48 protein-coding genes (1 of these 48 only partly in view) are annotated in these 57,671 nt (G+C 38.0%); 29 read left to right on the top strand and 19 right to left on the bottom strand.

Annotation, left to right across the window (positions count from 1 at the left end):
* The first annotated feature begins 121 nt into the window (after window positions 1-121).
* From ACFIMK_RS07055 to panB, 10 genes are all read left to right on the top strand, one after another.
* Window positions 122-2,347 (top strand): RelA/SpoT family protein, encoded by a 2,226-nt coding sequence (locus tag ACFIMK_RS07055; protein ID WP_375638090.1) that lies wholly within the window; start codon window positions 122-124, stop codon window positions 2,345-2,347.
* A gap of 16 nt (window positions 2,348-2,363) precedes the next feature.
* Entirely contained in the window at window positions 2,364-2,942 is a 579-nt protein-coding gene (gene pyrE / locus ACFIMK_RS07050) for an orotate phosphoribosyltransferase (RefSeq protein ID WP_375611297.1), read from the top strand.
* Window positions 2,943-3,035: 93 nt separating this feature from the next.
* A complete protein-coding gene (locus ACFIMK_RS07045) occupies window positions 3,036-3,644 on the top strand; it encodes a DUF2062 domain-containing protein (RefSeq protein ID WP_375610146.1) in 609 nt (202 codons plus the stop codon).
* Between the two features lie 26 nt (window positions 3,645-3,670).
* Window positions 3,671-4,072 carry a holo-ACP synthase gene (acpS, locus tag ACFIMK_RS07040; protein WP_375638091.1) on the top strand — a complete coding sequence of 134 codons (402 nt, stop codon included), beginning with the start codon at window positions 3,671-3,673 and terminating at the stop codon, window positions 4,070-4,072.
* A 79-nt stretch (window positions 4,073-4,151) separates the two neighbouring features.
* Complete coding sequence (gene lepB, locus ACFIMK_RS07035) at window positions 4,152-4,964, top strand: signal peptidase I (RefSeq protein ID WP_375611213.1); 813 nt, start codon at window positions 4,152-4,154, stop codon at window positions 4,962-4,964.
* Window positions 4,945-5,652 carry a ribonuclease III gene (gene rnc / locus ACFIMK_RS07030; protein ID WP_375612949.1) on the top strand — a complete coding sequence of 236 codons (708 nt, stop codon included), beginning with the start codon at window positions 4,945-4,947 and terminating at the stop codon, window positions 5,650-5,652. Before lepB ends, rnc begins: the two co-directional genes overlap by 20 nt.
* Entirely contained in the window at window positions 5,645-6,550 is a 906-nt protein-coding gene (gene era, locus ACFIMK_RS07025) for a GTPase Era (protein ID WP_375612948.1), read from the top strand. The genes rnc and era overlap by 8 nt, the downstream gene beginning before the upstream one ends.
* Before the next feature lie 25 nt (window positions 6,551-6,575).
* On the top strand, window positions 6,576-7,322 hold the full coding sequence (gene recO, locus ACFIMK_RS07020; protein ID WP_375638092.1) for a DNA repair protein RecO: 747 nt from the start codon (window positions 6,576-6,578) through the stop codon (window positions 7,320-7,322).
* A 23-nt stretch (window positions 7,323-7,345) separates the two neighbouring features.
* Entirely contained in the window at window positions 7,346-8,206 is an 861-nt protein-coding gene (panC, locus tag ACFIMK_RS07015; RefSeq protein ID WP_375612946.1) for a pantoate--beta-alanine ligase, read from the top strand.
* The gene (gene panB / locus ACFIMK_RS07010; RefSeq protein ID WP_375612945.1) at window positions 8,203-9,018 is read left to right on the top strand and encodes a 3-methyl-2-oxobutanoate hydroxymethyltransferase; all 816 of its coding nucleotides are present in this window, start codon (window positions 8,203-8,205) and stop codon (window positions 9,016-9,018) included. Before panC ends, panB begins: the two co-directional genes overlap by 4 nt.
* Window positions 9,019-9,609: 591 nt before the next feature.
* Here the strand turns inward: panB and ACFIMK_RS07005 are convergent.
* The gene (locus ACFIMK_RS07005) at window positions 9,610-10,227 is read right to left on the bottom strand and encodes a YfbR-like 5'-deoxynucleotidase (protein ID WP_375610152.1); all 618 of its coding nucleotides are present in this window, start codon (window positions 10,225-10,227) and stop codon (window positions 9,610-9,612) included.
* On the bottom strand, window positions 10,220-11,092 hold the full coding sequence (locus ACFIMK_RS07000) for a YgfZ/GcvT domain-containing protein (protein ID WP_375629274.1): 873 nt from the start codon (window positions 11,090-11,092) through the stop codon (window positions 10,220-10,222). Before ACFIMK_RS07000 ends, ACFIMK_RS07005 begins: the two co-directional genes overlap by 8 nt.
* 64 nt (window positions 11,093-11,156) lie before the next feature.
* On the opposite strand from ACFIMK_RS07000, the gene ACFIMK_RS06995 reads away from it, so the two are divergent.
* Window positions 11,157-12,485: a dihydroorotase gene (locus ACFIMK_RS06995; protein ID WP_375612943.1), complete on the top strand. Its 1,329-nt coding sequence runs from the start codon at window positions 11,157-11,159 to the stop codon at window positions 12,483-12,485.
* A 417-nt stretch (window positions 12,486-12,902) separates the two neighbouring features.
* Here ACFIMK_RS06995 and ACFIMK_RS06990 read toward each other — a convergent pair whose 3' ends face one another.
* Window positions 12,903-13,271 (bottom strand): TIGR02301 family protein, encoded by a 369-nt coding sequence (locus tag ACFIMK_RS06990; protein ID WP_375612942.1) that lies wholly within the window; start codon window positions 13,269-13,271, stop codon window positions 12,903-12,905.
* Between the two features lie 497 nt (window positions 13,272-13,768).
* On the opposite strand from ACFIMK_RS06990, the gene cysS reads away from it, so the two are divergent.
* The 5 genes from cysS (at window position 13,769) to pssA (ending at window position 19,662) form a co-directional block, all read left to right on the top strand.
* Window positions 13,769-15,277, top strand: coding sequence for a cysteine--tRNA ligase (cysS, locus tag ACFIMK_RS06985; RefSeq protein ID WP_375611222.1), 1,509 nt, complete (start codon window positions 13,769-13,771; stop codon window positions 15,275-15,277).
* Between the two features lie 50 nt (window positions 15,278-15,327).
* On the top strand, window positions 15,328-15,999 hold the full coding sequence (locus ACFIMK_RS06980; RefSeq protein WP_375611298.1) for a DUF421 domain-containing protein: 672 nt from the start codon (window positions 15,328-15,330) through the stop codon (window positions 15,997-15,999).
* A gap of 115 nt (window positions 16,000-16,114) precedes the next feature.
* On the top strand, window positions 16,115-17,998 hold the full coding sequence (locus ACFIMK_RS06975; RefSeq protein WP_375620728.1) for an ABCB family ABC transporter ATP-binding protein/permease: 1,884 nt from the start codon (window positions 16,115-16,117) through the stop codon (window positions 17,996-17,998).
* 117 nt (window positions 17,999-18,115) lie between these two features.
* Window positions 18,116-18,814 carry a phosphatidylserine decarboxylase gene (locus ACFIMK_RS06970; protein WP_375612939.1) on the top strand — a complete coding sequence of 233 codons (699 nt, stop codon included), beginning with the start codon at window positions 18,116-18,118 and terminating at the stop codon, window positions 18,812-18,814.
* 8 nt (window positions 18,815-18,822) lie between these two features.
* A complete protein-coding gene (gene pssA, locus ACFIMK_RS06965; protein ID WP_375611225.1) occupies window positions 18,823-19,662 on the top strand; it encodes a CDP-diacylglycerol--serine O-phosphatidyltransferase in 840 nt (279 codons plus the stop codon).
* 70 nt (window positions 19,663-19,732) lie between these two features.
* Here pssA and ACFIMK_RS06960 read toward each other — a convergent pair whose 3' ends face one another.
* The 9 genes from ACFIMK_RS06960 to rpsF form a co-directional block, all read right to left on the bottom strand.
* Window positions 19,733-20,482 carry an SDR family NAD(P)-dependent oxidoreductase gene (locus ACFIMK_RS06960; protein ID WP_375613045.1) on the bottom strand — a complete coding sequence of 250 codons (750 nt, stop codon included), beginning with the start codon at window positions 20,480-20,482 and terminating at the stop codon, window positions 19,733-19,735.
* A gap of 2 nt (window positions 20,483-20,484) precedes the next feature.
* Complete coding sequence (purF, locus tag ACFIMK_RS06955; protein ID WP_375638093.1) at window positions 20,485-21,978, bottom strand: amidophosphoribosyltransferase; 1,494 nt, start codon at window positions 21,976-21,978, stop codon at window positions 20,485-20,487.
* An 82-nt stretch (window positions 21,979-22,060) separates the two neighbouring features.
* The gene (locus ACFIMK_RS06950) at window positions 22,061-22,636 is read right to left on the bottom strand and encodes a CvpA family protein (RefSeq protein WP_375629260.1); all 576 of its coding nucleotides are present in this window, start codon (window positions 22,634-22,636) and stop codon (window positions 22,061-22,063) included.
* Between the two features lie 142 nt (window positions 22,637-22,778).
* Window positions 22,779-24,155 (bottom strand): DNA repair protein RadA, encoded by a 1,377-nt coding sequence (radA, locus tag ACFIMK_RS06945; RefSeq protein ID WP_375612937.1) that lies wholly within the window; start codon window positions 24,153-24,155, stop codon window positions 22,779-22,781.
* 6 nt (window positions 24,156-24,161) lie between these two features.
* Window positions 24,162-25,652 carry a replicative DNA helicase gene (locus ACFIMK_RS06940; RefSeq protein WP_375610161.1) on the bottom strand — a complete coding sequence of 497 codons (1,491 nt, stop codon included), beginning with the start codon at window positions 25,650-25,652 and terminating at the stop codon, window positions 24,162-24,164.
* A 594-nt stretch (window positions 25,653-26,246) separates the two neighbouring features.
* Window positions 26,247-26,843: a 50S ribosomal protein L9 gene (gene rplI, locus ACFIMK_RS06935; protein WP_273791080.1), complete on the bottom strand. Its 597-nt coding sequence runs from the start codon at window positions 26,841-26,843 to the stop codon at window positions 26,247-26,249.
* Between the two features lie 25 nt (window positions 26,844-26,868).
* The gene (locus ACFIMK_RS06930; RefSeq protein ID WP_375638094.1) at window positions 26,869-27,849 is read right to left on the bottom strand and encodes a hypothetical protein; all 981 of its coding nucleotides are present in this window, start codon (window positions 27,847-27,849) and stop codon (window positions 26,869-26,871) included.
* Window positions 27,850-27,998: 149 nt separating this feature from the next.
* The gene (gene rpsR / locus ACFIMK_RS06925; RefSeq protein WP_012754957.1) at window positions 27,999-28,247 is read right to left on the bottom strand and encodes a 30S ribosomal protein S18; all 249 of its coding nucleotides are present in this window, start codon (window positions 28,245-28,247) and stop codon (window positions 27,999-28,001) included.
* Window positions 28,247-28,654, bottom strand: coding sequence for a 30S ribosomal protein S6 (gene rpsF / locus ACFIMK_RS06920; RefSeq protein WP_375612935.1), 408 nt, complete (start codon window positions 28,652-28,654; stop codon window positions 28,247-28,249). Before rpsF ends, rpsR begins: the two co-directional genes overlap by 1 nt.
* Window positions 28,655-28,989: 335 nt before the next feature.
* Here rpsF and ACFIMK_RS06915 point away from each other — a divergent pair, with 335 nt between their 5' ends.
* The 7 genes from ACFIMK_RS06915 (at window position 28,990) to gmk (ending at window position 35,399) form a co-directional block, all read left to right on the top strand.
* Window positions 28,990-29,577, top strand: coding sequence for an undecaprenyl-diphosphatase (locus ACFIMK_RS06915; protein WP_375612934.1), 588 nt, complete (start codon window positions 28,990-28,992; stop codon window positions 29,575-29,577).
* A 77-nt stretch (window positions 29,578-29,654) separates the two neighbouring features.
* Window positions 29,655-30,599: an ACP S-malonyltransferase gene (gene fabD / locus ACFIMK_RS06910; RefSeq protein WP_375612933.1), complete on the top strand. Its 945-nt coding sequence runs from the start codon at window positions 29,655-29,657 to the stop codon at window positions 30,597-30,599.
* Between the two features lie 18 nt (window positions 30,600-30,617).
* Window positions 30,618-31,355: a 3-oxoacyl-[acyl-carrier-protein] reductase gene (gene fabG / locus ACFIMK_RS06905; protein WP_375638095.1), complete on the top strand. Its 738-nt coding sequence runs from the start codon at window positions 30,618-30,620 to the stop codon at window positions 31,353-31,355.
* 260 nt (window positions 31,356-31,615) lie between these two features.
* Window positions 31,616-31,852, top strand: coding sequence for an acyl carrier protein (locus tag ACFIMK_RS06900; RefSeq protein ID WP_004860281.1), 237 nt, complete (start codon window positions 31,616-31,618; stop codon window positions 31,850-31,852).
* Between the two features lie 101 nt (window positions 31,853-31,953).
* Window positions 31,954-33,216 (top strand): beta-ketoacyl-ACP synthase II, encoded by a 1,263-nt coding sequence (gene fabF / locus ACFIMK_RS06895; protein WP_375622331.1) that lies wholly within the window; start codon window positions 31,954-31,956, stop codon window positions 33,214-33,216.
* 96 nt (window positions 33,217-33,312) lie between these two features.
* Window positions 33,313-34,422, top strand: a complete 1,110-nt coding sequence (mltG, locus tag ACFIMK_RS06890; RefSeq protein WP_375638096.1) for an endolytic transglycosylase MltG — start codon at window positions 33,313-33,315, stop codon at window positions 34,420-34,422.
* A 299-nt stretch (window positions 34,423-34,721) separates the two neighbouring features.
* Window positions 34,722-35,399 carry a guanylate kinase gene (gene gmk, locus ACFIMK_RS06885; protein WP_375638097.1) on the top strand — a complete coding sequence of 226 codons (678 nt, stop codon included), beginning with the start codon at window positions 34,722-34,724 and terminating at the stop codon, window positions 35,397-35,399.
* A gap of 29 nt (window positions 35,400-35,428) precedes the next feature.
* Here the strand turns inward: gmk and rsmA are convergent, their stop codons facing one another.
* The 6 genes from rsmA to lptF all read right to left on the bottom strand — a co-directional run bounded on the left by rsmA (window position 35,429) and on the right by lptF (window position 42,968).
* Window positions 35,429-36,259 (bottom strand): 16S rRNA (adenine(1518)-N(6)/adenine(1519)-N(6))-dimethyltransferase RsmA, encoded by an 831-nt coding sequence (rsmA, locus tag ACFIMK_RS06880; protein ID WP_375638098.1) that lies wholly within the window; start codon window positions 36,257-36,259, stop codon window positions 35,429-35,431.
* A complete protein-coding gene (gene pdxA, locus ACFIMK_RS06875; protein ID WP_375638099.1) occupies window positions 36,250-37,263 on the bottom strand; it encodes a 4-hydroxythreonine-4-phosphate dehydrogenase PdxA in 1,014 nt (337 codons plus the stop codon). Before pdxA ends, rsmA begins: the two co-directional genes overlap by 10 nt.
* Complete coding sequence (locus ACFIMK_RS06870) at window positions 37,263-38,219, bottom strand: SurA N-terminal domain-containing protein (protein ID WP_375629237.1); 957 nt, start codon at window positions 38,217-38,219, stop codon at window positions 37,263-37,265. The genes pdxA and ACFIMK_RS06870 overlap by 1 nt, the downstream gene beginning before the upstream one ends.
* 109 nt (window positions 38,220-38,328) lie before the next feature.
* Window positions 38,329-40,689, bottom strand: a complete 2,361-nt coding sequence (locus tag ACFIMK_RS06865; protein WP_375629234.1) for an LPS-assembly protein LptD — start codon at window positions 40,687-40,689, stop codon at window positions 38,329-38,331.
* Window positions 40,690-41,781, bottom strand: a complete 1,092-nt coding sequence (gene lptG / locus ACFIMK_RS06860) for an LPS export ABC transporter permease LptG (RefSeq protein ID WP_375693536.1) — start codon at window positions 41,779-41,781, stop codon at window positions 40,690-40,692.
* Entirely contained in the window at window positions 41,778-42,968 is a 1,191-nt protein-coding gene (lptF, locus tag ACFIMK_RS06855; protein WP_375693535.1) for an LPS export ABC transporter permease LptF, read from the bottom strand. The genes lptG and lptF overlap by 4 nt, the downstream gene beginning before the upstream one ends.
* Window positions 42,969-43,365: 397 nt before the next feature.
* Here lptF and ACFIMK_RS06850 point away from each other — a divergent pair, with 397 nt between their 5' ends.
* The 3 genes from ACFIMK_RS06850 to ACFIMK_RS06840 are packed head-to-tail and all read left to right on the top strand — an operon-like array spanning window position 43,366 to window position 44,244.
* The gene (locus tag ACFIMK_RS06850; protein ID WP_375629226.1) at window positions 43,366-43,812 is read left to right on the top strand and encodes a DNA polymerase III subunit chi; all 447 of its coding nucleotides are present in this window, start codon (window positions 43,366-43,368) and stop codon (window positions 43,810-43,812) included.
* Entirely contained in the window at window positions 43,812-43,991 is a 180-nt protein-coding gene (locus tag ACFIMK_RS06845; protein WP_375629223.1) for a hypothetical protein, read from the top strand. Before ACFIMK_RS06850 ends, ACFIMK_RS06845 begins: the two co-directional genes overlap by 1 nt.
* The gene (locus ACFIMK_RS06840; protein ID WP_375629333.1) at window positions 43,981-44,244 is read left to right on the top strand and encodes a hypothetical protein; all 264 of its coding nucleotides are present in this window, start codon (window positions 43,981-43,983) and stop codon (window positions 44,242-44,244) included. Before ACFIMK_RS06845 ends, ACFIMK_RS06840 begins: the two co-directional genes overlap by 11 nt.
* On the opposite strand, the gene ACFIMK_RS06835 is transcribed toward ACFIMK_RS06840, so the two are convergent.
* Window positions 44,241-45,530: an MFS transporter gene (locus ACFIMK_RS06835; protein WP_375611247.1), complete on the bottom strand. Its 1,290-nt coding sequence runs from the start codon at window positions 45,528-45,530 to the stop codon at window positions 44,241-44,243. The two genes, ACFIMK_RS06840 and ACFIMK_RS06835, sit on opposite strands and share 4 nt — an antisense overlap.
* 572 nt (window positions 45,531-46,102) lie before the next feature.
* Here ACFIMK_RS06835 and bafA (ACFIMK_RS06830) point away from each other — a divergent pair.
* The 3 genes from bafA (ACFIMK_RS06830) to bafA (ACFIMK_RS06820) all read left to right on the top strand — a co-directional run.
* Entirely contained in the window at window positions 46,103-51,613 is a 5,511-nt protein-coding gene (gene bafA / locus ACFIMK_RS06830; RefSeq protein WP_375693534.1) for a BafA family autotransporter, read from the top strand.
* 362 nt (window positions 51,614-51,975) lie between these two features.
* Window positions 51,976-54,540, top strand: a complete 2,565-nt coding sequence (bafA, locus tag ACFIMK_RS06825; RefSeq protein ID WP_375681764.1) for a BafA family autotransporter — start codon at window positions 51,976-51,978, stop codon at window positions 54,538-54,540.
* 841 nt (window positions 54,541-55,381) lie between these two features.
* Window positions 55,382-57,671, top strand: the 5' portion of a protein-coding gene (gene bafA / locus ACFIMK_RS06820; protein ID WP_375683098.1) for a BafA family autotransporter. Its footprint extends 320 nt past the window's final position; only the first 2,290 of its 2,610 coding nucleotides appear in the window; it begins with the start codon at window positions 55,382-55,384; the stop codon falls past the right edge of the window.

The following is a 57,671-nucleotide window of genomic DNA, read 5'->3' as shown; positions in this document are numbered from 1 at the left end:
AATTTATGTTACAGGAGTAAAGATACCTTGTCATGTAAGGAGCAATTATTTTTCTTGTCTTTTATTGATAGGACATGTTCAATAAAGATTAGAGGTGTGAAAAGATAAAGGATATGCTCGTATGATGCGTCAGTGTGAGCTTGTTAGACGTGTTCAACGTTACAAGTCTGACGTAGATGAGGCTCTTTTAAACAGGGCCTATGATTATGCAATGAAAAAGCATGCACATCAAAAGCGTGCGTCAGGTGATCTTTATTTTTCTCATCCTTTAGAAGTTGCTGCTATTTTGACAGATATGCGGTTGGACGAGGCAACGATTGCTGTTGCTCTTTTGCATGATACAATTGAAGATACAAGCGCTACACGAGCAGAAATTGATCAGCTTTTTGGTTCTGAAATTGGGAAGTTGGTTGAAGGGCTTACAAAGCTTAATAAGCTTGATCTTGTATCAAAGAAAGCCGTACAAGCAGAAAATCTTCGTAAACTTCTTATTGCTATTTCTGATGATGTTCGTGTTCTTTTAGTCAAACTTGCTGATCGTCTTCATAATATGCGTACCCTTGGTGTTATGCGTGATGATAAACGTCGGCGAATTGCTGAGGAGACGATGGATATCTATGCGCCACTTGCAGGTCGTATGGGTATGCAGGATATGCGTGAGGAATTAGAGGATCTCTCTTTCTTTTATTTAAATCCAGAAGGTTATCGTACGATTACCAATCGACTTTCTGAATTATTGAAACACAACCGTGATTTGCTTTCCACAATTGAAAATGAATTGACAAAACTTTTTTTCGAGCATGGCATTAAAGCAGATGTTAAAAGCCGTCAGAAAAAATCTTATTCAGTTTTTCGCAAAATGGAAAGTAAAGCATTATCTTTTGAACAATTATCGGATATTTTTGGATTTCGTGTGATTGTTGAGTCCGTGAATGATTGTTATCGTGCTCTTGGTGTCATTCATACGACATGGCCAATGGTTCCTGGTCGTTTTAAAGATTATATCTCTATACCAAAGCAAAATGATTATCGTTCTATTCATACAACAATTGTTGGTCCTTCAAGACAACGTGTTGAGTTGCAAATTAGAACGGCTGCTATGGATGAAGTTGCTGAATATGGGGTTGCTGCTCATTCCATATATAAAGAGCACGGTTCCAATTATTCGACTGTGAAGTTATCAAGTGAAACGAATGCCTATGCATGGTTGCGTCAAACGATACAATCTTTGTCTGATGGAGATAATCCAGAAGAGTTTTTAGAACATACAAAACTTGAGCTTTTTCAAGACCAAGTTTTTTGTTTTACGCCGAAAGGTCGATTAATTGCTTTTCCTAAAGGAGCTACGCCTATTGATTTTGCTTATGCCGTCCATACAGACATCGGTGATTCTTGTGTTGGTGTAAAAATCAATGGTCGTATTATGCCTTTAATGACCAAATTAAAAAATGGTGATGAGGTTGATATTATTCGCTCACACGCTCAAATTCCGCCAGCAGCATGGGAATTTCTTGTTGTCACGGGTAAAGCACGTTCAGCTATTCGACGAGCAAGTCGTGCAGCGGTACGTAAACAATATTCGGGTTTAGGATATCGTATTCTCGAGCGTTCATTTGAATATATGGGAAAGCAATTTTCAAAAGACCTTTTGAAGAAAGTTTTGCCACGTTTAGCACGTAAAGATGTAGAGGATGTATTGGCTGCTGTTGGGCGTGGAGAGCTGTTTTCCGCTGATGTGATTAAAGCGGTTTATCCTGATTATCAAGATCACCGTGTGGTACAAAAGTCATCTTTTAAGCCTGGGGAAGAAGGTTGGTTTAATATTGAAAATGCTCAAGGTATGATTTTTAAAGTTCCAGAAAATGAAAAGAATGCAATGGTCGAGAATCATCAATCTAAAGCCTTGCCTATTAGAGGAACCCGTGGAGATATACCCGTACGTTTTTCACCGGAAGGAGCAGTACCTGGAGATCGGATTGTTGGTATTATGCAGCCAGGAGCTGGGATTGTTATTTATCCAATACAGTCTTCAGCTTTGATGGCATATGATGATCAGCCAGAACGATGGATTGATGTCCGCTGGGATATTGATGCCCAAATGAATGAACGTTTTCCTGCACGGATGAATATTTTAGTTGTAAATAGTCCTGGTTCTCTGGCTGAAATTACACAAATAATTTCTGCTAACGATGCCAATATCCAAAATTTATCTTTTATCCGTACAGCACCAGATTTTACAGAAATTATGATTGATTTGGAAGTGTGGGATTTAAAACATTTGAATCGTATTTTTTCTCAGTTAAAAAAGGCAGGTTCAGTAAGTACAGTACGGCGGGTTCATGGATAAAAAGAAAGATTTTGCAATGAAGACACAAGATGTCATTGATATTTTTAAACAAGCAGATGCTATTCTAGAAGGGCATTTTATTTTAACATCGGGGCGCCATAGTGCGACTTATATGCAAAAAGCGAAAGTATTCATGCATGCTGACTTGACGGAAAAGTTATGTCGTGGATTGGCTGAAAAAATCAAAAAATCTATCGAGGGAAAAATTGACTATGTTGTTGGTCCCGCAATTGGCGGTCTTATTCCTTCCTATGAAACTTCACGTCACCTTGGTGTTCCTTCTCTTTGGGTAGAGCGTGTAAATGGCATCTTTGAATTGCGTCGTTTTGAAATCAAGAAGAGTGCACGGGTTGTTATTGTTGAAGATATTGTAACAACGGGTCTTTCCATTCGTGAGACTGTTGAAGCGCTTGTTGCAGCAGGAGCAGAGGTATTGGCTAGTGCATGTATCCTTGATCGTTCTGGTGGTAAGGTCAATGTTGGAGTTCCATTGATTGCGCTTGCTGAATACGAGATAACCTCTTATGCTAGTGATGCACTTCCTGCAGAGCTTTCTGTTCTTCCCGCGATTAAACCAGGCAGTCGAAATATTTAATTGTCGTTATATTTTTTTTGTGCAAAAGCTTAAAAAGATTAATTTGGATGATATAGATTATTTCATCATCAAAAGATGTATATTGAGAGTCATATGCTTTTTCGTCGTCGAGAACCAATAGATTTTGTAACGCGTATTCGACTTTGGTTATGGCCACGTCGTTCATTTTCTCGCTCATTTTGCTACATACATAAACGTATTTTGCGTATATCAGCAACACCGCATGAAGTAGCATTAGGGGTTGCTGTTGGCGTTTTTTTAGCTTGTTCCCCTTTCTTTGGGCTGCATATTATTTTGGCAATATTTTTTTCTTGGCTTTTGCGTGCAAACTTTGCTGCCGCAATCATTGGGACAATTTTTTCTAATCCACTCACATTTTTATTGATTGTCATGGCTGATTATAAAGTAGGGTATTTTTGTTTATCACTTTTTAGCGATGTCAAAGAGATTTCTCTTTCGCAAATTCGTGCTCTATTTAATGGTTTGACATTGTCAAATCTCTCTCTCCTCTTTAAAGGCGCATGGGACACAATTATGAGTCCTATGATTTTAGGGGGAACTCTTTTAGGTATTGTTTTTGGTGGTTTATCTTATATAGGTGTTTACAGAGCAACGGTTCGTTTTAAACAAAAGCGATATCAAAAGATTATAAAAAAAAGGCGTTTAAAGAAGCGCTCATCGCCTGTATTAAAACAGAAATAAATTTAAGAAAGATCGGGTAATATCTTATGATTATTGGTCTTGGAAATGATCTGGTTGATATACGACGTATTGAGAAAATGTTGGTTCGTTATGGTGAGCGTTTTATTGAACGTATTTTTACGGATATTGAAAGAAATAGATCTGAAAATCTCAAAAAAAGCTCCTCTTCTTATGCAAAAAGATTTGCTGCTAAAGAAGCATGTGCTAAAGCCTTAGGAACGGGAATCGCTTGTGGTATCAATTGGAAAGACATGGGGGTAGTTAATTTGCCGTCTGGTAAACCAATATTGCAATTAACAAATCGTGCGCAAATACAACTTCAAAAGTTATTACCTCCTCATCATGATGCAGTTATTCATCTTAGTATAACAGATGATTTTCCTTGGGCACAGGCATTTATTATTATCGAAGCACTTCCACGTGGATAGATGGCATGAGAGATTGTGCTTTTGTTATTTGAATATTATGATGAAAAAAATTATATCTGTGATGAGAAGGCAGTTGGTGATGATCCAAAAAGATAAAGTGCATAAAAAAGAAAAAAAAGGTGGGCTTCGTGAATTTATTTCTGTTTTAATACAGGCTTTGCTTTTAGCAGCGTTTATTCGGACACTTTTTTTCCAGCCGTTTAGTATTCCTTCCGGTTCAATGCGTCCTACTTTGTTGGTGGGAGATTATCTGTTTGTTTCTAAGTATGCATATGGGTATTCTCGTTTTTCCATCCCCTTTTCTCCTCCTCTTTTTTCTGGACGGATTTGGGCATCTCAACCTCAACGTGGAGATGTGGTCGTTTTTCGCTTACCAAGTAATCCGAAGATTGATTATATAAAACGCGTTGTTGGGCTACCAGGTGATCGTATACAAGTCCGTCAAAGTGTCCTTTATATTAATGATGAGGCTGTTTCACGTCACTTTATGGGGGAGATTGATAATTCTGATATAACAGAGGTTAACTATCCTGTTGAGGTTTATCGCGAGACAATGCCTAACGGTGTCAGTTATGATACACTTGATTTAGCTTTCATCCCGAAAGTTGATGATACAGAAGTCTTTGAAGTTCCTCAAGGACATTACTTTATGATGGGAGATAACCGCGACAATTCAGATGATAGTCGTTTAGATGTAGGCTATGTTCCAGAAGAAAATCTTATTGGTCGCGCGAGCGTGATTTTCTTTTCTATCAGTAATGGTTCAAGTGCTTGGCAGATTTGGCGCTGGCCATTTGATGTGCGTTGGAAACGTTTGTTTTCTTTCATAAATACGGTTCATGATTTGCCGCTTATCAAGCAAGGAAACAACGATGAAACGTCTCATGATTGATCAGCTTTTCAAGCTGACGGGGCATCGTTTTAAAGATGAAGAGAGGTTAAAGAAGGCATTAACACACTCGAGTGTACAAGATTCGGAACAGGGGAATTATGAACGACTAGAGTTTCTAGGGGATCGGGTTTTAGGGCTTTTGATTGCAGAGATGCTGTATCAACTTTTTCCTCAGGCAAGTGAAGGTGAATTATCAGTCCGTTTAAATCATCTGGTCAATGCACAGACATGTGCTGATATTGCGCGTGAAATGAGACTTCCTGATATGATCCGTGTTGGTTTTGAGATGAAAAATTTTGAGGGGCGTCGACTTATCAACATGCATGCAGATGTCGTGGAAGCTTTGATTGCCGTAATATATCTCGATGGAGGATTGGAAAGCGTTCGCCCTTTTATTCAAAAATATTGGCAAAGTCGGGCAAAGAAAATGGATGCTGGTCGACGTGATGCCAAGACAGAATTACAGGAATGGGCGCATATCCAAGGCAATGCACAACCACATTATCAGGTTATAAAACGTTCAGGTCCAGATCACGATCCTGTTTTTATGGTAGAGGTCAGTATTTCTGGGTTTGCTTCAGAGATTGGGCAGGGAAGCTCCAAAAGATATGCTGAAAGAATGGCAGCTGAAAAAATTTTGCGACGAGAGGGTGTATGGAAAACAGTAGGAAAAAATGATCATGAGTGACGTTATGAAAAAGCGTTCTGGGTTTGTTGTGCTTATTGGGATGCCTAATGCCGGTAAATCGACATTGGTTAATCAATTGGTTGGAACAAAGGTTTCAATTGTAACACATAAGGTACAAACAACACGAACTTTAATCCGCGGTATTGTCATTCATGATGATGTGCAAATTGTGTTGGTTGATACACCGGGTGTTTTTCGTCCCCATAAGCGCTTAGAACGAGCCATGGTCTCTGCTGCTTGGGGAGGGGCTAAGAGCGCTGATGTTCTACTCGTTTTAATTGACGCTCAAAGTGGTCTTTCGGATGAAGTTGATATGATGTTAGATATTGTAAACAATATGAAACAAGAAAAAGTTCTTGTTCTTAATAAGGTTGATACAGTTGTTAAATCATCTCTTCTAGCGTTAACCACTAAAATAAATGAACGTGTAAAGTTTGCGCAAACATTTATGATTTCTGCTCTAAACGGTTCTGGTTGCAAGGATTTACTTCATGCGTTGAGTAACATGATGCAGGAAGGGCCATGGTATTATCCGGAAGATCAAATTTCTGATATGCCTATGCGTCATCTTGCTGCTGAAATTACGCGTGAAAAACTTTTTCTTCGTCTTCATGATGAACTTCCTTATTCCTCAACGGTTGAAACAGAAAACTGGGAAGAGCGTTCAGATGGTTCCGTTAAAATTAATCAAGTTATTTATGTCGAGCGTGAGAGTCAGAAAAAAATTGTCTTAGGAGCAAAAGGCGATACAATTAAAGCGATTGGTCAAGCAGCACGTAAAGAACTCATGGAAATTATGGATCAAAAGGTGCATCTTTTTCTCTTTGTGAAAGTGCGAGATAATTGGGATACCGATCCAGAACGTTATCGTGAAATGGGATTGGATTTTTTAAAATAAGATTTTTAAAAATAATTAAAGTAAAATGAAGTGGAAAGAACAAGCCGTTATACTTGGTACACGCCAATATGGTGAAACAAGTGTTATTCTTGAGATTATGACACGTGAACATGGTCGTTATATGGGAGTGGTAAAAGGGGGGCGCTCGCGTCGCATGGCAGCTCTTCTTCAACCTGGAAATTTTGTGGAGGCTGAATGGTGGGCTCGTTTAGACGAACATTTGGGACTTTTTCGGCTTGAAGCTCTTGATTTACATGCGGCACGATTAATCTGTCTACCAGAAGCACTTTATGCTTTGCAATTGATAGCTTTTCATTTGCGGCTTCTTCCCGAACGTGATCCGCACCCCATTTTATATGATATTTTACACCTTTTTATGCAGAATTTTGATGAACCATTTGTCAATGCAGAATTGCTTGTACGTTTTGAAATGCGGCTTCTTGAAGAACTTGGTTTTGGTCTTGATTTATCTTGTTGTGCTGCAACAGGTCGTCAGGAAAGGCTTCATTACGTATCACCAAAATCTGGACGGGCTGTCTGTGAAGAAGCAGGGGAACCTTGGAAAAAAAAGCTTCTCATTCTACCACAGTTTCTTGTACACAGAACGACTCGTCCTGCTGATTTTAGTGACATAATAAATGGTTTTATACTGACGGGTTTTTTTCTTATGCGTCATGTCTGGGAGCCACGAGATATAAAGCAGCCGTCAGTGCGCATGAATTTGATACAATTGTTTGAGCGTCAATTTGGTGTACAGGCATTAATTGGTTGATCTGATGATAATTGAATGGGAAAATGAGAATTTTAAAGACAATTGCTGAAGTCCGCCAATATACTTCAGAGGAACGACGTTTAGGTTTTTCGATTGGTTTTGTTCCAACAATGGGGGCATTGCATGATGGCCATCTTGCATTAGTACAGTATGCAAGAGCAATGTGTGATCGCGTAGTGGTTTCTATTTTTGTCAATCCAAAGCAATTTGGACCTCATGAAGATTTTTCTCAATATCCAAGAGATTTGAAGGGCGATTGTGCTTTGTTAAAAGAAGCAGGTGTTGAATGTGTTTTTGCTCCTTCTGTAGATGAAATGTGGCCACTGGGGAATGATACAATTGTACAAGTGAAAAAATTATCACGTATTTTGATGGGAAAATTACGTCCAGGGCATTTTTGTGGTGTAACAAGCGTTGTTGCTAAACTTTTTAACATTGTCCAACCAGATAAGGCTTTTTTTGGGGAAAAGGATTTTCAACAAATTTTAATTATTCGGCGTATGGTTGAAGATTTGGCTTTTCCTATTGAAATCGTTGGAGTTCCTATTCTACGGGAGTCAGATGGTGTAGCGTGTTCTTCACGCAATCAGCTTTTAACATTAGAAGATCGTAAAGCTGCCAAAATTATTCCTGAAAGTGGAAAAGCTGCTGAAAAGCTTTATCATGAAGGTGAACGGTCGGTTGATAAATTATGCAAAACTGTTCGTGATATTTTACAACAAGAAACGCGTGCAATCATTGAAGCGATAGATTTACGGGATATGGAAACTTTATGCGTGGTTAAAGGAACATTGAATAAACCAGCAGTTTTACTTCTTACTGTCCGCTTTGGTGAGATAAGGCTGATTGATCAATATATATTGCAAGAGAAGGGTGGAAAATGAGTGTACATAAAACCGTAAAGCGTATAACATCTTCCGAAATACGTGCACGAAAGGGACAACAGCCAATTGTTTCTTTAACAGCTTATCAAGCTTATACTGCGCGGATTGCTGATCCATATTGCGATATCCTTTTGGTTGGTGATAGCGTTGGGATGGTTGTGTATGGGTTTGAGACAACGCTTCCTGTTAATTTAGATATGATGATTTCACACGGGAAAGCCGTGGTGCGTGGATCTCAAAAAGCTCTTGTTGTTATTGATATGCCTTTTGGTTCTTATGAGGAAAGTCCAGAGCAAGCTTTTTTAAATGCATCGCGCATTCTTGCACAAACGGGGTGTGGTGCAGTTAAGCTTGAAGGGGGCGTTTATATAGCCGAAACAGTAGATTTTTTGTGTAAACGTGGCATTCCAGTGATGGGGCATATCGGTCTTACACCCCAAGCAATGAATCGTTTTGGTGGTTTTAAAACACAAGGACGCAAGGAGAATGATTGGCAAAGAATTGAAGCAGATGGAGCAGCGATTGAAGAGGCAGGTGCTTTTGCTGTTGTTTTAGAAGCAATGGTTGAACCTTTAGCGGTGAAACTGACAGATAAGCTTTCTATCCCTACGATCGGTATAGGGGCGTCCAATCAATGTGATGGGCAAGTATTGGTTATGGAAGATATGTTGGGCTATGGTTCTCATGTGCCAAAATTTGTACGCCGTTATGGAGACCTTGAACAAGCCATGGAAACTGCAATAAAGAATTATGCAGAGGATGTCACATCTCGTGCTTTCCCAGCGGATAATGAAGTTTATAAACTAAAATAAACTTCAGTTTAAGATGAAAGGTTTGACAAGAGAACATTTGTTATTTTGATAATGAATGTGCATTTTTAATATATTTTGTATGCAATTTGAACTGTGATTTTTTCCATTTCTTTAATGAAGTCACGCCTCTCATGCAAAATAGAACGCCATTGGGTCGCTAATTCACATGCTTTTTTAAAGAAAGCTTTCTTAAGGTACCCAACCTATTTCGCGACGGCGTTCGTGAATAGTATAGTGGTAAGTCCCTTATGAAGTGTATAAAATTTATAGAGTACTCCCGTCTTTACGCTTCATAAGAGAGCAAGCCGGCATCATCACACACTTTGCCAATTTTCAATGCTGCGACAGCGCTTAGCACTTGAGATGGTTCATAAGAAGCATTTTAACTCTTTCTTTAAAAAATTTTACCCACACGCCAGACCCGCTTGTGGTGTGCAAGAGAATGATTTTGATTGATTCAATATAAACAGATTTGAAATGAGTGAAGCTTACGATATTAGGAGCTCTCATTCAAAATGAAAAAACAATGAATTATTATTATAAGTCAGTGTGATGATTCTGTAATGACAAGGAATCAACAATGCGAAGGGGCTATAATCTTTGGACATCCAAGTCATTAAAGCGCGTTAAAAATGCGTTTTCAATGTGTTGGGTAGAATAGGGGGATAAATTCAGATCATCGGGTAAAATATTATTGGGAGAGCCAAAATAGTGAAGGGCTTCTTCTGTATTAAATCCAGCAAGCGTAATCGCTTCATAATAGGCAGCGATACGGTCGGCTTGTTTAATTTTTTTTAAAAGTTTTTGAGAAAGATCAACGGGAAGAGAAAAGCGCATGTGGATAGCATCTTGGATGCGCTTTTCAACGCGTTCATATTGTTTTCCTATAACAGCTTTAAAAGGGGAAATCATATCGCCGATGACATATTCTGGAGCATCATGAAGAAGGGCATAAAGACATTCGTTGCTTCCCGATTGTGGAAAAAGTTTTTGAAATATTTGTTCAACCAAAAGTGAATGTTGTGCAACAGAATAGGCATGCTCTCCTCGTGTTTGACCGTTCCAACGTGCTACGCGAGCAAGTCCATGGGCAATATCTTCAATTTCAACATCAAAAGGAGAAGGGTTGAGAAGATCAAGTCGCCTTCCAGAGAGCATTCTTTGCCAAGCGCGGGCTTCTCCATTTTTTAATAATTCAGCTTTAGCCATGAGTGTTTTCTATAGTATTTTCAGGAAAGGTAAAATTCATATTTTCAGCAATGCTTATAGTGACAGGAATGTTTTTTACAGTAAAGGGGATGTTATGATCCATAGCATCTTTGACGTGGTCAATACGCATTAAAGCAAGAGCCTCATTTTCTACACATGTTCCCAAGTAGCCAAGCACTTTTGTTCCTGCTTCAATGCTAGATTGAGGGGTTAATTTACACTGGCCTTTTACAATAAAAATACGGCGACGTGCTGCACGGCGGTGGTGCATTCGTGAAACAATTTCTTGTCCAATATAACATCCTTTATTGAATGCAAGTCCATTGATTTGATCGTAATTAATATCATGAGGAAAGACTTTGCCAATTTCATAGTCTTGATCACTTTCCGCAATTGCATAACGGATACGCAATTGATTCCATGTGTCATGATATTCTGAAGTTAAAAAAGGTTTTTTGCCATAGATTCGTATTATTTTTTCTTTTTGTGGGAAGCGTTTATCAACAAAACTTGAATCAAAATTTAAAGCATCTGATTCATTATTCAAAGAAACTGTAACAAGCTCTTGGAATGGTTGTGTAATTTCTACTTTTTTGCGCAGCTTATAGAGCAACAGACGCTTATGGAGCGTATCAGCTAAAGGCATCCTGATATCAATCAGGTAACCATCTTCTTTTTTTCCGATAAGAAAATCAGCAAGAACCTTTCCTTGTGGGGATAAAAGGGCTCCAGGGAAAAGTTCCTGTGGACTGATTTTTTTTACATCTGTCGTGATCAGGGATTGTAGAAAATCTGTTGCTTCTTCGCCTGTAATTTGAATAAGTCCGCGGTTTTTTAAGCAAATGGCATTTTGTTTTTCAATCATGGTTCTTGCCTTTCTGCTCAAAGTTACATAATCGATAAGTGAGCAATATGTAAGGAGCGTGGTTATGTTTAAAACATTTGATACAATTTTTAAAGGTGCAACACTTGTGAATCATGATGGAAGAAGCAAGCGTGATATTGGTATTACAAATGGTCGTATTGCTGAAATAGGCGACCTTACATGTGCATCGGCTAGTGAGGTCATTGATTGTACGGGGCTTCATATTTTACCAGGAATTATTGATAGCCAAGTGCATTTTCGTGAGCCAGGAAATGAATATAAGGAGGATTTGGAAAGTGGCTCGTATTCTGCTGTGTTAGGGGGTGTTACGGCAGTTTTTGAAATGCCTAATACCAATCCATTGACAACATCAGAAGAAACATTAAGCGATAAGGTTCAACGCGCATTTCATCGAATGCATTGTGATTTTGCATTTTGGGTTGGAGGAACGCGTGAAAATGCTCATGAACTATCTGAATTAGAAAGACTTCCTGGTGCGGCTGGAATTAAAGTCTTTATGGGGTCCTCTACCGGTGATCTTTTGGTTGATGATGATGAAAGTGTACGCCTTATTTTGAAGAATACACGCCGTCGTGCGGCTTTTCATTCTGAAGATGAGGCGAGGCTCAAAGAGCGTAAAATATTGCGTATTGAAGGGGATGCATCGTCACATCCGATTTGGCGTGATGAAGTTGCGGCATTAAAATGTACGCAGCGTTTGGTAAAAATTGCTCATGAGACGAAGGCTCGGATTCATGTGTTACATCTTTCGACAGAAGAAGAAATTGATTTTCTAAAAAAACATAAGGATGTTGCAACAATTGAAGTGACACAACATCATTTGACGCTCACGGCTGATGATTATAAGAAGTTTGGTACATTAATTCAGATGAATCCGCCTATTCGTGAGCCGCGCCACCGTGACGCTCTTTGGTACGGTGTTCAACAAGGAATTATTGATGTCTTAGGTTCAGATCATGCGCCTCATACTCTTGAAGAAAAACTTCAACCTTATCCCTCTTCACCTTCAGGTATGACAGGCGTGCAAACAACAGCAGCAATTATGTTGACACATGTGAATGCAGGAAAAATATCTCTTGAACGTTTTGTTGATCTCACTTCACATGGCCCTAGTCGTATTTTTGGTATAAGTTGTAAAGGGCGCATTGCTGTTGGGTTTGATGCTGATTTAACCATTGTTGATCTTAAGCGAGAGGAAATTATTACGAATAGCTTAATTGGTTCTCGCGCCGGTTGGACACCTTATGATGGTCAAAAAGTTAAAGGTTGGCCTGTTGGGACTATTATCCGTGGTATGCGCGTTATGTGGGAAGGTGAAATTGTCACACCTTCACAAGGAGAGCCTGTTAAATTTATGGAAACTTTGGTGTAAACAGATTAAAATTATAAGTATGCCGTAAAATACCATCCTTTAGAGTGGTGATATAGGGTATGTCAGCCTCTTTGGTACATAAGTGTTTTTTTAATGAGTGGTGAATATTCTTAGGCTTGTTTGTAGAAACTATGCAGCAAATTACATGTGCTAGAAGCCAAGAGAAACCTTGTTCAACAAGAACCTAGATTATTTACAGAGCAAATTTAGTTAAAAATCTTTGTCCGTTAAAGTGTGGGGAGGAAGCCAAAGAACAGTTTTGTATGGGGAAAAAGGCGCATATGAATAAAAGCGTATCAAGACATTATTCTTTAAACGTCTCTCTATTTTCAGAGCTGGTTTATTGCTCCCCGCATTTGTGAAAGGAGTATCATTGATATCGCTAAGATTGAGAGAGCTACTTTTTGTATAGATTAATTATTTATAATGCATGAGGAGGTTTTCAGATAAAATTCTTCCTTCCTCAATGTATCTTTGGTTGGCTTCAATGGCTGCTTGTGTACAATGATGATAATTTTCTGAGAAAGCACGATACGCTTCATTAAACGCTTCATAAAAATAAGCACGTCTTTGTGGAATGGGGCGTTCTGCTTCAATCAGTGCATTCATATAGTCATACCATTGGTTTGTTGGAGGCTCGCAAAGATTTTGGAGAGAATGCAATGATCCCAAAATTTCTGCTAGTCGGAGTAATTTTTTTTCATAAGGTGGAGATTGTTGTGCAAAGGTTGGCATTGAAATGACAAGAAATATTAAAATAATGATGTTCATCAATCTATACCGCATTATTTTTATTGCTTTCTTTGAATAAAACTCTGTAAAGATAAAATAATTTTGTCATGAGAACGGTGTAAAAATAAAGTTAATTGCTACATTATTCTCAATTATTGATTATAAAATATAGGGCGTAAGAGGCAGTAAGGAACCCATTGTGGAATATTGAAAATACTGACGAAGCTTTGTGTGGTTAAAAATTTAAGATTTTCTTTCTGCAAACTATCTATTTTTCACATAGATTTATATTGTATTGCCTATAGATTTTTTTCTAAGCTCATTTTCTTTAAGGAGAGAAAGCATCTCTAATGATAGAACGCTTTTGTCCAATCAAATAAAATAGATTGTTTTTATGATAAACGATGGATACAGCCGTAAATACAATGGGAAAATGGTAAGAAGAATTTACTATAAGATACAAGTTTTTAGCTTAAACCGCGTAATACAATGATTTGAGATAAGATACATCTAAAAGGATCGGTGCATAATATCGTCCATGGAGTCAATAAATGAAAGAGTTGCGATTTTATAATACGCTAACACGTAAAAAAGAAAAATTTACACCAATAGATGCGACAAGAGTACGCCTTTATGTTTGTGGACCGACAATTTATGATTATGCGCATATAGGAAATGCACGTCCTGTTATTGTTTTTGATATTTTATTTCGCTTATTGCGTCATGTTTATGGCAATGAGCATGTTCTATATGCACGTAATATTACAGATGTCGATGATAAAATTAATGCACGAGCAGCTAGCGAATATCCAAACGTATCATTGAATGAGGCTATTCGTCACTTAACAGAACGTACATATTCTCAGTTTCAGCAAGATACCATAGCACTTGGTTGTCTGTTGCCAACCAGTCAGCCACGCGCCACTGAGCATTTAGAGGAGATGCGCTCTTTAATTGAAAGGTTGCTTGAAAAGGGGCACGCTTATGAAGCGGAAAATCATATATTATTTTCTGTAAGTAGCATAAAAAATCCTCCCCATTATGGGGCATTTGCAAATCGTTCTTTAGATGAAATGAGGGCGGGGGCGCGTATCGATGTTGCTGCTTATAAAAGGGAAGAGATGGATTTTGTTTTGTGGAAGCCTTCTGTGGAAGGAGAACCAGGTTGGAAATCACCGGGCGGAATTCCTGTTTTAGGTCGTCCAGGTTGGCATATTGAATGTTCTGCAATGTCAATGGCAAAGTTATTAGCGCCCTATGGCGGTGGTTTAACCTGTGATGATCCGACCGCCAATGTTTTTGATATCCATGGTGGTGGAATTGATTTAATTTTTCCTCATCATGAAAATGAGATTGCACAAAGTTGTTCAGCTTTTGGGACGGAGCGAATGGCTAATTTTTGGATGCATAATGGTTTTTTACAAGTTGAAGGCAAAAAGATGTCGAAAAGCTTTGGCAATTTCATAACTATTCGTTCTGTTTTAGAGAATAATTTGGGGGAGTTTAATGGTATTTTAACCGATGAAATGAAGCAAAATTGGGCTGGTTTGTCTGCGCGTTTTTCGATGTTGCAAACGCATTATCGTGAACCATTAAATTGGACAGCACAGCGTTTAATACAATCGAGCAGCGAACTGTATCGTTGGTATGAATGGCTTCGCAGCAAAAAGAGTGAGATGAAAAACAATGAAGCAATTGATGATACTTTGATAGATGCACTTAGTGATGATCTTAATACTCCAAAAGCACTGACTCTTTTGCGAAAATTTTATAAAGAAGGAAATGCTTTGGCTCTTCTGAATGGGATGAATTTATTAGGACTGTTAAGACAAGAATGGATTAAAGAAATAGATTGCCCATTATTTACGAGAAAAACTTTCCTTGATACAAAATTTATTGATCAGCGCATTGCCGAAAGACTAAGACTTATCCATAATAAAGAGTGGGAAGCTGCGGATACAATTCGTGATGAGCTTGCAGCCAAGGGGGTTCTTTTAAAAGACAGTAAGGATCCGCAGAGTGGTGAGCGCATAACTGTGTGGGAAATAAAGCGACACTAAAGCGACACTAATGTCTCTATTCCAGCAGCTCCATAAAAAAGGAGAATATGATGGAATTTTTATATCATTATGGGTATGTTGCACTAAAACTAGTTGTAGGACTTATCGCTTTCCTCTTGATTTTAAGAACCACAGGTCGTGGTAGTCTTAGTCAAATGACGCCAGTTGATTTGGTAAGTAATTTTGTCATGGGAAGTATTATTGGAGGCGTTATTTATAGTCCGGATGTTAGCAGTATTCAATTGTTGATTGTCTTATTTATTTGGCAGACTTTAGTCACATCTCTTAATTTTCTGATGCGCTATTCAGTTTTTTTTCGTCGTCTTATTGCAGGACGACATATTGCATTGGTTTTAGATGGAGTATTTCAAGTGGATAAGATTAAAAAATTAGGTATCAGTGTGAATGATCTGATTACAATGTTGCGCATTAAAGGCTGTAGTTTACATGAAGCTGCTTTCGTTCGTTTAGAAACCAATGGCGATTGTTCCGTTATTAAAAAGGAAGAAGGAAAGAAGTCTATCATTTTAATACAAAATGGTGAAATTCTTGATAAGGGGCTGAAAGAGATTGGTAAAACAAAAAAATGGCTTCAGGCAGAATTGAAAAAAAAACATGTAAAAGTTGAAAATTTATTTGCAGCAGAGTGGTATGAAAATACAGATCAAAATAATAAATTGTATAGTGGATTATTTCTTGTTCCTTTTTCAAAAACAGTCTAACTTCAAAAAACGGGTAGGTATAGCTTATTGGAAGCCATAATGAAGAGATGAATCTATAAATAACCACAGAGGGTATTTTGCCTGTTTGTGCGGATGATAGAGAAGTAAGGACTTTATGAAACGCAATGAAATGACAAAAACTGTATCATCAGATACAGGGAAGACTCTGCACACACTTTACAATTTATGGCCCTATATGTGGCCGGTAGGGCGGCGTGATCTAAAAATGCGTGTGCTATGGGCAATATTTTATCTTGTTTTGGCTAAGCTCGTTCTCATATCTGTACCGTATTTATTTAAATATTCTACGAATGTGCTTGATTCAAGCTTTCAGCTACCTGAATGGTTCCCATCCAGTTGGATTATTCCCATCATGCTTGTTTTGGCATACAATGTCGCGCGTATTATGCAGGCTGGATTAAATCAATTACGCGATTCCCTGTTTGCCACTGTTGGTCAATACGCTGTTCGTCAATTAGCTTATAAAACCTTTGTACATATGCATGAGTTATCTTTGCGATTTCATTTGGAACGCCGAACAGGTGGGCTTTCTCGTGTGATTGAGCGTGGAACAAAAGGAATCGAAGCGATCGTAAGATTTTCAATTCTTAGTACAGTACCAACAGTTTTAGAATTTATATTAACGGCACTGGTATTTTATATAAGTTATGGGTGGCATTATCTTCTCATTGTTGTTGTAACGGTTGGATTATATATTTTGTTTACCATTAAGGCGAGTGATTGGCGTATTCGCATTCGACAAAAAATGAATACAGCGGATACTGAGGCGAATACTCGCGCTGTTGATTCTCTTTTGAATTTTGAAACGGTCAAATATTTTGGTAATGAAACTCTAGAAGCCGATCGATTTGATGCTTCTATGGTAGGTTATGAAAAAGCCGCAACAAAGATTTGGACATCTTTAAGCTGGCTTAATTTTGGTCAGACTCTTATCTTTGGTATTGGAATGACGATCATGATGCTGATGTCAGCTTATGAAGTTTTTTATAAGACACAAACTTTAGGAGATTTTGTTTTTATTAATGCGCTTTTAATGCAACTTTCCATTCCACTAAATTTTATTGGTTCAATGTATCGTGATATTCGACAAGGTTTAACGGATATTGAAGCAATGTTTGATCTTTTAGATGTTCAGAAAGAGATCGTTGATAAATCGGATGCTAAACCGTTAGAGATAAGCGATGGGACCATTTGTTTTCATCAGGTAAAGTTTTCCTATGATTCGAGACGTCAGATTCTCAGAGATATTGATTTTGAAGTTCCTGGAGGAAAAACAGTCGCTATTGTCGGTCCATCGGGTGCCGGTAAATCTACTATTTCTCGGTTGCTTTTTCGGTTTTATGATGTTGATGCAGGCTCTATCACAATTGATGGGCAGGATATTCGTGACGTAACACAAAAGAGTTTGCGTGAAGCGATTGGCATGGTCCCACAAGATACGGTGTTATTTAATGATACAATTGCCTATAATATTTGCTATGGGCGTCCAAGTGCTACAGATGAAGAGATGCGCAAAGCTGCTGAAATGGCACAAATATCAAAATTTATTGAAATTTTACCGGAAGGTTTTCAGTCTATGGTAGGAGAGCGAGGTCTCAAATTATCAGGTGGTGAAAAACAACGCGTGGCTATTGCACGGACACTTTTAAAAGCTCCTCCACTTCTTATTCTAGATGAAGCAACGGCGGCTCTTGATACGGCGACGGAACAGGAAATTCAACAAGCATTGGATATTGTAAGCCGTGGACGTACAACATTGATTATTGCGCACCGTCTTTCTACTGTTATCAATGCGGATGAAATTTTAGTTCTTAAAAGTGGTCGTATTATTGAAAATGGGACGCATACAGAGCTTTTACGCAAGAAAGGTCTCTATGCTTCAATGTGGAATAAGCAGCTTGAAGCATCGCAAGCAGAAGAAAAATTACGTAAAATGCGTGAAGAAGATGAGACGAGTGTTGTTAATCGTAAAAAATAAATAGAGCAAAATGTAATCTATATCTTTATATGGAGTGATTGATTAAATACATAAAAAGACACAAGAGGAACAAAAAGCTTTGTTGCTTGTTTAAGTTTACGATGAATAGGAAATTATATGAGTATTCTGCAATCTTTCCATAATAGCTTTGTAACGGTTCATAAAGAAGGTTATCCTTTTATTGTAGCGTTTTTTGTTATTTCGCTCATTCTTGGTTGGATATGGAGTCCGTTGTTTTGGTTTGGTCTCGTTCTCACGGTGTGGTGTGTATACTTTTTCCGTGATCCAGATCGTGTGATCCCTTTGAATTCAAATTGGGTTATGTCGCCTGCAGATGGGCGTATTTCATTTGTGGAATCATGTGTTCCACCTGAAGAATTAGGATTAGGGAAAGATGAAATGATCCGTATTTCCATTTTTATGGATGTTTTTTCATGCCATATTAATCGTATTCCTATCAGTGGTACAGTAGAGTCTATCGTTTATCATCCAGGTCGATTTACCAATGCTGACTTTGATAAAGCTAGTCAGTTTAATGAGCGTAATGGGGTGGTAATTGATAGCAAACATGGTAAAATTGGTGTCGTACAAATAGCGGGAATGGTTGCGCGCCGGATTGTTTGCTGGTCAAAAGAAAACGATGCCGTTATGACTGGTGAGCGATTTGGATTGATTCGTTTTGGTTCTCGCCTTGATGTTTATATACCAACTGAAATGAAATTGCGTGTTGCAGTTGGACAGACAGCAATTGCTGGAGAAACAGTTTTGGGTTCTTTTGATGATAAGAGTGCCACAACGGACTTCAGATACGATTAGGACTCACAATGAAAAATTTTTCGCCATTTTCTTCATTCAATCCTGAGGGGCAGCATGATGATGTTGCAAATCGGCGGCGTTCACCTACATCAATGCGGTATGTCATTCCCAATATCATTACTATTTTAGCAATTTGTGCAGGGATGAGCAGCATTCGTTTGGCTTTTGAACATCGCTATGAAGCTGCTATTTTAATGGTGCTTTTGGCCGCAGTTTTAGATGGTGCTGATGGTCGCATTGCCCGTTTAATAGATGGTAGTTCATCTTTTGGGGCACAGATGGATTCTCTTGCTGATGTTATAAATTTTGGTGTTACCCCTGCACTCATTGTTTATTCTTTTATCTTGAATCAAGCGAATCATATTGGGTGGGTTGCTGCCCTTGTTTATTGTGTTGCTTGTTGTTTGCGATTAGCACGTTTTAATGTGATGTTAGATAACCCCAATATACCTAAGTGGCAGAGAAGTTATTTTGTTGGTGTTCCAGCACCAGCAGGAGCATTATTACTTTTATTGCCTACCTATTTAGGCACTCTTGGTTTGGTCCCCAATTGGGGGTGGGCATTATTTTTTAGTCTTTATACTGTAATTATTGCTTTTCTTTTGATTAGTCGTTTACCGGTATGGAATGCAAAAACAATTGATCAAAATTTAAGGCGCGATATCGTTATACCTTGCATGTTGGTCATTGTTATTTATGTCGGTTTTCTTGCGACTTACACATGGGAAACTTTATTGATTACAGCTGTTAGCTATATGATTTTTCTCCCTTGTAGTTTTATCGCTTATAATAAACGTGCTACTTTAGAAGAGAAAAAGGCTGATGCTAAAGCTATCCAAGAATTATAAAGTGCTTCATTCTTCTGTCGAAAAGCACAGGAAAAAGAGAGAGTCAAACGATTTACTTCTCATATGATGATCAATCAGGTACATGATAATCTACAAACCGATTTTTATGGACATTAAAGAGTTTTCCAGTTTCCTTTAAATCAGGTGATAACAAATGGACTATCTTTTTTGCAACCTCTTGTGGTAAAGGAAGAGTTTGTGGATCTTCACCGGGCATAGCTTCAGCGCGCATGGCAGTGCGTGTGGCACCAGGGTTGACACAATTAATCTTAATAGGGGTTTGTTTGAGTTCTTCTGCCCAACAGCGGGCAATCACCTCTAAAGCCGCTTTAGAGGCTGCATAAGCTCCCCAGAAAGGGCGCGCAGCATGCGCAACGCTTGAGGATAACAGGATGGCTCGTCCAGCATCAGATTCACGTAATAAAGGCTCAACGGCTTTCATTAAGCGCCATTGGCTGAAAAGATTTATTTGAAAAACATCTTCAAATACCGTGTTTTCTATATGCGCTATTGGTGAGAGTGTTCCAAGAATTCCTGCGTTTGCAACGATAATATCAAGTTTTTTCCAGCGTTTGGCAATTGAGATAGCAAGGGTATCGATGTTTTCCATATGATGCAAGTCAAGGGGAACAAGGGTTGCATGAGCTCCTTTTTCTCGGATTTGATTATCTAATTCAGTAAGTCCACTGACTGTTCGTGCAAGAGCAATAATATGAGCACCGCGTGCAGCAAGCTCGAGTGCCAAATAATAGCCAATCCCTCTTGATGCGCCAGTAACAAGTGCAACACGCCCATGGAGACTAAAGTCACGTTTTGTCATCATTAATCTCTTGTTTTAAGAACAGATGATTGATGAATTTTGGAGAGATTTTCTTGATCAACCAGATGCGTAGGATAATATCCAGTAAAATAATGGTCAGTAAATTGTGGATCGGCGTTATTCCGTTTTTCCCCTGCTACAGCAAGATATAATCCATCAGTTGAAAGAAATTCTAATGAATCCGCTCCAATAAAATCACACATAGATTTTAAATCTGGATATTGATTTGCTAAAAGGTTTTCAGCTTTAGGTGTATCAATACCATAAAAGTCAGGATAAAAAATCATAGGGCTAGAAATGCGCATATGAACTTCTTTTGCTCCTGCATCGCGAAGCATTCGTACAATTTTAAGGGATGTTGTTCCACGCACAATAGAGTCATCAACCAGAATAACACGTTTTCCTTCAATCACAGGACGGTTTGCCGAATGTTTTAACTTGACGCCAAAAGCGCGAATTTGTTGTGTTGGTTCGATAAAAGTGCGGCCAACATAGTGATTACGAATAATACCAAGCTCGAAGGGAATTCCAATTTCTTGTGCATAGCCAATTGCAGCAGGCGTTCCTCCATCAGGAACAGGAACCACAACATCACCCTCACAAGGGGCTTCCTGTGCTAAACGGATTCCCATATTTTTACGTGTTGTATAAACACTACGCCCTCCAACGATTGAGTCCGGGCGGGCAAAATAAACATATTCAAATAAACAAAGCTTTTCTGGTGTCTCATTTTCTGGTTTTATAATTTTTTTCGTAATTTCCCCATTTTTTTGTATTTCACATATGATGATTTCTCCATTTTTAACATCACGGACATATTTTGCTCCAATAATATCAAGAGCACAAGTTTCAGAACAAAAGATAGGCTTACCATCAAGTTCCCCCATCACGAGAGGTCTAATTCCTGTTGGATCGCGTGCCGCAATAAGCTTTGTACGTGTGAGCGCTAACATAGCATACCCACCTTCTACTTGCCGAATCGCATCAACAAAACGATCAGAGGACGATTCATAACGTGAGCGGGCGATAAGATGGAGAAAAACTTCTGAATCTGACGTTGATTGACAGATAGCACCAGAAGCGATGAGTTCACGGCGTAATGTGAGACCATTGGTAAGATTACCATTATGCGCAATAGCAATACCTCCAACTTTCAATTCAGCAAAAAGGGGTTGAACATTGCGTAATGCCACTTCTCCAGTTGTTGAATAACGGGTATGTCCAATAGCACGATTTCCTGGTAAGCGGGCAAGTGTTGCAGGGTTTGTATAGTGATCGCCAACAAGACCTAAATGCTTTTCTTGATGAAATATTTTATTATGGTAAGAAACAATCCCAGCTGCTTCTTGCCCACGATGCTGAAGTGCGTGGAGTCCAAGAGCTGTTAATGTTGCGGCATCTTCATGCCCAAGAATACCAAAAACTCCACATTCTTCATGAAGGGTATCATCATCTAATGAAAATTCTTGACAGAAAACATCGCTTTTTATCATCATATTCTTTCAGTTGTGATATGGAGGAATCATTAATATCACATTTTACATCATTTAGTTCTCTTTCCTCATGAAAAACTATTCTCTATTTTTTGAAAATTATCTTTTCATGAGAGTGTTGCTCATACGTATGTTTATTGCTGTCTTTAAACAAATTTTCCGTCTTTTCGAGAACAGATCCAATATCTTTGGGGAGTATTTCCCAGACTTTTTGTCCCAATGAATCTAAAATAGGCCTTGTTTTTGCATTTTTTAACCAATTCGCTTGAAGCTCGGGTTTAATCAGTGCATTAAGCAGTAACATACCGATGACCATGATAAGTAAACCACGAAGTGCTCCAAAAATAAAACCAATAGCACGGTCAAGGATACCAATTCGACTATCAATAATAAAATCAGAGATCTTCATTGTAATAATTGAAGTAATAATGAGAACAATAATAAAAATTGTGACCAATGTTGTGATCAATGCAATCATTTTATTAGAGAGATATTGTTCAAAGAAAGGTAAGACAGGTTTGAATAAAAACAGTGTCGTAACAGCTGCAACTGCCCAAGAAATCAACGATAACACTTCACGTGAAAATCCTCGAAGCATAGCAAGAAAAGCGGACAACAGGATGATTACTACGACAATTCCATCAAGGATTGTTATGATCATTTGTTTGTTCCTTATACATAAAGTTGTGTTCTTTTAAGTCTGTGTGCAAATATATTTTTTGTTATGCCATTTTTTGTTCTTATAGCAAGGATCTTTTGTATTTTATAGAGTTTTTTCTATATTATCATATCTGTGGTGCAGATCATTTTTTACTTACGGTAAGAGTAGCAACGAGTTCGGGAAGGTCGGAGAAAGTTTTTTGTTGAAAGTTGAGCGACTTCATCATTTCGGTTGTTGTTGTGGGGTGAAAGGCTCCTTGAAAACCGAGTTTTTTTGCTTCATTGATGCGCTGTGCTGAATGTGCAACAGCGCGGGTAGCTCCTGAAAGACTGACTTCACCAAAATATACATAATCCGTTGGCAATGCGATATTGGCAAGAGAAGATACCAAAGCAGCGGCTACAGCTAAATCAGCAGCAGGTTCTGATATGCGATATCCACCTGCCACGTTCAGATAGACATCATGCTGTCCAAAACGAATGCCACAATGAGCTTCTAAAACGGCAAGAATCATAGAAAGGCGATTTCCATCCCATCCGACAACCGCACGTCTTGGTGTCCCAAGGGAAGAAGGAGCAACAAGCGCTTGAATTTCTACGAGTATCGGGCGTGTCCCTTCCATTCCTGCAAAAACAGCAGCGCCTGGTGCTTTTTCATTACGTTCCCCTAAAAATAATTCAGATGGATTTATCACTTCGCGTAATCCTTTATCAGACATTTCAAAGACACCAATTTCATCTGTTGGTCCGAAGCGATTTTTTACAGTTCTAAGAATGCGATAATGATGTCCTCCTTCACCCTCAAAATAGAGAACGCCATCAACCATATGTTCAACGACTCGAGGACCAGCAATTTGTCCATCTTTTGTAACATGCCCAACAAGAACAACGGCGGCTCCTGTTTTCTTGGCAAAGCGGATCATTGCCTGAGCACCGATACGTACTTGTGTGACAGTGCCAGGTGCTGAATCTGCTGTATCTGACCATAGGGTTTGAATCGAATCGATAATCACCATATCAAGGTTTTTATGTTCGCTTAAGGTTGCCAGAATATCTTCAACATTGGTTTCAGCAGCAAGTTTCACTTCTGTATTGTTAGCTTCAAGCCTTTGTGCGCGCAGACAAATTTGCGCAATAGCCTCTTCACCTGAAACATAGATGACATTATATCCTTTACGTGATAAAGCAGCGGCTGTTTGTGTCAGCAATGTTGATTTACCAATACCCGGATCACCTCCAACAAGGAGTGCTGATCCACGGACAAAGCCCCCACCGGTAACACGATCAAGTTCAGCAATACCAGAATGAATACGTGGAGCATCTTCGATATTTCCAGAAAGAGATGTGAGTGTGACAATGCGTCCTTTACGAGCATTCTGCTTAGGACCACTTCCTATGCCGCTATTTATAGTTTCTTCGATAAGGGAATTCCATTCCCCACAAGCGCTACATTTTCCTGCCCAACGGGAATGGATGGTTCCGCAATTTTGACAGATAAATTGAATACGATTACGCGCCATGTCGATTTAACCAATTTGCTCTGGAAGGTAATTGCTATCGGCCAGATCACTAAAGCGTGTGAAATCAGATTGAAAGGCAAGGGGCACGATTCCTGTCGGCCCATGGCGCTGTTTTGCAATAATAACGTCAGCTTTTCCAAAAGCTTTATCCATTATTTCTTGCCATTTCGTATGTTCCAAGCTACCTAGTTTTGGTTCTTCATTTTTGAGATAGTATTCTTCGCGATAGACAAACAGAACGATATCGGCATCTTGCTCAATTGAACCAGATTCACGTAAATCTGAGAGCTGTGGACGTTTATCTGTTCTATTTTCTACTTGACGAGAAAGTTGAGAGAGAGCGATAATAGGAATATTCAATTCTTTTGCTAATGCTTTTAATCCTGTGGTAATTTCTGTGATCTCTTGAACACGATTTTCTGATGAACGCTTTGAACTGCTTGTCATGAGTTGGATATAGTCAATAAACAAGATATCTAAACCATGTTGCCGCTTGAGACGCCGCGCACGAGCAGCTAATTGCGTAATTGATATTCCCCCAGTTTGATCAATATAAAGTGGTGCCTTTTGTAGTTGGTTCACCGCACGAATAATTTTTGAAAATTGTTCATCTGAAATATTGCCACGCCGAATATCAGAAGAAGAGACTTCTGTTTGTTCAGAAATAATACGGGTTGCAAGCTGTTCGGATGACATCTCAAGTGAGAAGAATCCCACAATGCCGCCTTCATTTTCTTGGATATTGGCATTACGATTATAAGCATTAGCAATATTAAAGGCAATATTGGTAGCCAGTGAGGTTTTACCCATACCAGGGCGGCCCGCAAGGATAATTAAGTCAGATGCTTGTAATCCTCCCATTTTTTCATCAAGTGTTTTAATATGGGTGGCTATCCCTGATAATTGTGAAGAGCGCTTTTTCGCAGCACTTGCCATATCGATAGCTTTTTTAATAGCCTCATTAAAATTTTCAAATCCACCTCCATATTTCCCTTTTTCTGCTAGCTCAAATAACTGATTTTCAACAGTTTCAATTTGTTGGGTAGGTGTGAGTTCTACAGGAGCATCAAAGGCTGTATTGACAACTTGAGTTCCAAGGTTAATCAAAGACCGTCGGATAAAGAGATCGTAAATGACGCGTCCATAATCTTCAGCGTTAATAATAGTGACTGCCTCTGTGGCTAAGCGAACAACATATTGGTATACAGTAATATCTCCAATTTTTTCTTCCATTTGGATATAGGGCTTGATTGTAACTGGATCTACACGTTTTCCTATTTTAATAAGGTGAGATAAAACATGATAAATTTTTTGATGCAATGGTTCAAAAAAATGTTCTGGTTTTAGAAAATCTGAAACGCGGTCAAGAGAATCATTGTTGATAAAGATGGCACCAAGCAATGCCTGTTCAGCTTCAATATTATGCGGAAGTTGCCGAAAAGAAGGAGAATCCTCTTTCTTTGAAGAGCTGACATTAACAACGTTAGTTTCTTCCATAATATTTTTCCACTAAAATTCTAAGTCTAGCTACTTTAGGCGATAAATTGAAAATCGTATAATTAAAAGAATAGAGCTACAAATCTTCATTTTAAGTTAAAATTATATAATTTTTAAAAACTCTCTTTTCGTTCCTCATTTATCATTTGTGTATTATTTATATAACGTCTATCTATTTTATTTTATAATATGTGATTTTAAAGTGGAAGTTTTGCTACTCTAAATTTAAGTATTTTTAAGTTACTTAACCTTAAAATTCCAATATCTGTGTAAGTAGAATTATTTTTTTATAACTGAAATTATTTCAGATCATGTGAGGATATAATCAACTTAACGCTCATACAAACTTTAGCCTTAAGGGTAGAACTTTAAATTATTTTTGCTTTATATGCTGGAAAAAAAAGACATTTCACTCTTAGTGATATTATCATTCTCGGCATGTAATGCCTTTAAATAATATATTTCTAATTCTTTCATAAAAATTAGGTTCTTTATGTACGATAGCCATAAAATACTCACTTTTAAAGTGTGAGTATTTTATGAGCGATATTTAAAATGGAATAAAAAATATAAAACAGAAAGCAAAAATAGCAATTAAGCTTCTTGATGAGAACTGTTTATATCGTTGTCATTAATTTCTTCTGCCAATAATTCTTCCTGACTTTCTTCTAATAATTCTTCTTGAATATTATATATTTCTTTAGCCGAAGTGAGGGTTTCACCTTCTGCTTGGCGTTGTGCTTCACTGGTAGAACGCGCAACATTAATAATCACAGAAATTTGAACCTCTGGATGTAAGCTAAGAGTGATAGTGTGAAGACCGATCATTTTTATTGGATGATTAAGTTCGATTTGATTTCTTCCAATAGAAAAGCCTTCATCTGTTATGATTTCAGCAATATCACGTGTTGACACAGAACCATAAAGTTGTCCTGTTTCACCAGCAGAACGAACAACAATGAATGATTGTCCATCAAGTTTTTCAGCAATTTTTTGCGCTTCGCTTTTGCGTTCAAGATTACGTGCTTCAAGTTGTGCACGTTGTACCTCAAAATGTTTTTTATTAGCTTCATTTGCGCGTAAAGCTTTACCTTGAGGCAAGAGAAAATTACGCGCATAACCATCTTTAACTGAGACAATATCACCCATCTGACCAAGACGAGGAATGCGCTCAAGTAAAATAATATCCATAGTTTTTCCTTTCGAACAAATAAATTTAGTGGAGTTTTTTGCGTGATTGAAAATTGTATTGAATAGCAGCCCAAATTCCCATCAAAAGCATCATGAAAACAATAGGTGGAGTAAAAACGACTGTAAAAATAGCAATATAAACAAGAGAAAGTATAATAATCCGACCGTTTACCCCTTTTGTAATATTGTGAAGATATGCTAGACCGCTAATTAATATGATGACAATGTATGCAGTACTAAAGACACGGGTACTCAAGTTAAGAGAAGCGCTCAGCTCAACCATCGATGCTATGCAAACAATAATGAAAATAACAATTCCAGAAATGGGAAGGCGGAGAGTTTCGCTCCAATCATCACGGGGTCTTTTCAGCCATTTCATATGTTGTGCTGCTATCATGGAAAAGTAAAGGTTACCAATGAGAAAAACCAAACTATAAATAGTCAAAGAAAAAGCAGTAAAAGTTGCTGTATGCGTCATTAAAAGCTCACTAAAAGCGCGTATATCGGCTTCTTTTATTGACTGTGTTTGTTGCAGAGTTTGTGCTATGTTTTCGGTGATTTTTTTTGCAACGATGGGTGTGGAAGGACGTGTTTGAACATAGAGCCCAATGAAAGTTGCTATAAGAGCGATAAAATTAGTTAAATGAAAAATAACCGATGATAATGGATACCATATCAGTTCGTTTTCTTTTTGCGCTGGTCGTGCAAGCCCAAGAAGCCAAGAAGCATAGACAGCAGGAAGGAAAAATAAGAACATAAAGCCAAGAGCAATATAGGTATTAGTGGTTATGATAAGAACAACAGTGGCACTTATGAGGGCGATGAGACTGGCTAATGTTCCTTGACCGAACGCAACAATAAAAATTGGCAATGAAAGAAAGCAGCCAAGAAGAAGAGAAAAAAAGGGCGCGATATTTGCAACACTGATGATTGCCAGTCCTATCACAACAGCAAATAATCCTGCCAAAATACCGGTTAATATCTCATAAGTACGATTTTTTTTCATTTATTGCTGTCCTGCTTTCTGCAGTTAGAGGTGTGTCAATACCCCAACTTTGACATTTAATAGCTTAACATAGGATACAACAAGCTATTTTTTAACCATATAAGAAATGCAACTGGAGAAACTCTCCAGTTGCATAGCGTATTGATTGCTTACTTTATAACGTACGGAAGTAAGCCTAAAAAGCGAGCACGTTTGATAGCATTAGCTAATTCACGCTGTTTTTTCTGACTAACAGCAGTAATCCGTGAAGGAACAATTTTCCCACGTTCGGAAATATAACGTTGTAACAACTTGATGTCTTTATAATCAATTTTGGGAGCATTGGTCCCTGAAAAAGGACATGTTTTACGACGACGATGAAAGGGGCGACGTGCAGAGTTTTGATTAGTATCAGTCATTATTCTACCCCTTCTATAGTATTTTCACGTTGACGACGTGGAAAACGAGGACGCTCTTCATCATGTCCAATGTGACTATTGCGATCAAGGTGTGAGAGCATAGCAGATTTTTCTTTTTCGTGTTTTTCTACGCGAATGGTCATATAACGCAAAATATCCTCATTGATGCGCATCTGACGCTCCACTTCAGCAATTGCTGAAGCTGGTGCATCAATATTGACTAAGACATAATAAGCTTTACGGTTTTTACGAATACGGTAAGCAAGAGGACGAAGTCCCCAATTTTCTATACGCCCAACTTTTCCACCATGCGCTTCAATGACACCTTTGTAGAGACTCAAAAGTTCATCAACTTGCTGCGGTGCAATGTCTTGTCGGGCAAGGAACATATGTTCATAAAGAGCCATTGTTTTGCCTTTCTTCAATTAAATTTCACCGGTTTTAGCGCAAAGCCTCTGCGACTTGTCTTTTTTGGAAATCCAAAGAAGAAAGGACGCGTTTACAATTCGAGACATCTCAGAGCGGAGATACGGGAGGCCGGAAACATTGTATTTCCTACTGATATTTTACAGCCCTCCGTTCAACCTCCAGCTAAAGTGCCGGCAACGAATATTTCATATCTACAGGTTATCTTTTAAAATAGCAAGTTTATGCACACAAAAAAATTGATTTGTTAAATCTTGATATATTTCCTTCTTCTACAAAAAGATAATACTGTAATATAAAGGCAAAGGAGGGAAAAATGGACTTTTTAAACCAGATTGATGTTACACTCTTTGAAATGTTTGTCGGCAATCATCAAGCTTGGTCGATTGTAGTTTTGTTTAGTATTTTTTGTGCAAAGTTTTTAATTTATATTATTCCTCTCCATCTTTGTGCGTTGTGGTTTTGTGGTGGGGAGAGGGAACGGTGTGTTGTGCTAAGCATTTGCATGAGTATTTGTGCATCTCTTTTCATAGGTTATCTCATTTCTCTTTTTTATTTTCATCCTCGCCCATTCGTGGTAGGGCTGACGACACCGCTTATTCAACATCGTGCAACAGCTTCTTTTCCTAGTAATCATGCCTTGACCATTGCATCTTATGCAGCTAACTTTTATTTTTACCGATACAAAGTTACTTTTAAATTTGCCACCGTATTTTTGTGTTTGATCTGTTGGGCGCGCATCTTTGTGGGTGTACATTATCCCTTTGATATTTTAGCAGGTGCACTTTTAGGAAGTCTCATAAGTTTGGGTGTTATTCAGTTTATAGCACCCTATTTTCCTAAGTTTTTATATCAAATTCCGCCCTTAAAATATAATTTTAGGTGTGGTATTCGTTTTAAATAAAGGGCTTTATATTGATTTGTGCGGATGAATAAGGTCAAAAGAAAATAATTTAATTGTACAGTTTTAGGAGTTGATAAATGGGTGCAGCTTTTATTTTTCCAGGGCAGGGGAGTCAACTTGTTGGTATGGGGAAAGCGCTTGCAGAGCAATTTATTGTCGCACGGATGGTTTTCGAGGAAGTTGATGATGCTTTGGGTGAGAAATTATCAAAGATCATTTTTGAAGGACCAGCAGATGTTTTAACGTTAACAGCAAATGCACAACCGGCATTAATGGCTGTATCTATGGCTGTCATTCGTGTGATGAAACAATTAGGGCTTCGTATAGAAGAAAAGGTAAGGTTTGTTGCTGGTCATTCTTTAGGCGAATATTCGGCTCTTTGTGCTGCTGGTACATTTACTCTCACAGATACGGCAAGACTTTTGCGTATTCGTGGCAATGCTATGCAGGCTGCTGTCGCGGTTGGTGAAGGTTCTATGGCTGCATTAATTGGTTTAGAAGAGCACATTGTGGAAGAAATTTGTGAAACTGTTTCTGGAGAAGGACTATGTCAGATTGCTAATGATAATGGTGGTGGGCAAATTGTTATTTCCGGTAAAGCAAAAGCAGTTGAGGCAGCGGTAGAGATTGCATCAACAAAAGGTGCAAAACGTGCACTTCTTCTTCCTGTTTCTGCACCTTTTCATTCATCTTTAATGCAACCTGCTGCTGATGCCATGAAGAAAGCACTTTTGACTGTTAACAAAATGTCCCCTATTGTTCCTTTGATTGCCAATGTTTCTGTTGCACCTGAGAGCAATCCAGAGCGTATTACTACTCTTCTTGTCCAACAAGTGACTGGGAGGGTGCGATGGCGTGAAACAATAGAATGGATCGCTGCGAATGGGGTTGATACGCTTTTTGAAGTTGGTTCTGGAAAAGTATTAACAGGTTTAACGCGTCGTATTAACAAAGATATAAAGGGGGTAACAATTGGAACAGTTGATGAAATAGAATCAGCGCTAGGCATGCTTGGCGTTTAATCTATAAGGAGTTAAAAAATGTTTAGATTAACAGGGCGTAAAGCTCTTGTAACGGGGGCTTCGGGAGAAATTGGTGAGGCAATTGCACGCTGCTTTCATGCACAAGGAGCTATTGTTGGACTTCATGGAACACGTGAAGAAAAGCTCAGAGAAGTGGCGGCAGAATTAGGGCAGAATGTTTTTGTATTTCCCGCTAATCTTTCTGAACGCCAATCGGTGAAACAATTGGCTGAAGTTGCAGAGAGAAAAATGGATGGCGTCGATATTTTGGTTAACAATGCGGGAATCACTAGGGATGGTCTTTTTGTGCGTATGCAAGATAAAGACTGGGATGATGTTTTAGAAGTTAACCTAACAGCTGCTTCTCTTTTGACGCGTGAATTAATACATTCTATGATGCGCCGCCGTTATGGAAGGGTTATTAACATTACATCTGTTGTTGGTGTTGTGGGAAACCCTGGACAAACGAATTATTGTGCTGCAAAAGCAGGCTTGATAGGTTTTTCTAAAGCATTGGCACAAGAAATTGCTTCGCGAAACATCACTGTCAATTGTATTGCTCCAGGATTTATTAAATCCGCAATGACAGACAAGCTTAATGAAAAGCAAAAAGAAGCCATTATGGCTGCGATTCCGATGAAACGTATGGGAAGTGGGCAAGAAATAGCCGCTACTGCTGTTTATTTAGCAAGCGATGAAGCAGCCTATACGACAGGTCAAACACTCCATATCAATGGTGGAATGGCAATGATTTGAGTATTTATTTTATTCCACATTGATTTATGAGTTGTATTATTTTAGATAGTAACGATTGAAATGGATAGATGCATCTATTTCTTTAATATGGTCGTTGATCAATTGATGTCGGAATGTCAGATTGGTTCATTTTGTAGGGGATATCCACAGGATGTTTTAAATCATTACTAAAATCTTTTAAAGTAATGCATCTATTGCTTGATTAGATGAACCGATATAGTTAACCAAATTATAGGAAATATAAATTCGAGGATTTCAACATGAGTGATACAGTAGAGCGCGTTAAGAAAATTATCGTGGAACATCTTGGGGTTAATGCTGATAAAGTTGTAGAAAATGCAAGCTTTATCGATGATCTAGGGGCTGATAGCCTTGATACGGTTGAACTCGTTATGGCTTTTGAAGAAGAGTTTGGGGTAGAAATTCCAGATGAAGCTGCTGAAACGATTTTTACAGTTGGCGATGCAGTCAAGTTCATTGATAAAGCTTCTGCGTGATTACTAAAGGGCAAAGGCATAAATTGCTTTTGCCTATATTCTTCGGAGCTCTTTTGAAAAGAGAGCTTTGAGAGGTGAAGTTTAGTTCAAGGTTAGAAGTTATGAGACGTGTTGTTGTTACTGGTTTAGGGTTGGTATCTCCATTAGCTGGTAATACTGAATATAGTTGGAAACGACTTCTTGAAGGAAGAAGTGGTGTCCGACGTATCACTGAGTTTGATGTGTCAGATTTGCCATGCCAGATTGCTGCGCGTATCCCCTTAGGGGATGGAACAGAGGGGACTTATAATGCTGATTTGTATATGGAACCTAAAGAGCAACGTAAAGTTGATGCATTTATTGTTTATGCAATGGCAGCTGCTAACCAAGCGCTTGCAGATGCCGAATGGTTTCCTAAGAGTGATGAAGATCAGATTTGTACAGGCGTGTTAATTGGCTCGGGAATTGGGGGAGTTGAGGGTATTGTTGAAGCTGGTTATACGCTTCGTGATAAGGGTCCACGTCGTGTTTCTCCTTTTTTTATTCCAGGTCGTTTGATTAATCTTGCTTCTGGTTATGTGTCTATTCAATATGGTTTACGGGGGCCTAATCATTCTGTTGTAACGGCTTGTTCAACAGGGGCGCATGCGATTGGTGATGCGGCACGTTTGATTATGTTTGGTGATGCAGATGTCATGGTGGCAGGGGGAACCGAATCTCCAATAAATCGGATATCTCTTGCAGGTTTTGCAGCTTGTAGAGCTCTTTCCACTTGTCGCAATGATGATCCTGAACGGGCGTCACGTCCTTATGATACTGATCGTGATGGTTTTGTGATGGGGGAAGGAGCAGCTGTTGTTGTTTTAGAAGAGCTGGAACATGCCAAAAAACGAGGGGCGCGTATTTATGCTGAGGTTATTGGCTATGGTTTATCTGGTGACGCTTACCACATTACAGCGCCTTCAGAAAGTGGTGAAGGGGCTCAGCGTAGTATGATAGCTGCTCTTAAGCGTGCACAAGTGAATGTAAGTGAACTTGATTATATTAATGCTCATGGTACATCTACGATGGCTGATTCCATAGAGCTAGCGGCTGTTGAGCGTGTTTTAGGGAGTTATGCACCACAAGTTTCTATGTCATCAACGAAATCATCTATCGGGCATTTACTTGGTGCAGCCGGTGCTGCTGAGGCTATTTTTTCTATTTTAGCTATACGGGATAATATAGCCCCAGCGACACTTAATCTTGACAATCCATCGATTGAAACGAAAATCGATCTTGTACCACACAAACCGCGTGAACGAAAGATTGATACGATTCTTTCTAATTCTTTTGGATTTGGTGGGACAAATGCATCGTTGGTGATGCGACGTTTTAGGGGATAATAAGTATTTTTATTTAATTTTTGCTTTTGAGTTTTCTACTTTATTATAAGGTGAATAAGAAATTATAATATTATCCTTAATCGCTATTGAGGGGTTATGTCCGATGTGAAAAATGGAAAATCATTAAAGGACGTAAGTGATTCCTCTTCGAATCATTTAGCAGATAGTTATGACATGTTAATACATAAAAAACGAAAGAAATCATCTATCGTCCGTAATCCGTTTGTCATTCTCGGTCATTTTTTTCTTATGCTGATTGTGATTATTCTTTTTGCCATAAGTATTCCTCTTTATATTGGAAAAAGTATTTTTGAAGAAAAGGGTAAAATTGAGGAAGAACAAATTGTTCTTATCCATCCTGGTACCGGAATTCGTGAAATTGCTTCATTGCTAGAAAAACGTGGTTTCATTCGATCATCAGATATTTTTGTTTATGGGGTTGGTTATCACCAAAAAACAACGCATCTGAAGGCTGGTGAATATTTAATTCCAGCTCATGCTTCGATGCAGGATATTATGGATATTCTTGTGAAAGGAAAATCTATAGAGTATACATTTACAGTACCTGAAGGTTTAACGGTTCAGCAAGTTTTCGATCGATTAGCTGCGAATGAAATTTTGATTGGAGACCTTCCAAAAATTTTGCCTCCAGAAGGTTATTTAATGACGGATACTGTTCGTTTTATTCGGGGAACAACGCGTAAAGAGATTGTAAACAGGTTGCGTGAAGGACAGACAAAATTAATTCATGCTATATGGGCTACGCGTTCACCTAATTTACCTATTAAATCAATTGATGAATTTGTTATATTAGCCTCAATTGTTGAGAAAGAAACGGGAATTGCAGCAGAAAGACCAATGGTTGCTGCGGTATTTTATAACCGCCTTACAAAGCATATGCGTCTTCAATCGGATCCAACAGTAATTTATGGTCTCTTCGGAGGAAAAGGAAAACCATCCGGTCGTGCAATTTATCGTTCAGATCTTGAGAAGGAAACACCATATAATACTTATAAAATTAATGGTTTGCCCCCAACGGCTATTGCAAATCCAGGTCGAGATTCTTTAAAAGCGGTGGCACATCCACCAAGCAGTGATGCACTTTATTTTGTTGCTGATGGTTCAGGAGGGCATGTTTTTTCTCGAACTTTAGAAGAACATAATATGAATGTTCGCAAGTGGCGAGAATTAAAGGCAAAACATTGAATTTATAGTGATAACACCTCTTTTTGCATCGTAAATGAAAATCTCAAATATAGTAAAATTTTTCTATTTAAACTTTTTATGAGAATGATAAAAAATTATTTCCTTGTCTGTCACAAGTGGGATTAGCGTATGGATAAAAATATTTAAGAAAGAAGTGAATACACTGCTAATACCTTATCTCAAAAAAGAGCAGAATAACATTGAGAATTGCTAAGAAAACACATTGATTAGGGGAAAGGTTGAGATAATGTATAATTCAAACTTTGGAGAAACATTTATGAACAAAGTAGAGTGATGTAATGACAGTCTTTGAAAGTAAATTGAGTACTATAAAAATGAATCAACGCCGCGGTTTTTTATTTATTCTCTCTTCACCTTCAGGTGCTGGTAAATCAACAATTTCTCGATTACTTCTAAAAGAGGGACAATTAGAGCTTTCCGTAAGTATGACCACAAGGAAAAGGCGTCCTAGTGAAGTAGATGGGCTGCATTATTACTTTATTTCAAAGGAAGAGTTTGAATATAAGCGTGATAGGAATGAATTTATTGAGTGGGCAGAAGTTCACGGAAATTATTATGGCACTTTACGTGAAACTGTTGAAAGCGCATTGAATGCTGGCCAAGATATGTTATTTGATATTGATTATCAAGGTACCGAGCAGCTGCAAAAAAAGATGCTAGGAGACACTGTATCTGTTTTTATTCTTCCACCATCAATGAAAGAGCTTGTTTCGCGTTTACATCGTCGAGCAGAAGATAGTCAAGATACTATCAATTTGCGATTGGAAAATGCACGAACGGAGTTAAAGCATTGGCTTTCTTATGATTATGTTGTGATTAACGAAGATTTAGATCAGTCTTTATCTTTTATTAAATCAATTTATTTAGCTGAAACCGTAAAACGTGAGCGTTGTTCTTATCTTGGTTCTTTTGTTGATGGGCTTATTGCTGAAAAAATCGATAAATATTGTGATTAAAAAAGGTTTTATAACACAAAGTGCATGTTTTAGAGCACTAGATGCGCTAAAGTTACAAATTCAGAAACCGAGAGCGTTTCAGCACGGCGCATTCCATCAATTCCAGCTTTTTCTAATAGCTCTTCACCTCCAAGTGTTTTGAGATTTTGACGAAGCATTTTTCGTCTTTGCCCAAAGGCGGTTTTTGTGACGAGGCTTAGTTTTTGTGCAGAGCAGGCAAGAGGTTGTGTTCGCGGAATAATATGAACAACGGAAGACGTTACTTTAGGTATTGGTATGAAGGCTTGAGGGGGGACATCAAAAGCAATTTTAGCAGTTGTACGCCAGCCAGTTAAGACACTAAGACGTCCATAATGAGTAGATTGAGGTTTAGCTGTAATCCGTTTGGCAACTTCACGTTGAAACATCAATGTCATTGATTCATAAAAAGGAGGCCATGGTTCAGTCAAAAGCCAATTTAATAAGAGTTGTGTCCCAATATTATAGGGAAGATTTGCAATAATGCGCGGTTTTACAGGGCTTGTTTCAAAGAGTTTTGAGAAATCTTGCTTCAGTGCATCATTACAAATAACTTTTAATTTTTTAGGATAGTGTTTTTCTATTTCTAAGAGAGCCGGTATGCAGCGCTCATCGCGTTCTATTGCTGTTACAATGGCACCCTTTGCTAGCAAGGCACGTGTGAGACCTCCAGGACCTGGACCAATTTCAAGAACAGGTTTTCCTTCTATATTGCCTGCTTGATGAGCAATTTTAGATGTTAAATTAAGATCAAAAAGAAAATTCTGCCCCAAAGATTTATGCGCTTGTAATCCATATATATCAATGACCTCACGCAGAGGAGGGAGATTATCTATTGGCATGGGTTTAAACTATTTTTTGCAAGTTGATTTGCAAGTTTAAGAGCAGCAATAAAGCTTTCAGGAGAGGCTATCCCTTTATCAGCAATGTCAAAAGCAGTTCCGTGATCTGGAGATGTGCGAATAAAAGGTAGACCTAACGTGACATTAACAGTGCTGTCAAAGTCTAATGTCTTAACAGGGATAAGGGCTTGATCATGATACATACAAATGGCAACGTCATATGCCTTTCTTGCGCATTCATGGAACATTGTGTCGGCAGGCAGCGGGCCTGCAATATTGAGTCCTTTCTTTTTAAGATATTCAATAGCAGGAGTGATAACTTCAATATCTTCTTTTCCCATTGCACCTCCTTCTCCAGCATGAGGATTAAGACCAGCAACAGCTAGTCGGGGTGACGTTATTTTAAACCTTGTTTTTAAGTCATATTCAGTAGTAAGTACCGTTTGAATAATTAAATCACGGGTAAGCTGTGAAGGAACATTTTTAAATGGAATATGAACAGTTATTGGTACTGTTTTTAATCGGGGTCCTGCTAACATCATAACTGGATGATAACATTTATGAAAAGCTTTATGGGCTAAATCGGCTAAAAATTCTGTATGACCTGGAAATCGAAAACCGGCATCATAAAGACTCTTTTTTGCAATAGGACAAGTGATAAGTGCACATGCATGGCCATTTTGAATCAATTGAACACAGCGTTTAATTGCTTCAATAATTCCAGCTGTATTTTTCGATGAAGGTATACCTAATTGATCACTTTGTTTGTTTTTTAACGGTATGATAGGAAGAGCTTTTTGAAAATTTTTTGCAGGATTATTGATTAAAACAGATTGCACCTCAACATCAATCTGTAAAAAACGAGCGCGCGAACGAATAACATCTGGATCAGCAAGAAGTACAAAAGGTGGAATTTGGCGCGTAACACGCAAATTCCACGCTTTTAGTACTATTTCAGGACCAATTCCGGCAGGATCACCACCGCTAACAATAAGAGCAGCCATTATGAATTTTGAATGCGTGCCACTCGGCGCAGTTCTTCTAAATATTTGTCGCTTAATTCTTCAAGTTTTTGCGGGCTTCTTTTTTTACTATCTTGAAGAGAAAATATCAGTCGAGCGACATAATCATCAGAAACTCTTTTTATTTTGCAGACAGCAATTGCTTCGATTCCATCAGATGTTTCTTGTAATTTTGTCATTTTTCCAGCAGGCGTTTCAAGAATAGCTTGTTCCCATGCATTAGGAAGTTGTGGCTCCAGAAACTTTCCTAAGTGGCGGATAGTAACGTCTAAAATACCTCTTGCTTGATTGTGAGCATTGGCACATCCACGGAAATGTGCGCGAAAATTACTTGCTTCTCTTTGACGTCTTTCAAAGATCTCTGAACGACGATGTGCAGGAATGACAAAAACAATTCGCTGTAATGTATATTCGTTGGTTGAAGGTTTTACACCACCATTTTTTAATATTCTGCGTACAGCTTCTTGTTCGCTAATCATACCTGTTTCAGCTTGATAGCGTGCGCTAACAAGACGCCCCCATCCTATTTGTCCACGGATGTAATCTTTAAAGTGTTGCACTGTGATCTCAGTTTGGATCAGAATCTGGTTGAGCTGATCAATCGTCATATTATTTTGTGTCGCAAAATTCTCAAAAGCTCTATCAACTTCATCATTGCTTACTTCAATATTACGACGTTTTATTTCAATATTTTTTAGCTTTTCATCAATAAGCTCTTTTTTAGCCTGTGCCACCAAATTGCCTTGCTTTTGTTGTAGCCTGAGAAAAGCAAGGCGTCGTTGTATATCATAATTTGTGATGGGGTTGCCATTAACTGTAACAACAATAGAAGTCTGCGCAAAGACTGTCGGAATCAAAAATCCATTTATTAGCAGGCTACTTACGCTCAAAGATGCAATGTAAAATAAAGCAAGAAAACGCTTTTTCAATTTATTCATGTAAATAGGCTTTCGCATTGTTTATTAATTCTCATCAACAACTTAAAATACACGCTTTCTTTCATAAAAACAATGATAAGTTAAATGACTGATACATTCCCTTTATAAATTAATCTATCTTTTTTCCGATATCTGCAATCGTACGCAATGAAAGAGAGAAATTAAAGTTTTGCAAGGGTGCTTTCCTGCCTGGATTCGTTACCTGTTGATAACCGAATGTTAACCCGAAACATTCATCCATATAACTCAAGCTAATTCCTCGCTTTATAAATGTACCAGATACTAAATCATAACCGGCGTTGCTATTAATGGACCAATAATCTGCTAATTTAAGTCCTGTTTGAAAAGAAATTTCTTGGCGCTCTTGAGAATATTCATAATCTGGTTGCTTTGCGATATAGGCATATTGTAGAGCCGCCCAAAAATTTTGCCATTTTTGTGATGCTTCGATTTCACTACGGCGGATTTTTCCTGTTTTTTTGTCAAAGCGTCCACGCGTTTCTAAGGAAAAACCACTTTTATGGGTTGTACCAAACATTGCAACATAGTCTGAACGTTTTGCCTCTAAGCTAGAATGAGTACCGACATTGATAAAGTCCTTTTCTGCAAAAGAATTCTTTCCTGCTAGATGGAAGGATTGTCCAATGAGACCATAAAGAGACCAATTATCATTAAGGCTTCCAGAATATCTTATACCTATATTGGCTCTTGTACCACCTTCTACACGATCATAACCAGAAAATTTGTCTCGTTGAAAGAGAGTGGTTGCATCAAAGACAAAGCTTTGAGCATCTTCATTAGGAATTTGTCCAATAGATTGTTCATTATTGCGTATAAAAATTTGTGCAGTTGGTTCTATAATATGTGTAGAATGATCAGCTGTAATGAGGAAGGGATAACGTAGTTCCAACCCTGCTGTTGCCATGCCACGAATTGCTGAACCATGAATTGCGGATAAGGCATTGTTTTCTATAGAATCTGTGTGATTTTCGCTTGCATTGGTTGTAATGATATCAGCTCGTAGAGAGAGAAGAGGGGTTAAGATGAGTCCGTTGTGCGTGTTGAAGCGCTTTTTCCACTGAAGCTCGTTTGTTAAACGCAAACTATTTCCAGCCATACCAGAAAGTTTTACTGTGTTGAGAGGGTTTCCGTTCTGGTCGGGTGAACTGAAGTCAGCATGGCGACGATAAACTGATTGCATATTACTATGGAAGGTAAGCTCTCCATTATAAATGGGTTCATCTGGTGTGAAAAAATAATCGATGCGTGGTAAGACCCACGCTTGTCGAGAGTGACGTTCATAATGAGGATCATTCAGTATTGAATCTTGAACTTTAAAATGATAAAAACGCATATCAAAATAATTTTTTCCTGCAAGACCATTCAAATAGATCTGAGAAAGTTGTGTAGGATTGTTATAGTTTTCAAGTTTATAGGCACGACTAAAATGCCGATCCGATTGTGCAAGAATATCCCATCCATAAGTCCAGTGTGAGTTAATACGAAAATCCCCCTTTGTCGCCAGCATATAACGGTTTTTATGTTGGGCATCAATCGTATCATTATCAAATCTATGCGGTTTCATTTGATATATATGAGCAAAGCGAATGTTATAACGGCCCGTTTTTAAACGCTGACGCCATTCCCCTTCGGTTAAAAGCCCTTGTTGGGTATAAACCGTAGAAGAAAGGGTAAAATCATAATGGGGGGCGAGATTCCAGAAATAAGAATTCTTTATCCCCATACCGAGATAATCAGTATAAAAAAAATGAGGAGTAAGCAGACCGCTAGCACGCCTGACAGTTGGATCATAGATCTCAAAATTTGGAAATTTTATAATCGGTACACCAAAAACTTCAAAACTGCTATTTTCAAACCGAATTTTTTTGACGCTATTATTCCATATGATCTTTCTTGCTTTAATTTTCCATAGGACGTCTCGATCTGGTTTATAAGAGCAAGGTTCACAGGCTGTATAGGTTGCATTTTCAAAGACTGTTATGTGATTGTGTTTGCGTGTAGCATTTTGGGCTGAAAAGTGAACATTGTTGGCTGTATCAATACGTAAGGCGTTTACAAAACCCTCGCCAAGATCTTTGGTCATATCAATTTGGTTGGAATAAATTTTATTACCATCCTTTTGAGTAATTTCAACGTTCCCTTGTGCTATAAGCCGTCCTGTTTTTTGATTGTAAATAATTTTTTGAGCGACAACTTTATTGCCATCATATTCGATTTGGACATTACCGTGTGCAGAAACAGTGTTTTCATCACGATTGTAGATGAGTTCATCCGCAGAGAGCAAAAGAGGAGGTTCCGGATTTTGAATGCGACTTTGAGAAGGAGATTGAAGGCTTTGAGCGTGCGCACAATAAGATAAAGCACCTCCTAAAATAACCCCCACAACACTTTTAAAAGCGAGAGCACTTAATTTTGTTAAAATAGTTTTTTTAAGTGTTAATGCTTTCACTTAGCCATCCTCTTTATGAAGTAAAAAAGAGATTCCTAAGAATAACGCAATAACAACGGGTGTCCAAGCTGCAATAATTGGTGGAATATATCCAGCATTACCGAAAGCTTGAACAAGTACGGAAATAACATAAAGCATAAACCCAGCTATTACGCCACCAAGAATCAACATTCTAGATTGCCCAAAACGTGTAAAATTTAAAGATACAGTTGCTGCAATGAGGGTCATTGCCACAAGCAATGCCGGTAATGCAATCAGAGATTGGAAATACATATCAAAATTATTAGCAGAATAGCCAAATGAACGTGCAATCATAATTTTTTTTGGCAATTGGTAAAATGGAATAGTTGCGGGATTCACTAAACGTTCCGTTAAAAATTCAGGTTTTAGATTGGTTTTTATTTGCAACACGGTAAATTTTTCAGGAGGATGCCCTATTTTATAGATTGTTCCATTTGTTAATAGCCAGAATCCATTAGTCAAGGTTGCTTTTGGGACGTTAATCCAATTTTTAACGGTTGCATTGTCATTGTATTGTACAAAGGTTGCATCGAGAAGAGAAAGTCCTTGATCGGTGATAGATTTAGCACCAATGGTTGTTCTGCCTAAATTTGTACGTTGTGTTAACCAGTGGATACTTGTATTGTGAAGAGGTGTTAGTACATTGTGATTGCGCCATTCAGTCATCTTTTTTTCTGCTTGAGAAAATCCCCATGCAGCAAGTGGATTAATGAGAAGAATTGAAAATAATCCTAAAAGAAAAGCTCCAAAACAAGCTGGCATAAGAAATTGCCATGCAGAAATACCGATTGAACGAGTCACCACAAGTTCAAGTTTTTTGTTGAGCGAGATAAGCGTTGCCATTGCAGAAAAGAGTGCAATGAAAGGGATAAGTTGTTGCATGATAAAAGGGATGCGTAAAGCAGAGAGGAAAAATGCATCTTTTGCTGTATAATGCGGAAGGGAAGATAGCCTACCGGAATTCTCTGTGAAATCGATTAAAAGAGCAAGAACAAAAATGCTTCCCCAGAAATAACAAGTTATTTTAAGATAACGTATAAAAAAATATCGTCCAAGTGTCCACCCAATCATGATATTTTATCCGAGGAATCTTGAGATTTTCGCTGTTCAAATTTGTTCATTATTTTTTGAAAAGCGATTTGAAGTATCTCATTAACTTTTGTGGGAAGCCCAATTTTATGATTCGTTAAAAGCATAAAAAAGACAAATGCACTTGTTCCTATAGGTATAATATAAAGGAGAGGAACGTATGCAAGATCGCTTTTTGCTTTTTCTGCGAAAAAATATCCTATCCAATACACCAGAAAAGAGAGGGCAATTGCCGAGAGATTTGTGGAATGACGAGCTTGTCGATGGGAGCGTACATCCCCTGCGGCTGCTAATGCAATAAGTGAAAAAACAATAGGGTAGAGCCATTGTGTTAATCTGCGGTGAAATTCAGCTTTATATTGGAGTGGTTTTCGTTGATAGTAGGGATCTTTTGGGTCAGGGTTTTGTAAATAAGAAAGAGACCGATCTTTTGGATAAAGAGTAGGTGTTTTATCACTGGGGATAAACTCTCCTAGGCTAAAAGTATATGAGCTAAATTGCACGATTGAAACACTGTTATTTTGATGATTGACTCTTTCTATTTCACCGTTATTGAGAACCAGAAAACTGCCGTTTTTATTGCTCACAATGGATGCGTCTGTTGCATAATAAAAAAGATCAGTCTTAGGATCACGCTGGTCGGCAATGAAAAGGCGTTCAAGTGTTCCATTTGGATTTCGTTCGCCAATTTCTATGTAAAGGTTATTGGCGAGTTTTTGGAAGCTCCCTTCACTAATGAATAGATTAATAAGATCAAAATGAGCGCTTGCTAGCATTTGTCGCATATGAAGACGCGCTTGAGGAACAACAAAATTAGCTATAGAAAAGGAGATACAGGATGCAACAATAGCAAGAAGAAGGATAGGTTTCCAAACAGTACTTTTAGGAAAACCAGAGGCATTGATGACAGCAAGTTCTGAGTCTTGATGCATTGCTGAGAGGATGGTTGTAATTGCGATAACTAATGCAAACGGAATGACAACAAAAATAACAGAAGGAACCAATGAGAGTGAAAATTGTAAGACTGTGAGGAGTGTTTGTTTACTTGTTGTGAGAAAGTTTATCCGTGCAAGAATTTGTATAGTCCAACTAACGCCCACTGCTGCAATCATGACAGAACTAAACAAAACAAGGACACGTTTCAGGATGTAGAACTCAATAATACGCATAAATTGGGGAAAATCCTCAGTTTTTAATTCGATAGCAAATATTCTTACTGCTTTCGGTTAAAATGTAATAAAGTTTGTAAAAATATCCTTTCATGAATTGGATATTTTTACCAAATAAATAATATAAAATTGCCTATGAGGTCCTCTTTAAATTTTCCGTACATTATATTTTATTTTCAACTATAGTCTACAAAGAATCTAGAAAATAACTTAAAAAACTTTTTTATTAACGTTGAAGATAAAAATTTTTGTCTTTTAAAGACACGTGCAAAAAGATAATGCATCTCAATCAAAAAAGAGGGTTTATATCTTGAACCGTTTCCTTTGTATTAGGGATATAGAAGTTTTTTTAAAAAGATGTTAGCTTTTTTATAAAGAATGATGAAAGCTTAAGAGATTGGATATTTTATTCTATCATTTGACGCAGTCAACGCTGAAGGATATTTTGCCGACGCTTGTGGAGCGTGCATTGGCTCGTTTTGGTAAAGTAACAATACAGTGTGTGAGTAAAGAACAACGCGATTCTATAGATATACATTTATGGGTTTATACTGATGAATCATTTATTGGACATGGAACGGAGTGTGATCAATATCCAAACTTTCAGCCTGTATTTCTTACGACAGGACAAGAAAATCCGAATGATTCAAAGATTCGTTTTCTCATAGAGGGAGCTGTTTGTTCGGATATTGATGCTTATCAACGGCTTGTCGTGATATTTGATGGTAGAAGTGAAGAGCAGTTGAATCTCGTTCGTGCACAGTGGAAAAAATATAAAATGGAAAATCATAATTTAACGTATTGGCAACAGACTGAAGATCGTCGCTGGGAAAAACAGATTTAATGCGTCTTGTATCTATTGTTCTGATTTTTATAGGATTACTGGGAATAGTAAATCCTGCACTTTTTATTACGGAAGGCTCAGGGGGAGGGCGTTGGGTTTTTATTGTGATTTTTCTTTTAGGCATGTTAAATATATGGACTATAATTAAAAAAACGAAACGCCATAATGATGATCATTGATCGAATTTTGCTTGTTTTATGGGCTGTGATGTTGGCCTTCTTTTGCGTTTCATGGTTGGGGACAACGCATATCTTATCAGAAATGTTTGCTGTTTCTTATATAAGCAATATTGCAGATTTTTTATTTTTCTTTTTGAGTGCCTTGTTTGCAGGAATATTGTGGTGGAAAATACCTCAACCCCTATCTTTAAAAACGAAACTGGCAGCATTTTTGCCGCCAGTCCTTATTTTATTCTTCGTTATTATATTTTAGTTGGATATTTCATCATCTGTAAATCCGACGAAGCAAATCAGTGAAATAAAAGAAGCAAGAAGCAAATAATAACCGATATAAGATGTATCGAAATGTTGCACCAGATATTCTGCAATATAAGGCGCGAGAGATGCTCCTACAATAGCAGATAAATTGAAAGTAATAGAAGAACCGGTATATCGAATTGCTGTTGGGTATGGTGAAGCCAAAACAGCACCAAGAGGACTGTATATCATTCCCATGAGAGACAAACCGATAACAGACATTGCAAGGACTCCTATAACTCCAGAATTTAAGAAATAAGGAATTGCGAAAGAATAAATACCGGTGATGATTGTAATCCAAATCATCAAAGTTCTACGTCTAATACGGTCAGCGAGTCTTCCCGTGATGACAGTAAAAATCCCACAAAAAATAGCACCGACAATTTCGATTTGAAGAGCTTGATGAAATGGCAATTGCAAATGGTTTGTTGAATAGCTTAACAAATATGTAGTAACCAAGTAAAACAAAACAAAAGTTGCCATACCAGAAAATATTCCAAGAAATAGGATTCGTGGACATTTTAAAAAGACATCTATGATAGGAACTTTGACATGTTTTTTACTTTCAAGAGTTTTTTTGAATTGAACAGTTTCATTGATTGAAAGACGGACCCATAATCCTATAATCATAAAAACAACTGAAGCAATAAAAGGAATACGCCATCCCCAGGCTAAAAGTTCTTCACGATCAAGGAAATGCAGCAGACCCAAATAAACAGCAATAGATAAAAACAAACCTATTGAAACGCCTAATTGGGGGAACATTGCATACCAGCCGCGCTTTTCTGGAGGGGCATTTTCTGTTGCGAGCAAAACAGCTCCTCCCCATTCTCCTCCTAATCCAATTCCCTGTCCAATACGGCACAAGGTTAAGAGGAAAGGGGCAAACCACCCAGCTATTTCATAAGTAGGAAGAAAACCAATAATGACTGTTGAAAGACCCATTGTGAGAAGAGAAGCGATAAGTGTTGCTTTTCTTCCAATTTTATCTCCAAAATGTCCAAAAACAACTGATCCAAAAGGGCGGGCAAAAAAGGCTGCTCCAAATATTAGGAAAGATTGTAAAATGGCAATTTGATCATTTTGTGTTGGAAAAAACACATGAGGAAATATAAGAGCTGCGGCAGTGCCAAAGACATAAAAATCAAAGAATTCAATTGTTGGGCCAATAAGGCTTGCAAATAAAATCCGACGAGGGGAGTTTCTGTTGCTTGTAGCTTTCATTTCTGAGTTTATAGACATGAATAGAATGTCCCTTTCAGTATATGACAAATCAAATGACGAGTTAACTGACTATAACTATAGAAATTTCAAATCAGTGTCGAGTCAATATTATGACACTTCGTTATATATTAGAACAATGATTATGGGCTGATGAGTATGAATAAGTGCTCTATATATTATCCATATTGAATAAGATAAAGACACTGCTTTAAATGCTGTAGAAGATGGCAATAGGTGGCTATAAACGCAGCTCTCATTCACATTGCTGTGTCCTTTAAAGTTTAATGCCATTTTTATCTATTAAGGGATCAATCTTATTCGTAGATCAGTGTTTAGTGTCTCAAAATATTAAAAATATTTTTCATGGATGCAATTATAACACTTTTAAAGTGTATCTAAAACAAATTAAATCTTTTAGTTGTGCATGCATTTTAAAACACATGGTGTATATTTGATCTGTCAGAGCTTAATCCATCGAATGCTTTGCTATCTTAAAAGACATGAGGTTGAGCAATTACGTTGTGTTGTTTTGATCTATGCACTTTTTTCTAAATGGGAGAATTTAAATTTAAAATTATGGAGTGTAAATAATGCAACGCAAATTGAAATTAAGTTTTTGTGCGGTAATGGCCAGTGGTTTTTTTGTCAAGATTGCGAGTGCATATGGAGTAGCTACACCAAGAGAAAAGTTATTAACACCAGTAAGTATCAGTGAACACCTAGAAGAGACAAGAAAGTTGTTATCGGAAGTGAGGGGACTAAAAGAAAAAAAGGGGGGATCAAAAAAGATAGAGAATAAACAGACAGTAGAAGGAAGTGATCTTTCAGAAGAGGAAAGGAAGAGATTAGAAAAGCTATTCTTTGAAGTACTCACAAATTCAATAATAAGCGATGGTGCTACGATCTATATTACTAACCGTGACTCTGAAGGTTCTGAAATAAATAGCTTTAACTATAAAGATGCAGCTTATTCCATTAATAATACGGTTAGAGAAGGGGGAAAACTCTACATTGATGCAGCAAGTGTTAGCAGGGATACGACAATTGAGCATGGTGGGATTGAGTTTGTCCAAAACTTGAGCAGTTCGGAATATGCCGCTGTTAAAAAAGGGGGGAAACAAATTGTTGAGAGTGGTGCAAATGCAGAAGGGGCTCAAATCCATGGCGGTGAGCAGATTATTTTTGGTAAGGGGTTTCTTGGGGATGGTTTGTCGCGTAAAGATAAGGAAAGTAGTGCTTATGGCACTGAAATTCATGCTGCAGATGGAATGCTAGGAATACAAAGTGTCTATAGTGGGGGGATGGCTGTTGACACAAAGATTATGAAAGGTGGTGTCCAGAATCTTGATGGTAAAGAGAATTTTCATAACGGTTTCTCAGAAGATGCTGATACAGCCGATATAAAAGATGAAGATTTTACAATTAATGAGGGGGCTTTTGCACTGAGTACCGAACTTTTTAAAAATGGTATGCAGAATATCTTTGCAGGAGGGAATGCGAGCGAAGTTACTTTATACGATAGAGCTACTCAGAAGATATATGATTCTGGATACGTGGATAATCTAACCATTAATCATCAAGCACAATCATGGGTTTTTGCCGGTGCGATATTAGATAAGGATACAAATGTTAATGATTTTGGCAACCTCTATCTCTATGCTGGAAATGGTGAAGCTGTTACGGAAGTAGAAAATCTTAATTTAAATGGAGAAGATAGCAAACTATACATTATTGCTCCTGAAGATAACAGCAAAAAACCTCACGTTAATATCCAGAATTTAACTGGAAGTGGCAGAGTTATTTTTACGTACTTAGGGACTAATAAGCATTACTCTAAGCTTAATATTGATGATCTTTCAGGTTCTTTACATTTTGATTTTAATGTCAACTTTGCCAAGCATCTTAGTGATTATCTTGTCATTAAAGAAAGTGGTTCAGGTTATCACACAATAAGTGTGGCTGATTCTGGGCGTGAAATTACAATCCCTTCCCACAAAAAGCTTAAATTAATTTCTGATCGCAGCGGAAATGCTCATTTTATTCTGGCAAACACTTTTGGTGAAAAAATCAAAGCTATTGATGCCGGAACCTATCGGTATAGTTTGAAACATAGAAACAATAAGGGGGCTGGTAAAATTTGGTATTTAGATGCGAATTATGCTCTTGATGAGACAAATACCTCTTTATTTTCTGATTTTAGCTTGCAACCATTTGCTATAGCTTCATTATCGAAGGATCTCACAGAACGCACAATTGAAAAGGGGATGATTGTTACGATTGCTGATCCTAGCTTTGATAGTAACGTTGAGAAAGTTGAAAGCACTGGAGAAACTTCGATTAGTAATACAGTTAAAGATGGTGGAAAGATCTCCGTTTATCACGGTGGTTTTAGCTTGTATACAACAATTCAAAGAGGCGGCACTGAGCTTGTTAGAACACAGGGTCTTTCACAGGATAGTACAGTTAAGAGAGAGGGAAAACAAAAGGTTAAAGATGGGGGAAAAGTTGAAGGGGCTAAAATTTACGGTGGTGAGCAGTTTGTTTCAGGAAAGTCTGATATCAAAGGGGAGATGGTAAGGAGTAGCGCTCATGACACTATCGTTTCTGGTGAGAATGGAGTGCGAGGATATCAGAATGTGTATGATGATGGAGAGGTTTTTAGCTCAAAGATCATGGAAGGAGGGGTACAAAATCTTTATGTGGAAGAAGATTTAGACCATTATAGCAGTTTTGCCTTTGATACGAAGGTCTTTTCTGGTGGACAGCAACATGTTTTAGCGGGAGGAATCGCGATTGGCGTTCTTTTAGAAGGGACTGCTTTTCAGGCAATAGATTTAGGAGGTTATGTAAAAGATTTAACCGTTAAGGATCAAGCACAATCGTGGTTACATGGTGGCGCAACATTGGAAGGAAAGACAACGGTTAATGATTCTGGACGGATTTATCTTTATGCTGGTGCAGAGCAATCTCGTACTGAAGTAGAAAAAATTGTCTTAAATGGCAGAGATACAAAATTGTACGCGATTGCCTCTAATATAGATGGTGAAAGTTCTTTGATTGAGAATCTGAGTGGGAATGGTCGTGTTATTTTTACTTCTACCGTGTTTGATCCACATTACTCTAAACTTGAGATCAATGATCTTTCAGGGAGTTTACATTTTAGGTTGCATACTAATTTTGCAGAACAGCGCGGTGATTATCTTCTGATCAAAAAAGGATCAGGTAATCACACCATAAGCGTTATCGATTCTGGTGTTGAAATTACCAATTCTCCTCTACAAGATCAGAATTTAGTTTTGGAGCTTGATTTAATTCATGTTCAAAGCGGAAATGCGCATTTTACTCTGACAGATTTTTCTGGTGAAGAGACGAGTACGATTGATGGTGGAGCCTACATGTATGGCTTAAAGACAAAAGATGATAATGGGGGAAAGACTTGGTCTTTGGCTACATCACAAATAACTTCTGCTCCTGTAATTCCTTCACCTCATGTGGAGTCGCCTATAGATAAGCTTCCTGAAAAAGAAGAAAATATGACATCGGCAAAAGATTTTAGTATCTCTGATGTAATTCATTACAGCATTGGGGAAGGAGGAGGAATTCTACAAAGCTCTTTGCTCGGTGATGATAACGTAGTTTATGTCTCTGATGATGGAGAGCAAGGTGTTCTTAAGAAGTCTATTAATAATACAATTCAGGGATCAGGAAGACTTTATGTTGAAGCTGGTGGTTTCAGTAAAAATACAACCATTGAAAATGGTGGTACTGAGATTGTAGGGGAACAGGGGGTCTCAGAATCTACGATTATTTACGAGGGTGGAAAACAAAAAGTGGAGGGGGGAGGCTCTGCATTGAGAGCTGAAATTTATGGTGGGGAGCAGCTTGTTTTCGGAAATGGTTATGTAAATGGTGGAATTGTTGGGAGCAGTGCTTATAACACGACACTTTATGGTCAAGGTGATACGCCGGGACAGCAGAATGTATATGATGATGGGATGGCTGTGGGAACAAAAGTGATGAGTGGAGGAGTACAAACTCTTGCTAAGTGGTTTCCTAATGATGATAACTTTGCAGAAAAAGCCGGCGGTTTAGCTGTAAATGCTGAAATCTTTTCAGAGGGTGTGCAGCGTGTTTTAGCAGGAGGTGAAGCAAATACAGTCATTTTACGCACTGGTGGTGTTCAAGAAGTCTATGCAGGTGGAATTGTAAAGAATCTAACGATTGAAGATAATGCTAATTCATGGATTTCTCCTGGTGCAATATTAGGAGGAGAAATAAAAGTTCAGGATTTTGGTGGGCTCCATCTTGATGCTGGAGACGATGGTCAACAAACTATAGTAGAAAACATTGAATTAAATGGAGAAGACGCTCAATTATACTCCGTTGCTCGTGGGTTTGACGACAAAAGTACACGCATTCAGCAGTTAAGCGGTGTAGGAAAAGTCATTTTTACTTCTTCTGAAGATGATTTATATTACTCTCAGCTTTATATTGATAATCTAGCAGGGAGTCTACATTTTGACCTTAATGTTAGCCTTGCAGAAGGAAAAGGTGATTACCTCTTTATTGAGAATGGGAGTGGTTTTCATACAATAAGTGTCGTAGATTCTGGTATTGAAATTGTTGATCCTTCTTCAGCAGGACTTGATTTAATTTTTGATCAAAGTGGTGACGCACATTTTACCCTGAGAAGCTTTTTTGGTGCAAATGTTAAAACTATTGATGGCGGAACCTATACGTATGGTTTAAAACAGAGAATTGATGAGGATGGGGGTGAAAAAGTTTGGTATTTATCTGCAGTATTTATTGATAATGTTTCATTTCTCAACAGTTTACCACGTAGTAGAAGCAGATCTATGCGGCATTTAAATCAAAATCAATCAGTTTTTTCTCTTTCAACTATTGCAGCACCACAAGCGCATGCTATTAAATTGCCACGTCGAAGAAAAAACCGCCAAAACTTGAATCAAAGATCCCCAGCTTCTGTATCTCCAACTGTTTCCTCTCTTGGAAGTCACGTTATTGAAGTCTTAGGTTCAGGAAGTTCTCATCCTCTTTCTGATGAAAAACAACAAACTGCTGTTTCAACCTCTTCTCAATCTTTAGCCGATCAAATGATTGTGCGTCCAGTTCATAAAGAACAACCTTTTCTACAATTGAGTGAGAAACTTTCAGTTTCTCACTTTTTGACCACTCCCTCTACAGATGCGGTATTGTCTATGTCTGTGGCTCCAGCGATGATTTTTCACAATGAAATGCAAACCGTACGTGCGGGAAGAGGAATTCTAGATAAAAGTAAAAAGAATACGGCTTTATGGACCTATGCGATTAAATCTAAAGAGAGTGTTGTTACAGAGCATATAGATTTTAAACTGGATCAGACCGGTATCGTTTTGGGGATCAATGGTTTAAGCGAGTGGGAAAATGGAGAATTTTATATAGGTGGTTTTGGCAGTTATGATCGTGCCCGTGTTGCGCATGCACGGGGGGGCATCAGTGGTATCAATACTTATGGTATTGGCGCTTATGTCACTTATTTGGATCATAGTGGATGGTATCTCGATGGTATTTTAAAATACAATCATTATCAAAATACTCTAAAGGCAGTTTCAACGAATGGTTTAGGGATTGAAGGAAGTTATAGGCAATGGGCGCTGGGCGCCTCCTTTGAAGCAGGTTATCGACTTCAGACGTCAAAGAACAGTTGGTTGCAGCCTTATGGACAATTTACATGGTTGCAAGTTGAGGGTAAAGAAATCAAGTTATCGAATGACATGACAGGTGACATGCGTCCATTCACTTCATTACGCAGTGAGGTTGGTTTATCTTTAGGATATGAATTTGGTTTTCACATGGATTCCTCATCGCTTGCGTATATTACAGCAGCATGGTTGCGTGAGAATAAAGATGACAATCAAACGTTAATTAATCAACGGCATTCATTTACCACGGACTTATCAGGGAATGCAGGTAAATTAGGAATAGGTTTAAGCAGTTTAGTGAGTGAGAAGTTAAAGTTATATGGTGAGGCCCATTATATTAAAGGGCGTAAAACAAAACAGTCCCTTCAGGGAATTATAGGTGTACGCTATAGTTTCTAAATATATGGTTATTTTTTAGTTATCTTTAAATATATGATTGTTTTTAAAGGTCTTTAATTAAAGGTTCAGAGAACAATTTTTCAGAGCACGCAGCTTCGTTGTTCATGATAAACTGTATACCCTTATATACTTGATTATGCATTACTTTTTATCTTTGATAAGAAAACTCCGAGAAAATGCTAAAGAAGCACTATAAGAGCGCTCTTATATTCTTGATCAAAAAAGTATTTAAAAACTATAAAGAGCGGTTTTTTATGAGATAAGGAGGATTTTTAAGAAGGATTGTTGCAATCTAAGGTTGAAAATATATTTTGTAGAGCTAATTACGTTTAGTGTCTATGCAGGCGTGAAGGGGGGAGGATATGGCTCTACAATATAAATGGAAACGACATTGTTGGATACTCATGTTGAGCAGCTGTTTTGTGCAAGCTGCTGCTGCAAATGAGGGGGGAACAGCACTTTTTTGTCAATCTTCAAGTTATGAAAATGATAAAGTATTTCAAGATCAATACAATGAGGATATGAAAACAGGCAGATGCATACTTGGAGCCTCTAATGATGTCATGGTAAGAACGCGCAATGAATTAGACTTTTTGAAAAAGCCTAGCGATTTTATCATGGATAAGGGTGCTAGAGTGTTTGCGAGTCAACAGGAGCTTGACAGCAGTCATCGTGACAATGCTGGATATAATGCACAAGAACAAAATACTGCATTCCTTAAAAAGCCTGAACTTATTTCCATTAAAGATGGGGCAATGTTAGAAAATTATATCCTTGATAATGAAGGTAAAGCATACATTTCAAATGATGGTGAGATTGATAGTCCAGGGCGATCCATTAATAACACTGTAAGGAATGGTGCAGAGCTTTATGTGTATGCAGGAGGACTCAGTGAGAATAGTAAAATTGAACATGGTGGAATTGAAAATGTTCAGGCTTTAAAGGGAAAACAAGGTTTTTCGAAAAATGCTGTTGTTAAAGAAGGCGGGCACCAAAGTGTTGGAAATGGAGGGAAAGTAGAGGGGACTAAAATTTATGGCGGTGAGCAGCTTGTTTTCGGCGAGGGGGATATTGGAGGAGAGATTAAAGGCAGTAGTGCTTCTCATACTATCATTTATGGTCAAGATGAAACACTAGGCCAACAAAAAGTATATGATGGCGGAAAAGTTTGGAATACAAAAGTTATGCAAGGGGGTGTCCAAGAGGTTGGACAAAAGTCTCAAAGTGCAAAAAATGGTGGTTTTGCATTTGACACAGAAGTTTTTGGTGGTGGTAAACAACGTATCTTAAAAGGCGGTCAGGCTATTGGAGTCACTTTAAATGAGAGTGCTATTCAGGAAATATATACTGATGGATCTGTAAAAAATCTAACAATGAATGATCAAACAAAATCATGGGTGCATGCTGGAGCAACATTAGAAGGCAAGACACAGGTAAACCATTCTGGGCAGATCCATCTTTATGCTGGGAATGATCAACAACGCACCACAGTAGAAGATATTATTTTAAATGGAAAAGATACAAAACTATACTCTATTACTGATGAGTTTGATGAAAAAAGTTCTTTGATACAAAAATTAAGTGGTGAAGGGAGTGTTATTTTTTCGTTTACAGGTTCTGATCCATATTATTCTCAGCTTCATGTGAATAATCTTTCAGGAAATTTACATTTCGCGTTCAATACTACGATTGCCCATAACCGTGGTGATTATCTCTTGGTTGAGAAAGGCGCTGGGAAACATACAATAAGTGTTGCTGATTCTGGAGTTGAAATCACGGATCCTTTTTCAAATAAGCGTGATTTAATTACGGATCAAAGTGGTGGAGCGCATTTTACGCTGACAGATCTTAAGGGTGAAAAAATTAACGCCATTGATGGTGGAACTTATATGTATGATTTGAAAGAAAGAAAGGATGAAAATGGAAAAGTTTGGTTTTTATCGGCAGACCGCCTCAGTGGACCAGAACCTTCTATACCAGATCCGACAAATCCTTTTTTTCCTGGAGAAACATCAACAACCCCCTCTACAGATGCAGTGTTAACGTTGTCCGTAGTTCCTGGGCTTATTTTTAATAATGAGTTGCAAATTATACGGAATGGTAGAAAAATTTGGGACAGAAATAAGAAGGATATCGAACTATGGACTTATGGGATTAAGAGCAGAGAACGTGTTGCGACAGGCCATACACACTTTAAGCTTGGGCAGACAGGTTTAGTCTTTGGTGCTGATCAGTTGAGTGAATTAAGGCATGGAGAGTTGTATGTTGGTGGTTTCGGGAGTTATGATCAAGCACGTATTTCTCATGCACGAGGTGGTGACAGCGATTTGAGCTCTTATAGTATTGGAACTTACGCAACTTATTTTGATCATCGTGGATGGTATATGGATGGTGTTTTGAAATATAATTATTACCGAGATAATTTGAAAGCCATATCAACGAATGGTTTAGCCATTCAAAGTCATTACAATCAGTGGGCGATAGGTGGATCATTTGAGATTGGTTGTTATTTTGAACCGGCACAGAATACTTGGATGCAGCCTTATATCAAGCTAACAGGTTTGCAGGTTGAAGGTAAAAGAATAAAACTTTCCAATGGAATGATAGGTGATCTAAGCCCATTAACTTCATTCCGCAGTGAAGTTGGATTGACTGCAGGACATGAATTTTTTGTGAGTTCAGAAACTTCATTAACAGCTTACATTATGGCAGCTTGGTTGCGTGAGAATATAAATAATAATTATACGACAATTAATAACCAGTATAAATTTATTACAGATTTATCAGGCAGTGCGGGTAAATTGGGAATTGGTTTAAACGGTTCGGTCAATGATAAACTAACACTTTATGCGGAAGCACATTATCTAAAAGGACATAAGATTAAGAATGCTCTTCAAGGTATTTTAGGATTACGCTATAGTTTCTAAATATGTGTGCATGGCTGATTAACTTTACAAATGTAATTGTTTTGCAAACTTAAACAGATAACGTTCGGCTATGTCTTCTCGAGAGTGTAAGGACTTTCTCAAATAGTAGAAATGTCTTTATACTCTCTCTTTTAAAGGCAACATACTGAATTTATAATAATAATTCATTTCTATGCATGTTGAATGAGAGTCGCGAAAATCATAGGATTCTCTCATTCCAAATCTGTTTATGTTGAATCAATCAAAACCATTTTCTTGCACGTCACAAGCAGGGAAGCCTGCGTGGATAAAAATTGTACAAGAAAGAACTAAAAATACCTCTTATAAACTGCCTCAAGTACCAAAGGGTGTCGCGTTGCAACATTTTAGGGCTGGAAAAGTGTATGATGATATCGGCTCGCTTCTTCATAAGCGTAAAGATTGGGGGGGGTCAATGGCTTTACCGGTATATCATTCATGGATGACGTGGCGAAATGGGCTTGAGTGCATTGAGAGATGTCTCTTTAAAACAAGTGAGTGAATGTACAACCCAATGGCGTTTTGTTTTACGTGAAGAGGGGGCCCCATTAAAGGGCACGAGCATTTTTTTCATCTATAATTCCAGATATGCAAATTATTCCTTTAACTTAAGTGAACATTTTGAATTTTATTCAATTTTTCTGCCTTAAGTTAGAGTTTTTTAGTGGTTTATAGATAAACAACTTTAAGTTGTTTAAATTAAAAAAATACACTAAAAAATTGTATTTAGACATAAATAAAACACATTATGATACAATCTAAAATGAGCTATCTATGTAGTCGCGGGGTATTTTTCTAAATAATTGAGAGTGGAGTGTGGATAATGCGGTATAAATACAAATTAAGTTTTTCAGTATTGATGATCAGTAGTTGTCTTTTGCAATCTGCAAGTGTAGTTGAGAGTAGGAATAGAGTGCTAACAAGAGCAACAGATGTGGGAAATAGAGAAGAGGAAGAAAAAAATTTAGAACTGATTGCTAGTTTTTTCAAAAATAATATTACGATTGAATATGGTGATGTAGAGCTTGTTGAGAATGGAAAAACTTCCGTGGGGTCCACTATTAAAAAAGGAGGGATGCAAATAGTTACACGAGCAGGAATTGCAATGAGCGCCAAAATTTTGGGAGGTCAGCAGTTTATTCATGAAGAGCCAAATATTGATCTTACACTCGTGGTTAGACGAAGTAGTGCATATAATTCCACAGTTACTGGTGGAGATGGAGCAATAGGGCAGCAGAATGTGTATGATGGGGCAGAGACTTGGTATACGAAAGTGGGAGATAACGGAGAACAAAATCTTTATGCAGGACAAAGAAAAGAGGGGGGAAAATCAATGTATGCTGAGGTCTCTGGGAATGGGAGACAGCATGTCTTAGCGTTAGGAGAATCGGTGAAAACTACTTTGAAGGATCGAGCTACTCAAGTTGTATATCCTATAGGATTTGTAGATACTTTAACAATTACGGATTTTGCCAAATCGTGGCTACATGTTGGTGTAAAAGAAGTCGTTGGGGAAGTAAGGGTTAATCATCATGGAGAACTTTATTTGTTTGCAGGTGATTCAACAAACCATATCACCAAGAAAAGCATTCCTATAGAAAGAAAAACTGATGAAATAATAAAACCTGATGAAATAATATTTGAGATTGGTGAACGGGATACCCAGCATAAACCTCAGATTAAAATTAAAGATTTAGGTGGTAATGGAGGGACTGTTACTTTTACTTCTATTCCGTATGATCCACGACATATTTCGCTTCATGTTGAGAAACTTTCAGGGGATTTACATTTTCGTTTTAATATAAATGCTATGGGAGATTATAATAGCGATTATTTGTTGATCGATAATGGTGCCGGTAACCACAAAGTAAGTGTTACAGATTCTGGTCGGGAAATTACAGATTCTCTCCTACAAAGGAATGGTTTAGTTAGCGGAGTCAATTTAATTACCGATAAAAGCCAAGAGGGAGGTGCTAATTTTACTCTGGCAGACCTTTCGGGGACGGACATTACAGCTGTTGATGGTGGAACCTATCAGTATCGCTTGCTGAAGAGAGAAAGATGTGCTGATTCTAGTGGTCATTCTACAATTTGGTATTTATCTAGAGCTTCTGAAGATATGGGACGTTCGGATACTGAGGTACAGTGTGTGAATAAGAAAGCGAAGACTCCTCTTCCATTATCTGCAAGGAGTGGTACACAGTCTGATCAAGCCGCCTCTTCTGGAGAGAAAAACACCAGTCTTCGTTCACCTACTAAAAAAGAGATGCCCAAGCAACGTCCTCCACGTCATTTAAGAGGGGCACAGAATGTCTCTAGTGTTTCTGTATCTCCCTCTCAAGAAAATCAGACTCTTGTAGCGTTTCCTCTATCAGGTCTTCATCCTTTTTCTGATGAAAAACAACAAACTGCTGTTTCAACCTCTTCTCAATCTTTAGCCGATCAAATGACTTTGCGTCCAGTTCATAAAGAACACCCTTTTCCACAATTGAGTGAGAAACTTTCAGTTTCTCACTTTTTGACTACTCCCTCTACAGATGCGGTATTGTCTATGTCTGCGGCTCCAGCGATGGTTTTTCACAATGAAATGCAAACTGTACGTGCGGGAAGAGGAATTCTAGATAAAAGTAAAAAGAATGCAGCTTTATGGACCTATGCGATTAAATCTAAAGAGAGCATTGCGACAGAGCATATAGATTTTAAACTGGATCAGACCGGTATCGTTTTGGGGATCAATGGTTTAAGCGAGTGGGAAAATGGAGAGTTTTATATAGGTGGTTTTAGCAGTTATGATCGTGCCCGTGTTGCGCATGCACGGGGGGGTAACAGTGGAATCAATACTTATGGTATTGGTGCTTATGTCACTTATTTTGATCATAGTGGATGGTATCTCGATGGTATTTTAAAATACAATCATTATCAAAATACTCTAAAAGCCGTTTCAACGAATGGTTTAGAGATTGAAGGAACATATACTCAAAGGGCATTGGGAACTTCCTTTGAAGTTGGTTATCGACTTAAGACGTCAAAGAACAGTTGGTTACAGCCTTATGGACAATTTACATGGTTACAAGTTGAGGGTAAAGAAATCAAGTTATCGAATGACATGACAG

Source organism: Bartonella sp. AP280QHHD (assembly GCF_042196125.1).
Classification (GTDB): Bacteria; Pseudomonadota; Alphaproteobacteria; order Rhizobiales; family Rhizobiaceae; genus Bartonella.
This window is presented reverse-complemented; position numbering and strand designations above follow the sequence as displayed.

Coding starts and splice junctions, on each gene's coding strand:
- ACFIMK_RS07055 (WP_375638090.1), top strand. CDS start 122: ATGATGCGTCAGTGTGAGCTTGTTAGACGTGTTCAACGTTACAAGTCT.
- pyrE (WP_375611297.1), top strand. CDS start 2,364: ATGAAGACACAAGATGTCATTGATATTTTTAAACAAGCAGATGCTATT.
- ACFIMK_RS07045 (WP_375610146.1), top strand. CDS start 3,036: ATGCTTTTTCGTCGTCGAGAACCAATAGATTTTGTAACGCGTATTCGA.
- acpS (WP_375638091.1), top strand. CDS start 3,671: ATGATTATTGGTCTTGGAAATGATCTGGTTGATATACGACGTATTGAG.
- lepB (WP_375611213.1), top strand. CDS start 4,152: ATGATCCAAAAAGATAAAGTGCATAAAAAAGAAAAAAAAGGTGGGCTT.
- rnc (WP_375612949.1), top strand. CDS start 4,945: ATGAAACGTCTCATGATTGATCAGCTTTTCAAGCTGACGGGGCATCGT.
- era (WP_375612948.1), top strand. CDS start 5,645: ATGAGTGACGTTATGAAAAAGCGTTCTGGGTTTGTTGTGCTTATTGGG.
- recO (WP_375638092.1), top strand. CDS start 6,576: ATGAAGTGGAAAGAACAAGCCGTTATACTTGGTACACGCCAATATGGT.
- panC (WP_375612946.1), top strand. CDS start 7,346: ATGAGAATTTTAAAGACAATTGCTGAAGTCCGCCAATATACTTCAGAG.
- panB (WP_375612945.1), top strand. CDS start 8,203: ATGAGTGTACATAAAACCGTAAAGCGTATAACATCTTCCGAAATACGT.
- ACFIMK_RS07005 (WP_375610152.1), bottom strand. CDS start 10,227: ATGGCTAAAGCTGAATTATTAAAAAATGGAGAAGCCCGCGCTTGGCAA.
- ACFIMK_RS07000 (WP_375629274.1), bottom strand. CDS start 11,092: ATGATTGAAAAACAAAATGCCATTTGCTTAAAAAACCGCGGACTTATT.
- ACFIMK_RS06995 (WP_375612943.1), top strand. CDS start 11,157: ATGTTTAAAACATTTGATACAATTTTTAAAGGTGCAACACTTGTGAAT.
- ACFIMK_RS06990 (WP_375612942.1), bottom strand. CDS start 13,271: ATGCGGTATAGATTGATGAACATCATTATTTTAATATTTCTTGTCATT.
- cysS (WP_375611222.1), top strand. CDS start 13,769: ATGAAAGAGTTGCGATTTTATAATACGCTAACACGTAAAAAAGAAAAA.
- ACFIMK_RS06980 (WP_375611298.1), top strand. CDS start 15,328: ATGGAATTTTTATATCATTATGGGTATGTTGCACTAAAACTAGTTGTA.
- ACFIMK_RS06975 (WP_375620728.1), top strand. CDS start 16,115: ATGAAACGCAATGAAATGACAAAAACTGTATCATCAGATACAGGGAAG.
- ACFIMK_RS06970 (WP_375612939.1), top strand. CDS start 18,116: ATGAGTATTCTGCAATCTTTCCATAATAGCTTTGTAACGGTTCATAAA.
- pssA (WP_375611225.1), top strand. CDS start 18,823: ATGAAAAATTTTTCGCCATTTTCTTCATTCAATCCTGAGGGGCAGCAT.
- ACFIMK_RS06960 (WP_375613045.1), bottom strand. CDS start 20,482: ATGACAAAACGTGACTTTAGTCTCCATGGGCGTGTTGCACTTGTTACT.
- purF (WP_375638093.1), bottom strand. CDS start 21,978: ATGATGATAAAAAGCGATGTTTTCTGTCAAGAATTTTCATTAGATGAT.
- ACFIMK_RS06950 (WP_375629260.1), bottom strand. CDS start 22,636: ATGATCATAACAATCCTTGATGGAATTGTCGTAGTAATCATCCTGTTG.
- radA (WP_375612937.1), bottom strand. CDS start 24,155: ATGGCGCGTAATCGTATTCAATTTATCTGTCAAAATTGCGGAACCATC.
- ACFIMK_RS06940 (WP_375610161.1), bottom strand. CDS start 25,652: ATGGAAGAAACTAACGTTGTTAATGTCAGCTCTTCAAAGAAAGAGGAT.
- rplI (WP_273791080.1), bottom strand. CDS start 26,843: ATGGATATTATTTTACTTGAGCGCATTCCTCGTCTTGGTCAGATGGGT.
- ACFIMK_RS06930 (WP_375638094.1), bottom strand. CDS start 27,849: ATGAAAAAAAATCGTACTTATGAGATATTAACCGGTATTTTGGCAGGA.
- rpsR (WP_012754957.1), bottom strand. CDS start 28,247: ATGACTGATACTAATCAAAACTCTGCACGTCGCCCCTTTCATCGTCGT.
- rpsF (WP_375612935.1), bottom strand. CDS start 28,654: ATGGCTCTTTATGAACATATGTTCCTTGCCCGACAAGACATTGCACCG.
- ACFIMK_RS06915 (WP_375612934.1), top strand. CDS start 28,990: ATGGACTTTTTAAACCAGATTGATGTTACACTCTTTGAAATGTTTGTC.
- fabD (WP_375612933.1), top strand. CDS start 29,655: ATGGGTGCAGCTTTTATTTTTCCAGGGCAGGGGAGTCAACTTGTTGGT.
- fabG (WP_375638095.1), top strand. CDS start 30,618: ATGTTTAGATTAACAGGGCGTAAAGCTCTTGTAACGGGGGCTTCGGGA.
- ACFIMK_RS06900 (WP_004860281.1), top strand. CDS start 31,616: ATGAGTGATACAGTAGAGCGCGTTAAGAAAATTATCGTGGAACATCTT.
- fabF (WP_375622331.1), top strand. CDS start 31,954: ATGAGACGTGTTGTTGTTACTGGTTTAGGGTTGGTATCTCCATTAGCT.
- mltG (WP_375638096.1), top strand. CDS start 33,313: ATGTCCGATGTGAAAAATGGAAAATCATTAAAGGACGTAAGTGATTCC.
- gmk (WP_375638097.1), top strand. CDS start 34,722: ATGACAGTCTTTGAAAGTAAATTGAGTACTATAAAAATGAATCAACGC.
- rsmA (WP_375638098.1), bottom strand. CDS start 36,259: ATGCCAATAGATAATCTCCCTCCTCTGCGTGAGGTCATTGATATATAT.
- pdxA (WP_375638099.1), bottom strand. CDS start 37,263: ATGGCTGCTCTTATTGTTAGCGGTGGTGATCCTGCCGGAATTGGTCCT.
- ACFIMK_RS06870 (WP_375629237.1), bottom strand. CDS start 38,219: ATGAATAAATTGAAAAAGCGTTTTCTTGCTTTATTTTACATTGCATCT.
- lptG (WP_375693536.1), bottom strand. CDS start 41,781: ATGATTGGGTGGACACTTGGACGATATTTTTTTATACGTTATCTTAAA.
- lptF (WP_375693535.1), bottom strand. CDS start 42,968: ATGCGTATTATTGAGTTCTACATCCTGAAACGTGTCCTTGTTTTGTTT.
- ACFIMK_RS06845 (WP_375629223.1), top strand. CDS start 43,812: ATGCGTCTTGTATCTATTGTTCTGATTTTTATAGGATTACTGGGAATA.
- ACFIMK_RS06840 (WP_375629333.1), top strand. CDS start 43,981: ATGATCATTGATCGAATTTTGCTTGTTTTATGGGCTGTGATGTTGGCC.
- ACFIMK_RS06835 (WP_375611247.1), bottom strand. CDS start 45,530: ATGTCTATAAACTCAGAAATGAAAGCTACAAGCAACAGAAACTCCCCT.
- bafA (WP_375693534.1), top strand. CDS start 46,103: ATGCAACGCAAATTGAAATTAAGTTTTTGTGCGGTAATGGCCAGTGGT.
- bafA (WP_375681764.1), top strand. CDS start 51,976: ATGGCTCTACAATATAAATGGAAACGACATTGTTGGATACTCATGTTG.